Raw genomic sequence first — 57,671 nt, forward strand, 5'->3', positions numbered from 1 at the left:
CGGACGGGCGTTGCTGCGCAGCCGTGAACACTCCTCGCTGACCTTCCAGAGCTATCTGACCTACCGCAACACGTTCGCGCAGGCGCACAACGTCGAACTCCTGGGCGGCTATGAGTTCAACGAATACATGACGGAAGAATTTGGCGTAGAGGGGCGGGATTATGTCACCGACGCCACGTCGTACAATGCCGTGCAGGCAGGCGCCCAGTTGGTTAAAGAAGGCACCTTCTCCTTTAAGGAGAAAAGCCGGCTGGTTTCGTTTTTTACCCGGCTTAACTACAACTATCAGAACAAGTATTACCTGACGGCTGTGCTGCGTTACGATGGCTCCTCGCGCTTCGGTGAGGGCAATAAATGGGCGCTGTTTCCGGCTATTTCAGGTGCCTGGCGCCTGAGCGCTGAACCCTTCATGCAGGGGCTGGAGTGGCTTACGGACCTGCGCCTGAAGATCGGCTACGGCATCACGGGAAGCCAGGAAATCGGCAACTACCTGTCGCTGGCGCAGCTCGGCGCCCGGCAAGACCTGCAGGCCGTCTTTAATCAGACCGCCTATACGGGGTTTGCTCCCATCAACTACGCCAATCCAGACCTGAAGTGGGAGGAAACCTCCACCTTCAACATCGGACTGGATTATGAGCTGCTGAACGGCAAGTTCTCCGGTACGATTGAGTACTACGTCAAGAATACCAGCAACTTGCTGCTGGAAATTCCGGTGCCGCAGCCCGCGCCGGTGCCCACGCGCATTGAAAACATCGGCAAAACGCGCAACCGGGGCTTTGAACTGTCGCTCGACGCGCTGGCCGTTGATCGGCCTAACCTGAGCGTACTCTTCGGGCTGGTCTTCAGCACCAACCGCAACGAAGTTGTCAGCCTGGGGCCCCACGACTTTATCGTAACCGGCATCGTGAGCGGACGCGGCCAGTCGGGGACGTTCGCGCAGCGCTTGATCCCCGGTGAGCCGGTGGGGACCTTCTACGGCTGGATCTTCGAAGGCGTGGATGCTAACGGTCGGCAGCAATTCCGCGACCTGAATGGCGATGGCCAGATTACCGATGCCGACCGCACAATCATCGGCAATGCGCAGCCCGACTTTACCTACGGCTTCCGGACCAACATCTACTGGGGCAACTTTGACATCAACATCTTCATCCGAGGCGAACAAGGGCGCGACGTCTTTAACAATACGGCCCTGGTCTACCAGACAAAGAGTGCCGTATTGCAAAACCAGAACTTCCTGAAAGCGGCCCTGGATGACCCGGATGCGCTGGATGAGCCGGCGATCTATTCTTCGCGCTGGATTGAGGATGGCTCCTTTATCCGGCTGGACAACGTTACCATCGGATACACCTTCAACAACCTGGGAGGCGTCTGGGGACGCTACGTGCGGCGGGCCCGCATCTACGTCACCGGCCAGAACCTGCTGGTGATTACGCCCTACTCTGGCTACGATCCAGAAGTCAACATCAATGCCGGACTGGCCTCGCTGGGCATCGACTATGCCCAGTATCCGCGGGCTCGGAGCTTTACGCTGGGCATCAGCCTGGGCTTCTAAAGAAACCGGAGACGTAGACGACGACCAAACGTTTAGCATACCATGGCCATGATACGTTGGAATAGCAACACGCGGCGGGTTGCAGGAATGACGCTCCTGGCTTTCCTGCTGCTCAGTGGCTGCACGGATTTGAGTGAGGAGACCTTCTCGGTGATCACGCCGGACAAGTTCTACAAGACCGAAAAGGAAATTACCGCCGCGCTGGCGCCCATCTACGCGCAGCTCCGGGCGCTGGAATGGAGCTATTGGACCATGAGTCAGGTTACCACCGACGAAACGGTGGTGCCAACGCGTGGCCAGGACTGGTTCGACGACCGCCGCTGGCTTAACCTGCATGAGCACAACTTCCAGCCTACCCAGGTAGACTTCAACGGAGCCTGGGTAGACCTGTACACCGGAATCGCCCGGGCCAACGGCTTGCTTCAGACGCTGGCCGAAATTGAGGCGCCTAACGAGGCCCAGCTGGAGGCCGAGGTGCGCTTGCTACGGGCACTTTATTACTACTTCCTGCTGGATCTCTTCGGAAATGTGCCGATTGTCGGGGACGATGAGTTCGTGGTAGATCCCAATAACCCGCCAGCTACGGAGCCGCGGGAAAGGGTCTTCCGTTTCGTAGAAAGCGAACTGCTCTTTGCACGTGACAACCTGCCGGAGACTCCTCCGCTGCCCGGACGCGTAACCCGATGGGTCGCGGAAGCCCTTTTAGCTAACCTGTATCTGAACGCCGGCGTCTTTACCAAAAACAGCACGGAAATCGATCCAAACGGCTATAACTCCTGCATGGACGTGCAGACCAGCGGGGGACAGAATGCCTGCCAGGCGGCTGTCCAGCATGCGGACAACGTGATTAACTCGGGCTACTTCCGGCTGGCAGAGGGCGAAGAGTGGTTCCAGAACTTCCTGCCCAACAACGAGAACTCCCCGGAAATCATCTTTGCCACGCAACATCTGCCCGAACCAGGACTGGGCATGAACTTCCAGATGCGCACGCTCCACTACTTCCAACTGGAACCGTCGCCCTGGAACGGCCATGCCATTCTGGCCGAAACTTACAATCTGTTTGACGATGACGACCTGCGGAAAACCATCTTCCTGGTGGGGCAGCAGTATGCGGAACCGCGCGGCAACTGCATTGGCAGCCAATGCTACTCGCAGGGAGAACCGCTGACTGACCGGGCAGGCAATCCGCTGGCCTATACGCCAGAGATCCAGAATATCTTCAATGCGACCGAATATGAGGGCGTGCGCGTGCTCAAGTACGGACCCGACCCGAACCATGTGGGAGGCGATCACGGCAACGACTATGCCTGGTTCCGGCTGCCGGAGATGTACCTGATCAAGGCGGAAGCGCTGAACGAACTGAACGGGCCCACTCAGGAAGTAGTGGACCTGATCAATGCCGTGCGCAACCGCGTCTTTGAGCCGGACAAGCCGATCAGCCTGGCCGACTATCCCACGAAAGAGGCCATGCGGGAGGCTATCCTGAACGAGCGGCTCTTTGAGTTCACCTGGGAAGCCAAACGGCGCCAGGACCTGATCCGTCACGGCAAATTTACACGGGCCTACCAGTTCAAGCCGCAGAGCGATCCGAAAGTGTTGTTGCTCCCGATTCCGCAGCAGCAACTCGACGCCAACCCGAACCTGGTTCAGAATCCGGGCTATTGATGGTCCCGTAGCGAATGGTTGCGCCCCAACCGCCGGGGTGCTGCCTTGGGGCAGTGCTCCGGCGGTGTTTTCTTGAAACAGGGCTGTTCGGGATCAAGGCATCATGCAGCGCTGGTCGTTACGAATTAGCTGGTGTTACGGCTTCGGTCTGCTATTGCTGATCGGAACAGGAGGGTGCCGCAAGGCCGAAGCACCCCCCGACACCCTGTTTGAGACGGTATCGCCACGTCAAACGGGCATTCGCTTCACCAATCGCCTGCACGAAACGCAAGAGTTTAACGTTTTTATCTATCGCAATTTCTATAACGGCGGCGGCGTTGGACTGGGCGATTTCAACGGCGACGGCCGACTGGATGTATTTCTGACGGCCAACCAGGGCCCCAATCGGCTGTACCTGAACCGGGGCAACTGGCGCTTCGAAGACGTTACGGAAAAAGCCGGGGTGGCCGGCACAAAACCCTGGACAACCGGGGTGGCGGTGGCCGACGTGGACGGTAATGGCTGGCTGGATCTATACGTATGTTATGCCGGACCCTTTGCCGATAGCCTCCGCGCCAATGAACTGTACCTGAACCTGGGGCCCGATGAAGCGGGCATTCCGCGCTTTCGCGAAGCCGCCGCCGAACTGGGCCTGGCCGACACCGGCTTTTCGGTCCATGCCGCCTTTTTCGATTATGACCGGGACGGAGACCTGGACGTCTACGTGCTGAACAACTCCATGCGGCCCATCATCAGTCTGGACTTCCGCAACACGCGCCATGAACGCAACCACGAAGGCGGCGACCGCCTGTATCGCAACGATAACGGCCGCTTTGTAGATGTAAGTGCCGAAGCCGGCATCTATGGACCGGAAATCGCTTTTGGCCTGGGGGTAACCGTGGCCGATCTCAACCGGGATGGCTGGCCCGACCTGTACATTTCCAATGATTTCTTTGAGCGCGACTACCTCTATTTGAATCAGGGCGACGGCACCTTCCGGGAAGTTCTGGAAGAGGCCATGGCCTATCTCAGCCTGTCGTCTATGGGCGCAGACGCTGCCGACATCGACAATGATGGGCTACCGGAGCTTTTTGTAACCGACATGCTGCCCGAAGAGGATGCGCGGCTGAAAACTACGACCACCTTCGAAGGCTGGCAGCTCTATCAGACCAAAGTGGAGAACGGGTTTTACCACCAGTTTACCCGCAACACCCTGCAATACAACAACGGAGACGGCACCTTCAGCGAAATCGGTATGTGGGCCGGGGTGGCCGCGACCGACTGGAGCTGGGCCGCGCTGATCTTTGATGCTGATCTGGATGGGTATAAGGATATCTTTGTGGCCAACGGTATCTTCTGGGACGTGATCGATCAGGATTACCTCGAATACCTGTCGGCCGAAGAAACCATGCGGGCGGTCATTCGAGAGGAAGGGGTCGATTACCTGACGCTGATCCGAAGAATGCCCTCCCATCCCCTCCCAAACTACGCCTTTCGCAACAACGGAGACCGCACGTTTACAAATCAGGCGCAGGAGTGGGGGCTCGGACAACCCGGTTTTTCCAGTGGAGCCGCCTACGGGGATCTGGACGGCGATGGCGATCTGGACCTGATTGTCAACGACGTGAACGGGCCGGCGCGCGTCTACCGCAACCAGGCCCGGGAACGATTGGGAAGACGCTTTCTGCAGGTGCAACTGGTGGGCACGCCGCCTAATACTCAGGGAATCGGGGCCCAGGTGACAGTACTGGCAGGAGAGCAGCGCTTCTACCAGGAGCAGATGCCCAACCGGGGGTTCCAGTCGTCCGTGGATCCGGTGCTGACCTTTGGGCTGGGAAGCCTGGACACCGTGGATGCGGTGGTTGTGGTCTGGCCCGACGGCCGCTACGAGATGCGTCGTCACGTAGCCACCAACCAGCGGCTGGTCTTCCGGCAGGAAGAGGCCCTGGTCGGTCAGCCTGACGAGCCGCTGGTCCCGGCACGGGCGAGGCCCCGCTTTGTAGAGGTTACCGAACGGGTTGCCCTGCATTACCGCCACCAGGAAGATGCCTTCGTGGACTTTCTGCGCGAAGGACTCATGCCCTGGATGCGTTCCCGTGAGGGGCCGCGTGTGGCCGTAGGGGATGTAAATGGCGACGGGCGTGACGATTTCTATCTGGGAGGAGCCAAAGGCTTTCCGGGAGCGCTTTTTGTCCAGCAGCCTGATGGTCGGTTCGCACGCACCAATGAGGCCCTGTTTGCCGTGGATGCGCTCTCCGAGGATATAGGCGCCGTGTTTTTCGACGCGGATGGGGACGGGGATCTGGACCTGTACGTGGTCAGTGGTGGCAATGCTTACGCCCCCCGGGCCCCGGCCCTCCAGGATCGGCTGTACCTGAACGATGGGCAGGGACGCTTCCGAAAGGCTGTAAACCACCTGCCGCGCATTCGCAGCAGCGGCGGACCCGTAGCAGCGGCCGACTATGATGGAGACGGCGATGTCGATCTGTTTGTGGGAGGACGCGTTGAGCCCTGGTTCTATGGCCAGGCGCCGGAAAGCCTGCTGCTACTTAATAACGGGCAGGGACGCTTTACCAACGTCGCCGATGCGCAGGCACCGGGTCTGTCCCGCGTAGGCATGGTGACCGACGCGGCCTGGGCGGACTTTGACGGCGACGGACAGCTTGACCTGCTCGTCGTGGGCGAATGGATGCCACTCACGATCTTCCGCAATACCGGAAACGGTCGGCTGGAACGCTGGGAGCTACCCGACCTGGCCACCACTTCGGGCATCTGGCACCGCGTAGCGGTGGCGGACTTCGACGGCGATGGTGATCCAGACTTTATCGCGGCAAATCTGGGGCTGAATACGCCCCTGAAAGCGTCTCCGGAGACACCGCTTCGGCTTTTTGTGAAGGACTTTGATCAAAACGGCTTTGCGGATCACCTGTTGGCCCGTCCCGAAAGCACCGCTGTTGGATGGCGGCACCGTCCCCTGAACCTGCGCCGCGAACTGCTGGGCCAGTTGCCTTTTCTCCGCGCCCGCATTCCTTCGCATGCCGCCTATGCGCGCATGATGTTAGAAGATTTTCTACAACCAGAGGAGCTGGAAGGCGCAGTGGTGCTGGAGGTGCAGGAATTGCGCAGCCTGTACGTAGAAAACCGCGGAAACGGACGTTTCCGACTGCATCCACTGCCGGCTGAAGCCCAGTGGGCTCCGCTTTACGGGTTGCTGGTGGATGATTTTGACGGGGATGGTCATCTGGATGTGCTGGCCGGAGGCAACTTCCGGTGGGCGCAGACAGGACTTGGCCTGATGGAAGCGATCTACGGCCTCTGGCTCAAAGGGGATGGACAGGGACATTTTGCGGTGATACCGCCGCGCGACAGTGGCTTTTTTGTGCGCGGTGAAGTGCGGGATCTGCAGCAACTTGCGCGTCCCGGCCAGCGTCCGCTGATTCTGGTGGCCCGTAATGACGACACGCCTCGGTTTTTTGTAGTGCTTCCGTAGAAACGATGCGAAAAACCTTCCTGCTGCTATGGCTGGCAGGCCTGGTCGCCTGTCGACCTGATGAACCTCCGCTATTTGAACAAGTGGATCCCGATCAAACGGGCATCACCTTCGTCAACGAAGTGCCCATCGACACCGCCTTTAACATCATCAATTACATGTACTACTATGACGGAGCAGGGGTGGCAGCAGGTGACTTCAACGGCGATGGCTGGCCCGACCTGTACTTTGTGGCCAACCGGGGCCCTAATCGGCTGTACCTGAACCGGGGCAACTGGCGCTTCGAAGACGTTACGGAAAAAGCCGGGGTGGCCGGCTCCGGCAACTGGAACACCGGCGTGGCTGTGGCCGATGTCGACGGCAACGGATGGCTTGATCTCTATCTGGTTACGTTCAGCAACTACCTGGATCGCACCGGACGCAATCAGCTCTTTCTGAATCAGGGGCCGGACGCCGAAGGAATCCCGCGTTTTCGGGAGGCAGCCGCCGAGTTCGGGCTGGATATTGCCGCCTATGGGTCGCAGGCCGTGTTTTTCGACTATGACCGCGATGGGGATCTGGACCTGTACCTGCTGAACCGAGCGCTTCATACAGAAGAAAGCTTTGGCCCGGCCGAACGACTCCGCCATCGCTTTGATCCAAACGCCAGTGATCGTCTGCTGCGCAACGATAACGGACACTTTGTGGATGTAACGACCGAAGCCGGGATTGTGGATGGGCTGATCGGGTATGGCCTGGGCGTGGTCGTGAGCGATCTGGATCAGGACGGCTGGCCCGATCTGTATGTGGCCAACGACTTTCACGAGGACGACCGGATCTATCGCAACAACGGCGACGGCACCTTCACGGACGTGCTGCGCACCGCTACGGCCTACACCTCGCAGGCGTCTATGGGAGTGGATGCCGGCGACGTCGATAACGATGGGCTGCCGGACCTGGTCGTGCTCGACATGATGCCCTTTGATCCGGCCATTTTCAAAACAGCCGATGGGCCCGAATCGTTTGAGTTGTTCCAGCGCAAGCGACAGTTCGGGTATCACCCCCAGTATCCGCACAACGTGCTGCTTCGTAACCTGGGCGCCTGGCAGTTCGTGGACGTGGCCTTTCAGGCAGGGGTGGCGGCTACCGATTGGAGCTGGGCCGCGCTACTGGCCGACCTGGACAACGACGGCTATCAGGATCTCTTGGTCACCAACGGCATCTACCACCGACCGAACGACCTGGACTATATCCGCTATGTAGGACAGCCCGAGGTGCAACAAGCCCTGGCGCAGGGGCTCTCGCCGGAACTGCTCAAAGAGCTGCTTCGCCATATGCCCCGGGTGCCCCAGCCCAATTTTGCATTTCACAACAACAGAGATGGCACGTTTACCAACCGAGCTCAAGCATGGGGGCTGGGACGACCGGGTTTCTCAACCGGGGCCGTATATGTGGACCTGGATCGCGATGGGGATCTGGACCTGGTCACCAACGAAATCAACGCGCCCGCTGCTGTCTACCGCAACCATGTCCGCGAGCGGACGGGGGCGCACTACCTGCGGCTTGTGCTTGAGGGAGAGGGGATGAACCGACTGGGCATCGGGGCCCGGGTAACCCTGCACTACGGAGACAGCCTGCAACTGCGCGAGCAGCAGCCTGTGCGCGGCTGGCTCTCTTCAGTCGAGCCGGTGCTGCACTTCGGGCTGGGCACCCGTGCGCAGGTAGACTCGGTAGTGGTCGTCTGGCCCGATGGCCGCTGCGAGGTGCGTCGGAACGTGGCAGCCGATCAGACGCTGGTCTTTCGGCAGGCCGATGCGCAGCAGCGATGTCCGTCCCCACCGTCTGCGCCTCTCCTTTTCCAGGATCTGACGGAGAGGGCGGGACTCCCGTACCGCCATAAGGAAAATGCCTTCGTAGACTTCACGCGAGAGCCGCTGCAACCGCACCGGCTTTCGCGGGAAGGGCCTGCGCTGGCCGTAGGTGACGTGAATGGAGATGGGCTGGGGGATGTTTTTCTGGGAGGAGCTAAGTGGCAGCCTGCCCGGCTGCTGGTGCAGCAACCCGACGGAACATTTCAATCGACTAACGAAGCGCTCTGGGAGGAGGAAAGCCGCTACGAGGATGTAGATGCCCTCTTCTTTGATGCCGATGGCGACGGCGATCTGGACCTGTACGTGGTCAGTGCAGGCAACGAGTGGTGGGGCCAGGCCGAAGCGCTGCGGGACCGGCTCTATCGCAATGACGGCCACGGACGGTTTGTCCGGGATGAGCAGGCGCTTCCTGATCTGTTTGCAAACGGGTGCTGCGTGCGCGCGGCCGACTACGATCGCGATGGCGATCTGGATTTGTTCGTAGGCGGACGGGTCGAGGCGCGTCGCTACGGAGAAGATCCCCGCAGTTACCTGCTGGAAAACCAGGGAAATGGCACCTTCGTGGATGTTACCGAAACACGGGCGCCTGCGCTGGCCCGCGTGGGGATGGTGACCGATGCCGCCTGGGGCGACTTCAACGGTGATGGACGGCTCGATTTGCTGGTGGTGGGCGAGTGGCTGCCCCTGACGTTGTTCTTCCAGGAGCAGAATGGTCGGCTGACGCCCGTTTATCTGGAAAATACCGAGGGGTGGTGGTTCAGCGTGCAGGTAGCCGACCTGGATCGCGACGGGGATCTGGACTTTGTAGCTGGCAATCTAGGGCTGAACGCGACGCTGCAGGCAACCCCTGAGCGACCTGTTCAGCTTTATCTGCACGACTTCGATCAGAACGGCCATCCTGATCCCCTGTTGGTCGCATACTGGGGAGAGCAAGCCTATCCGGTAGCGACCATTGATCTGCTGGCGCGACGCTTTCCGGCGCTGGGCCGGCGGTTTGCCAGCTATCATGACTGGGGCGCCCGAACCCTGGCAGAGCTTTTTGGAGAGGAGGCTGTGCAACAGGCAACCATTCGGCGGGCCTATACTTTTGCATCGGTCTGGGCCGAAAATGACGGGCAGGGCCATTTCACGCTCCATGTGCTGCCCGAGGCAGCGCAATGGTTTCCGGTGCGCGCGCTGCTGGTAGCCGATCTGACCGGAGACGGTCGGCTGGATGTCATAGCAGCCGGTAACTTTGACGAGGCCAATCCAGCGTTAGGACACTATGGCCACGGACCGGGCGTTGTGCTGGTGCAGCAGGCGGCGGGAGCCTTTACAGCCTTACGGCCTGGCACTTCGGGGCTGGTGCTACGTGGCCAGGTGCGCCACCTTGCCTGGCTGCAACGTCCGGAGGGAGGGCAGTGGCTGCTGGTAGCACGTAACGATGCCCCGCTTCAGGTTCTGGCAGTGCATACAAAGCGAAAAGCACCGCTGGAGGGAGCTGCCCCCTCGGCCGGCCTGTCGGAAGGAGACCCATCCAGGTTGCAGACATATTGATCCAGGATTGTCTGGGAGAGCGGGCAAGGCTGCGTGCAGTTTTAGAGGAGCTTTGCAGCCGGACAGATGCCGGGGTAGAGGAGAGCGTTCTGGTAAGCCAGATTTTTTTGATCCAGGCTATTTTGAAGATTCTATCAAAGAAGTGGAGGAGGTTGGAGGCCAGAATGCACTTTTGTTAAAATTATTTGAAGCTTGAATAAATTAAAATGATTAATTAATTTCTTTCGCGAAATCTTGAAAACCAACATGAGGCATCCATGAAACGCGCGCTACGAACCCTGGGCACGCTGCTACTGGTCGGCTGTTGGACGGCTGGAGCATGGGCTCAGACCGGTAAGATCACCGGTCGCGTGGTTGATGCCCGTACAGGAGAGCCTCTGCCTGGAGTGAACGTGGTCATTGAAGGGACCACGATGGGTGCTACGACTGACATTGAGGGCTACTATACCATCATCAATGTGCGTCCGGGCACCTATACCCTTCGCGCCTCTTTTGTGGGCTATGTGCCGCAGGTGGTTGAAAATGTGCAAGTTGACGTGGGGTTGACCACAGAAGTGAACTTTACCCTGCAGGAGACGGCGATTGGGCTGGAAGAGGTTGTGGTGCAGGCTACGCGGCCGATTGTGCAGCCCGATGTTTCTGCCAGCATTGTCAACATTGATGCAACGGTGATTGAGGCCCTGCCGGTTGCCACCGATGTGGTGCAGGTAATCGGGTTGCAGCCCGGGTTTGAGCCAGGGCTCGTGGTGCGCGGCTATGGAGGCAACCAGATTGCCTTTTTGCTTGACGGGATGAACCTGGCCGATCCGCGCACAAACGCTCCCTTCACGGGCGTCAGCTTTACGGCGGTAGAAGAAGTGCAGGCGCAGACTGGAGGCTTTACGGCCGAGTATGGGAACGTGCGCTCCGGACTCATTAATGTCGTGATGAAGGAGCCGCGCACGAATCGCTATACCGTTGATCTGATTCTGCGGTACGCACCCCCTCAGGCGAAAACCTTCAATGGCACGCCGAACGATCCAGATGCTTTCTGGGTGCGGCCGTATTTCGATCCGGCGGTGGCCATGATCGGCACGGATGCAGCCTGGGATGACTGGACAGAAAATCAATTTCCGGACTTTGAGGGATGGCAGGCTGCAGCGGCAGCGTATCCGGCCAATAATGATAGTGACCCCAGCAATGATGTAACGCCGCAGCAGTTGCAGAAGGCCTATGAATGGATGATTCGCAAGAATAATCGCATCGACGATCCAGACTATCAGATTGACGGTACCATTACAGGGCCCGTCCCGGGTCTTGGGCCTTCTCTGGGAAATTTACGCTTCCTGATCTCCCATCGGCGCACGCAGACGGCTTTTGTCATTCCGCAGCGTCGGCGGGCCTATCAGGATTACACCACGCAGGCCAAGTTCGTCTCCGATGTTGCGGCAGGAGCTAAACTGGAACTGGTAGGGCTCTGGTCGAAGCGAAAAGGACTGGTGCGTCCGGTTTCCATTGCCGATGGGGCCACAGCCGACATGGTAGATGGAAGCACGCCCGTCTATCCATGGGATGGACGTAATTACCTGGAAAATATGATTTTTGCCGGAGGGGAAGGCATTGAGGACCATGTCGCTCGCGCCGCCCTTTTCGGTGACTGGGTCATCAACCCGATGGATATTAACTATACGCTTTATGGCGCCAAGTTTACGCATGCTCTGACGCCCAATACGTTCTACGAGGTGCAGCTGCAACGGGTGCAGACCGAGTACCTGACCGGTCATATTCCCTACCGAAAGCCCGATCCTGTTGTCTGCGTAACTCCCGAACCAGCCATTCGGCCCATCGACGATCCAGCCTGCCAGGCGCCCAATGTGATCCGGTTGAATGAGGCGCCGTTCGGCTATGAGCCTAAGGGAATGCAGGATGGCCTGAGCGCTAACGGCCTGCGCATCGGGGGGCATGGAGGTGTTGCCTATGATACGTCACAGGTATCCCGCTGGGTCTTTGGCGCTTCGGTGACCAGCCAGCTTAACCGCTACCTGCAAGTAAAAGGAGGTGTTGAGTTCCATGTAAGTGACTACAACATGAATTATGGCGAAGACGATCCGTTCTTTGTGCATCATGCCAATCCGAAATATCGCTGGCATCGAAAGCCCCAGCAGGGAGCTGCGTATCTGCAGAGCAAGCTGGAATTCAAAGGACTGATTGCGAACCTGGGCGTTCGCCTCGACTACTTCAACCCGAGCGGCAGGTGGTATGTCTACGAGCCGTATGATCGCGCCTTTACGCCGGTAATCGGAGCGGACAAAATCGATGAGGTGCTGCCCCGAGAGCCGGTCAAAAAACAATTCACGCTGAGCCCACGGCTGGGAATTTCCTTTCCGGTTTCAGAAAACAGCAAGCTGTACTTCAACTATGGGCACTTCCGACAGATGCCTGATCCCGTTCCTCTGTTTGAAGTCGAAAAAGTCTCCAGTGGAGCGGTAGGGCGCATTGGTAATCCCAATCTACCGTTGCAGAAAACCGTTGCCTACGAGCTGGGCTTCGAGCAGAACCTGTTCGACATGTTTCTGCTCCGCATCGCTGGCTACTACCGCGACGTGTCGCTGCAGGCGCGCAATATCAACTTCGAAAGTATTGACGGGGAGGTAGACTACTGGGTGGCGCGGCCCTGGAATTATGGCGATGTGCGCGGTTTTGAAATTTCCATCGCCAAAAACCGAGGGCGCTGGATTCAGGGCTTTATCAACTATACCTACATGTCCCGTAAAGCCGGGAATTTCGGCTTTACCTACAACTATGAAAATCCGGTTCAGCAACAGCAGTATCTGCTGACAACTGTGGACCATTATCAGAGCAAGCCGATTCCTGAGCCGTTTGCTCGTTTTAATCTGGATTTTGTCACGCCCGAAGATTACGGCCCGAACTATAACGGCTTTCGACCCCTGGCTGGATGGCGCCTGAGTCTGCTGGGGGAATGGCGGGCCGGGCAGGTGCTCACGTGGACCGGCCAGCAACTGGTGGAAGGAATCAGTCCGGTCCGGGGCATTGAGCACAACGTGCGCTGGAAGGACTATTACAACTTCGATCTACGCCTGAGCAAAACATTTACGACCGATCTGGGCGAGGTGCAGTTCTTCATGGATGTAACCAACGTCTTCAACATTCGGCACATGAACCGCTGGAGCGGTTTTACCGGGCCGGACGATCTGCGAGATTATCTGCAGTCGTTGCATCTGCCTGCAAGCACGTTTGAAGGACTGGACAGCCCGCCCTATCTATTCGTGCCAGGTAACGACCGTCCGGGAGATTATCGAAAGCCCGGGGTTGAGTTTGTGCCCATTGTGGTGTGCCCGCCTTCAGGCTGCACGCCGGTGGTTGGCTCCAGCGACGACCCCAACGATCCTACGCGACCGCTGTACTACCAGAACGGTACGTACTATCGCTATAACGGAAGCGAATTCGTCGAGGCCGACCCTGACTTTGTCAAGAAGGTGCTGGAAGACAAGGCATACATCGACATGCCAAACGCCGACTTCTTCACCTTCTTCAATCCGCGTCGCGTATTCTTCGGGCTTCGGATTTCCTTCTGAGCGCCACGTAAACAACCGAGCTGCGATATGAGCACGTTGATGCCCAAACGCACGGCAGCCCGCCAGGGATATTGGCTGAGTGTTTGTCTGGTGATGCTTCTGGTCGCCGCACCGGCTCAGGCTCAGTGGAGCACGCGCTGGCTGGCTATTGGACGCCTCCAATCTCCTTATCTGGGCGGCGGCGCTGAGCCAGAAAACATGGCAGGGATTGGCAACAACGGAACGTACACCTGGCCCGGCCACCTGATCGGTACCTACTGGGGACACTGGCGAGGCCTCTGGATCAGCGCGCAGAACTGGCGCTCGCCGGACGGACAAACGTTCCCGGTGCGCATTGAGCATATTGGCCCGCGTTTTAATGGACTGGGAGAATACTTCCAGGATGTTATCAAGCTGGTCTACAAGTTTGAAGCACCGGAAGTGCTGGTGGACGGACTGAAGTCTTTTGACAAACCGGCCGTCCCCGACGAAATCGATCCGAACATCCCGTCTGATGCCATGGTCGAAAACATTGCGCATACGGCCATGGGCATTGAAGTGCGCCGCCGGGCCTATCAGTTCAGCAACGAACAGCACCAGGATTACCACATCATTGAGTACGTCTTTACAAACACCGGCAATGTGGACGAAGATGAAGAGATCGAACTGCCCGATCAGACGCTCCAGGACGTTTACTTCACTTTCTTCTATCGTAACAAAACAAACGCACCAGCCGGCGCCTGGGACAACAGCCATGGAGGAGCTGCGTGGGGCAAGTACACGATGAACGATGCCCTGGTGCCGGACTGGGAAGACATGCCGGGCGAACAGTTCAGTGAGCGGTTTGCCCGAGACTATGAATTCTGGAAAGATCATGCGGCCCAGTTTTCCTGGCTGGGGCACGTGCCCGACCAGACCAACTTCAACACAATTGGCAACCCGATGTGGTTTGAGCTCCAGCCCTGGATTGCGCACATCGGCGGCGATACAACGGGGCGCCTGGGCGGAGCAGCCATGTTCGGTACGCTGACCGTTCACGCAGACCGCTCGGCCTCCGATGAGTCGCACGACGAAGGTCAGCCCCGCATGATGGACATCCTCGATTCGGACGATGCCGACCTGACCAGCCGTAACGATCACAATGATATCAGCCAGATGCAATTTGAGCGAGACTGGCTGGTAGATGGCACAAAAAGCGGAGCGGGCCCTCCTCGCTACAACGACCAGAAGCCACCGCATGCGTGGCGCATTCAGCCAGATGGCGATTTTGCCCGTCAAACCGCACCGCCACAGCCCAGTGAAGGGGGCTATGGATTTGTGCAAAGCTTCGGTCCCTATACGCTGGGCCCCGGCGAAAACGTACGGATCGTAATCGCCGAAGGAATTGCCGGTCTGAACGATAAGCTTGCGTATGCCCTGGGCCGCTGGTATAAACAGCAGGTCCGGCAGTTGGGCCGTGACGCGGCCGACCAGGCCATCTTCTACTGGAATCCCACCACCAATACCTACTGCAACGAAGGCGAACCGGGATGCGTCGGCATGACCAAGAACGACTGGGTCATGACCGCCCGCGATTCTCTCTTCCAGCTCTTTGATCGAATTCTGGAAGTCTGGAACAACGGCATGCAGGTGCCCCAGCCACCCAGGCCCCCACGGCGATTTGTGGTAACCTCAGGCACCGACAAAATCACGCTGGAATGGGAGACCTATGCCGGGGAGCCCGATCCGGTAAAATGGGAAATCTGGCGAGCACAGAACTATTACTATGGCATTCCGCTTCCGGATAGCTCGACCATCTATCAGAAAATTGCCGAATTGCCTGGAAATGCCCGGTCCTACACGGATACAGAGGTAACCCGTGGGGTCAATTATTTCTACTACATCCAGGCGGTCGGCAGCAACGGACTGAAAAGCAATCGGTATTGGACGCAGACCTACCTGCCTGCCGTGCTGCGCAGGCCGCCTGGCGCCTCGCTGGATGAAGTGCGGGTCGTTCCCAATCCCTACGTGCTGGAAGCTGAGTTGGGCGTGCGTTTTCCGGACATTCAGGACAAAATCGCCTTCTATGGCCTCCCGCCGCAGGCGACTATTCGCATCTACACAGAGCTTGGCGAGCTGGTGAAGGTGATCGAACACACCGATGGCAGTGGCGACGAATTCTGGGATCTGACGACTTCGTCGCGTCAGGTGGTGGCAAGCGGTATCTACTTCGCCGTTATCACCGACAACGAGACAGGGGCACAGACAACCCGAACCATTGTGATTATTCGCTAACTGATTTGTATAAAAATTGATCTGTTAACGTTATGAAACGACTGCTGCATATAAGCATGGGCTTATTGCTGGGCGCCTGCCTGGCTGCAGGCCGCCAGCTTCACGCCCAGGATACCGGTCCGGTTACAGAGATTGAAACCAAAAAACTTGCGCAGACCGGGTTCAAGTTTCTCAGCGTCTCACTCGATCCACGGGCGGCTGCGCTGGGAGACGCGCTTACAGCTCGGGATGACAATGGCTCGCTGTCGCTCTTTTATAATCCGGCCGGAATGGCGTACTTCGGGCAGACCTTCCACTTTGCAGTAGGCCAGACGCAATGGATCAACCATACCGACTACAATTACGCCAGCTTGGCGTACCGGCCGGCCGATGGGCAGTACGGGGTGATTGGGCTGAGCATTGTGGCGGTCAGCTACCCGGCGGTCCTTAAGACCATCTTTGCCACCAATGAGCAGGGATACGAAGAGCAGGGAACGTACAGTCCCAGTGCCCTGGCCATTGGCATTGGCTATGCCCGGGCGATTACCGATCGCTTTGCCGTTGGCGGCCATGTCCGTCTGGCCCGTCAAGACCTGGGTTCTGCGCAGGTCGGGCTGGACGGTCGAGCTCAACGGTACGCGAAGTCGACCGTTTCGGTAGATTTTGGCGTGCTCTATCGCACAGCGCTCCAGAGCCTGACCTTTGCAATGAGCGTGCGTAACTTTTCGCGCGAGCTCACCTACGTGGAAGAAAGCTTTGAACTGCCGCTGACTTTTCAGATTGGAGCTACCTATAACTTGATGGACCTGGTAGCGCCGGGCAATACCCTGCATGCCCTCTGGCTTAACGTCGAAGCCGTTCGCCCCCGCGACTACCCAGAACAGATCAAGGTGGGCGCAGAATATGCGTTCATGGATCTGCTTTTCTTGCGGGCTGGCTACGTGAACCCAACCGATGAGCAGGGCTTCAACCTGGGAGCCGGGGTGCGGCTGAGCACCCGGAGCTTCCGCATTGGCGTGGACTATGTCTACACTTCCTTTGGCATCTTCGATAACGTGCATCGGCTGGGATTGCAACTGGCCTTCTGAAACGCGGCCCAGAAGAGCGCTGAAGCATTCCAGGCCCCGGAAATCGAAAACAACGATTTTCGGGGTCTTTCCTGTTGTATATTCCAGGACAAAAATGCATAGTCGTGCTGCGGACGCTCGTATACGGAGGACTGGTGGGGGTCTTGGTGCTTCTGGAAATGGGCTGTGGGGAAAACAATCCCATGCCTGCTTCCTCCTCGTTGCTGCCGGCGCAACAGCGCGCGCCATTGCAGCAGGCATGGCAGGCCTATGAGGCAGGGGATTATCACCGAGCCATGCGGCTGGTGGATAGTCTGCTTGCCCAGGAAGCTGTTGCCGAAGCCTATTTCCTGAAGGGGCGCATCCTGCTGGATGCCAATGCCTTTGAGAAAGCAATTGCGGCGTTTCAGCAGGCTCGGGTGCGTGATCCTCTGCTGCGGGGCGTCTATTTTCAACTGGGACACGCGGCCTTTCTGCAGGGCGCCTACCGAAAAGCCCTGGACTATTATCTGAAAGAACTGGAACTGATCCAGGCGTCGGCAGAGCGCTCTTATGAGTCGCAGGCCGAACGAAACGTGCTGGCAGCCATTTACCGCCAGGCCGGCCGCGCCTGTTTTCTGCTCGACAGCCTGGAAGCAGCGCGCCGGTTCTACATGCAAGCACTGGCAGCGGATTCCACGGAGAGCGAAACGTATCGCTGGCTGGCTGAGCTAGAAGAGCAGGAAGGCCGGCTGGCGCAGGCGCTAACGTTTGCAGAGAGGGCGCTGCAGTTAAACCCCGGTCATCTGGACAACCTCTATGCTTTTGGGCGTCTTCTGCTGCAAAACGGCTACCTGCAAGACGCTGTGCATTTCTTGCGACTGGTGCTAGCGCGTTATCCCCTGCATCGCGGCGCCAACTACAATCTGGGACGGGCCCTGATGCGGCTGGGCGAGCGCGAGGCCGGGCAATTCTTTCTGGAGCGGGCGCATCGGATTCAACAGCTTAGCGGAAAAATAGGCCAGGCGCGCCTGAACGCCTACCAGAGCCAGAGCGCCCGCCCCTGGCAAGAGCTGGCGACGCTTCTGATGCAGGCCGGGCAATACGAGGAAGCGCGAAAGGCCCTGGACGTGGCTATTTTCTGGGATCCCGACAACCTGGCGCTGCAGAATGACCGCGCCAACCTGGCGTTGCTGCTGGGCGACACGCTGGACGCGGTGCGCCGCTACTATCAGGTGCTACAACGCGACTCGACGCTGGCCGACGTCTGGTTAAACCTGGGGGTCGTGCTGGCAGCGCAGAAACACTACGAAGCAGCCCGCCGCGCCTGGCTTCAGGCCTTGCACTATCGCCCGAATGATGATACCTTGCGACAGTATCTCGCCGAACTGGAACATCGGAAGTGACTTCTGAAGCGCTTACGGTATGCCCCGCCCTCATAACCGCCTGTTTCAGCTCCCGGCCCGTCAGCGCCGGCTGGTAAGCGTCCTGCTGGGCGGCTTCCTGGTGATGCTGCTCAACAGTCTGGTGCTGGTGTTGTTCGATCGCTCAACCGCCCTGCTCTACATGAGCAACGTGCTGGTGCACGTCGGGCTCGGGCTGCTGCTGATGGTGCCCTTACTACTGTTTCTGCTGGCCCATATCCGCACGATGCCGCTCCGCTGGAATCGGCGGGCCACAGCCGCCGGCGCGTTTACGGCGCTTTCTATGGGATTGCTGTTGCTGAGCGGCATCCTGCTTTTCTGGAGCCCGCCCACGCTAAACCGGCGCTGGCTGCTGACGCTGCACGTGGTAACCATGTTCACCTCGCTGCTGGGATTTCTGGTGCATGTGGCGCTCAAGCGGGGTAGGCGGTTTCGCTTTTTGCTGCCCGAAGGGCTGGAAGCGCTCCGGTGGGGCCAGTTACTACGCCATCCGTTGACGCTCACCTTCAGCGCCGGTGTGGTGGTCTCGCTGGCGTTCTTTCTGGTGCCCTGGCTCAAACAGCCGGATCCCGTCTACCTGGATACCGGTACGGAAAAACCGCTGGCTGCTGCTGAGGCGCTTCTGGCTCATGAAGGTTTCTTCAAGGAGGCCACGCTTTCCGGATCGAAGACCTGCGGACAGGCCGGCTGCCATCCCGACATCTATGCGCAGTGGGCCGCTTCAGCGCATCGTTTTTCTTCCTTCAACAACCCCTACTACCGGCGCTCTATCGAATACATGCTCCAGCGCCGACCGGTAGAAGCTGCCCGCTGGTGCGCTTCCTGCCACGATCCGGTTATGCTCTTTTCTGGACGCTTCGGGCACCGCATGCCGCTCGACACCACGCACTGGACCGCTCATGAAGGCATCACCTGCCTGGCCTGTCATGCCATTACCGGATTGCGCGACCTGCGCGGCAATGGTCGGTATGTCATTGCGGAACCAGACGAATACCCCTTTGCGCGCAGCACCAATCCTCTCGGACAGTGGCTGCACCGGCAGCTTATCCGGGCCAAACCGGAACCGCACCGGGAGGCCATGCTGCGGCCTGTGCACCGAACCGAGCAGTTCTGCAGCACCTGCCACAAGGTGGGGCTTCCGCCGGAAGTCAATTACTACCGATGGCTTCGCGGCCAGAACGAATATGACGCCTGGCAGATGAGCGGCGTCTCCGGAAGCACGGTGCGCTCCTTCTATCTCCCCAGCCAACCGCGCACCTGTATCGACTGCCATATGCCGCTGGTCCCCTCCGATGACCAGGGAAACGACGGAGGCTTTGTGCGGAGCCATCGCTTTCTGGCTGCCAACACGGCCCTGCCGTTTCTCAAAGGCCATGATGAACAGCTACGGGCTACTCAGGCCTTTCTGCAGGACTCCATTGCTACCGTCGATCTATTTCTGGTGCGCGTCAACGGCCGCACCTATGGCCCGGATGCACCGATGCCTGTCCTTCAGCCGGGTGATCACGTGGAGCTCACGGTGGTCGTGCGCAACCGAAAGGTAGGCCACGCCTTGCCCGGCGGCACCAACGACTCGAATGAGCTCTGGCTGGAAGTGGTCGGGCGCGACCGCAAAGGCCAGCCTGTCGTAGCCTCAGGCTTGCTGGACGCGGAAGGCCGCGTTGACTCAACCGCCCACTTCTTTGGCGCGGTGTTCGTTGACCGGGCCGGGCAGGAAGCCAACAAACGCAATCCCCACGACTTTCGCACACCGGTCTATGTGAACGTTATCAATCCAGGTACCGCGCGCACCGTGCACTACCGATTTACCGTGCCGCCCGGACGCCAGATTACGGAGCTAACGGTTGCTTTCAAACATCGAAAATTCAAGTGGTACTTCCACAACTGGACGTTCCGGGGCCAGGTAGCTCCCGGTCAACCAGACTCACTGGCCACCCCGGAGGTGGACTACCGCCGGTGGATCCTGGCCGAAGACCGCCATGCGCCGGACCTACCGGTAACTGTCATTGCATCGGCGCGGCGCGTCGCCGGAAAAATTCCCGAAAGCAACGTTCCCCTCTGGGAGCGATGGAACGACTATGGTATCGGGCTCTTCCTGGAAGGAAATACGCGGCGGGCACTGGCTGCTTTCGAACAGGTAAGCCGATTGGCCCCGGACAACCCCGAAGGGCCGATTAATCTGGCACGTGTGCTGATTGCGGAAGGGCAACTGGAGCGAGCTATGGCCGCCCTGGAAGAAGCCGAACGCCGACGCCCCGGCTATTTGAAGACCGCCTATTTCCGCGGCAAAATCTATCAGCGGCAGGGCAATTACGATCAGGCGCTGGCAGAGTGGATGAAGGTCGCCGCTCGCTACCCCCTTGATCGGGTGCTGCTGCAGGAAATCGGTCGCGTCCACTATCTTTCAGGACGCTACGAAGAAGCACTTCGATGGTTTGATCGCATCCTGACTATTGATCCGGAGGACCTGGGCGGCCTCTACAACCGCATGCTGGCGCTGGGGGCCCTGGGGCGCACCGAAGCTTTTCAGGAGGCAAAGGCGCGCTATGAATACCATAAAATTGACGAGGACGCGCCGGCCTGGAGCACGCCGTACAAACACCGCCATCCGATGGCCAACCGCGAAGCGCAACCTATCCATGAACACGAGCTGCATCCCGTAGGACCCAACACGCAGGAGCGTCTAATCCTGGCCTGGCAACATGCTACAGACGATGCGTAAACGAATTGGCTACGGCCTGCTGGCGCTGCTGGCAATCGGCTGTGAGCAGGCCAGGCCGGTGCAGCCGGCCGATGAAACAACCGCCTCCATGACGGCGGTGCAGATCGCCTTTACCGATGTAACGGAAACGGCCGGATTGCACATCTTTCGGCATGAAACCGGTGCCTTCGGGCAGAAATGGTTCCCTGAATCTATGGGCTCGGGGTGCGGCTTTGTGGATTACAATGGCGATGGCTGGCTCGACATTGTGCTGGTAGGGGGCGGCGTCTGGCCCGGCCATAGCGACAAAGACTGGGTGCGGCCCCTCTGGCTCTTTCGCAACAATGGCGATGGTACCTTCACGGACGTAACCGACGAGGCCGGACTCGGCCAGCTCACTGCCTATGGCATTGGCATTACTGCTGCCGACTACGACAACGACGGCGACGAAGACCTGTACCTTACCACGCTCTGGAAAAATATCCTGCTCCGCAACAATGGCGACGGCACCTTCACCGACGTAACCGACGAGGCCGGGGTAGCAGGCGACTCGGTCTGGAGCAGCTCGGCGCTCTTTTTCGATGCCGACCGCGATGGTGATCTAGACCTGTTCGTGGGAAACTATGTCTACTGGACTCCGGAAACCGACCTCTGGTGCTCGCTTGATGAGAAAACCAAAGGCTACTGCACCCCCGAAGCCTACACCGGAATTCCTCCCTATTTTTTCCGCAACAATGGCGACGGCACCTTCACCGACGAAAGCGAAAAAGCCGGATTTGTGCCGGCACCTGGCAAAACGCTCGGGGTTGCTGAAACCGACTACAACCGCGACGGATGCCCGGATCTCTATGTAGCCAACGATACGCAGCCGGATCAACTCTACCGCAACAATTGCGACGGGACCTTCACCGACATCGGGCTGACCAGTGGGGTAGCTTATGATGAAAACGGAAAAGCACGTGCCGGTATGGGGCTCGACGCAGGCGTGGTCGACACAACCGGACAGGTCAGTCTGTTTGTAGGGAACTTTTCTAAAGAAATGATTGGCGTTTATCGCTACATCGGTAACGATCTGTTTATTGACCGGGCTGCTGTCTCTAAGGTGGGCCGTCAGAGCCTGCAAACGCTCACGTTTGGACTCTTCCTGTTTGATGTCGACCTGGACGGCGATCTGGACCTGTTTGCGGCAAACGGACACGTGCAGGATGAAATTGAACGCGTGCAGGATGGCATTACCTACGCCCAGCCCCCGCACCTCTTTTTAAATGATGGCAATGGCTTTTTTACGGACATTGCACCCGTGATAGGCGGTGTGCTGGCGCAGCCTCTTGTTGCCCGCGGCGCTGCCTATGGCGACTTCAACCGGGATGGACTGGTAGACATTCTGGTGGTTGAGAACCATGGACCGGCGCATCTGTGGCGCAACGATACAAAAGGCGCCGGGCATTATCTGCGCGTGCAGCTTGTCGGCACAAAAAGCCATCCACAGGGCATCAGCAGTCAGGTCGTGGTGTGGGTAGCAGGGCGACCCCTGGAGCAACGGGTCCGTACCGGCGGTAGCTACCTGGCCGTTTCGGAAAAGACATTGACATTCGGTCTGGGAGCCGCTGCGCGCGTGGAGGCTGTGGAGGTAACATGGGCCAGTGGGTTGCGTGAGCGCTTTGGTCCCTTTGCAGCCGACCAGGAGGTCCGCCTGGTGGAAGGGACGGGACAGCCCGTGGAAACACTGGCGCAGGCTGCGTACGAAGCCAGGCAAAAATGAGAAAGCATAACCGAATCGGATGGGGGGGAGGGCTGATCGTTCTGCTGCTGACTGCAGGGGCATGTCGCCCGGTTCCTTCCGCTTATCTTCCGCTTCAGCCCCGGGCGCAGGCGCTGTTGAACCAGGCAGAACAAGCGTTGCAGCAGCAACAGTTCACGCAGGCTGTTCTCCTGGCCGACAGTGCCGCAACGCTTCAACCCGATCATCCAGCTATTCTGTTCTTCAAAGGGCGCGTCTACGCGCACATGCGGCTGCTCAACGAATCCGATAGCCTCTACCGGCTAGTAGCCCGACGGGCACCCACTTATCCAGGTCTCTGGCACAACCTGGCCAACAATGCGGCCCGCCGGGGGCAGTTTCGGAAAGCGATTACGCTTTTCAGGCAGGAACTGGCGCAGCGTCCCAATGCGCTTTCGTGGCGCGGTATCGGCCGGGCCTATCTGGAACTGGGAAAGCCCGACAGTGCGCGGCTTGCTTTTGAAACCGCCCTGGCGTACGACAGCACCTACGCCGAAGCCTGGCTTGACCTGGCCGAACTATACGAAGACGAAGGACGCTATGCCGAAGCGCTCCAGGCTGCCCGTCGCGCCTGGAAACTGGCACCGCAGAGTCTGGTGGCACGCTATCGGCTGGGCAACCTGCTCCGGCTAACCGGAAAGCCAGCGCAGGCGCGTCCGCTGCTTGAAGCCGTGGTGCAGGAGGCCCCCTGGCATCAGGCGGCCCATTACAGCCTGGGACGCGTGTTGCACCAACTGGGGGAGACGGAAGCTGCCCGCCGCATGCTGGAACGGGCGGAAGCGCTGCGTGCCCTTCAGGCCCGCGTGGAGCAGGCAGAGCTGCTGGTAGCGAACACGCCTCGCGATCCGTATGCCTATGCCACGCTGGGATCGCTGCTGCGACGGCTGGGCCAGTATCAGGAGGCGCTCTACGCCTATCAGGTAGCCCATTTTCTGGAGCCAGGCAATCTGGAGTTTCTGAATAACATGGCTATTCTGCATCTTCTGATGGGCCGCGAAGACCAGGCTATTGCCCTGCTGGAGCGCGCTGTGAGACGCGACACAACGTTTGTCGATGGATGGATCAATCTGGGCATTCTGCATGCCCGGCAGGGAAACCGGGAAGCTGCCCGGCACGCCTGGGAGCGGGCGCTTCGGTTGGCCCCCGATCGCCCCGAACCCCGGCGTTACTTAGCAGGGCTTGAAACAGACACCCCATAAGGCTCGCTGAGATGGAATCGCTTCCAATAAAAAGAAAAGGGTTCAAGACTTGAATTTTTCCATTTTTTTGTTCTAAACTTTTTGACATCTCGTATAAGCGCTTTCACCTATCAACCGTCTTCCTGCAGCCATGAAACGGTTTCTCGGTGCGCGGCTCAGCGCTATGATGTTTCTGGAATTTTTTATTTGGGGGGCCTGGTACACATCTGTGGCTGTCTATATGGCCGCTGAAGGGATGGGCACGCTTACGCACTGGCCCTACACCGTGAATCCCATTGCAGCGATTGCAGCGCCGTTTTTTCTGGGCCTGGTAGCGGACCGCTACTTTGCTACCGAGAAGGTGCTGGGCGTGCTGCACTTACTGGGCGGCCTTGTGATGCTACTGGTGCCGCAGTTTAGTGGAGCTCCGGTTATCTTTATTCTACTGCTCTTGCTTTACAACCTGTGCTATATGCCCACGCTGGGATTGGCCAACTCGTTGGCGTTTCACCACATTCAGAGTCAGGAGAAGCAGTTTCCGCTGATCCGTGTATTTGGCACAATTGGCTGGATTGTGGCCGGATTGTTCGTAAGCTTCGTGCTCAAAGGGTTTGTAGCAGAAGGACGGCTGCCCGAGCAGACACCGCTCCCCATTTACACGGCCGCTGTAGCCAGCATCCTGCTGGGCGTGTATAGCTTCACGCTGCCGCATACGCCTCCGCCGGCTGCCGGGCAGCGCGTGTCCATTCGGAGCATTGTAGGATTGGATGCTCTGCAGCAACTGGGGAGCAAGCCGTTTTACGTGTTTTTGGTCAGCTCCTTTTTGATCTGCATTCCGCTGGCCGCCTATTACAACTTTACGCAGCTTTTCCTGGAAGCAACGGGCTTTCAGAACATTGCCGGCACGCAGACGCTCGGGCAGATGTCTGAGGTTGTCTTTATGCTGCTGATGCCGCTGTTTTTTGCGCGGCTGGGCGTCAAGTGGATGCTGCTGGTGGGAATGGGCGCCTGGGTGCTGCGCTACGTCCTGTTTGCGCTGGCTGCACCGGAGGCTATCTTCTGGATGATCATTCTGGGCATTCTGCTGCATGGCATCTGCTACGACTTCTTCTTTGTGACGGGCCAGATTTACGTCGATAAAAAATCAACGCCGGAAATTCGCGGGCAGGCGCAGGGAATGCTCGTGCTGGTAACCTATGGGCTGGGTATGCTGATCGGGGCCCAGGTAGCCGGAAACCTGTACAACAGCTTCCTGAATGGCGCGCAGGCACTGACGCTGGAGGCCTGGCAACAGTTCTGGCTCATTCCAGCCGTGTTTGCAGCGGTGGTGATGGTGCTGTTCGGTCTGCTGTTCAACGACCGGGTGGAACAGGCGCCGGCTCCGGCAAGCGCTCCGGCCACGGTGGAAAAATGATGAAACGCATGACCCGACGGGACTTTCTGCAGCAGGCTTCGGCGTTGCTGGTCGCCGGCTTCGGTCAGAAGTTGGCCGGCAGGACAGCGGCAATGCCCTGGTTCCGGATTTCCCTGGCCCAGTGGTCGCTGCACCGCACCATTTTTAGCGGAAAGCTGGACGCGCTCGACTTTCCCGTGGTGGCCCGCCAGATGTTTGGCCTGGAAGCAGTCGAATATGTCAATCAGTTCTTTTTCGACCGGGCACGTGACCGGGCCTATCTCCGGGAACTGAAGCGACGGGCCGAGGGCGAAGGCGTGCGCAGCCTGCTGATCATGTGCGACCGGGAAGGGCGCCTGGGAGACCCGGATCCGAAGAAACGCCGCCAGGCTGTCGAAAACCATTACAAATGGGTAGAAGCTGCCCGCTTTCTGGGCTGCCATTCCATTCGGGTCAACGCCGCCAGCGAAGGCAGCTATGAGGAGCAGCAAAAGCTGGCGGCCGATGGATTGCGTCGATTGACCGAATTCGCCGCCGCGCATGGGCTGAACGTGCTCGTAGAAAATCACGGCGGGCTGTCAAGCAACGGTGCCTGGCTGGCAGGCCTCATCCGCCTGGTAGATCATCCTCGATGCGGGACGCTGCCGGACTTCGGCAACTGGCGCATCGACGCCACCACCCGGTACGATCCCTATCAGGGACTGGCCGAGCTGATGCCGTTTGCGAAAGGGGTAAGTGCCAAGTCGTACGACTTCGACGACGAAGGCAACGAGACGCGGTTGGATTACGTGCGGTTGCTGCGCATCGTGCAGGCAGCAGGCTATCGCGGCTACATTGGCATTGAGTACGAAGGGAATCGATTGGATGAACCCAGCGGCATTCGGGCAACCAAAAGGCTGCTGGAGCGCGTGCGCACCCTGCTGGCCGAAGAAACCCAAAAAGACCCCAAAAACCGATGAGTCGTATAGGCAACCTGGGAATTGTGCTGCTGGGCGTCTGGATGCTGGGCTGCGGACCTTCTCGCTCCGACGTAGCGACCAGGCAAACGGCCGCAGCCGACACATCTGATGGCTGGATCGTCCTGTTTGATGGAACCAGCCTGGACGCCTGGCGCGGCTACCGAAGCGAGACGATCCCGCCCTGCTGGCAGATAGCAGAAGACGGGACGTTGCACTGCACCGGCGAAGGCAGTGGAGATCTAATCACCAGGGCGCAGTTCGGGGATTTTGTGCTGGAGCTGGAATGGAAGGTTGCGCCCGGTGGCAACAGCGGCATTATGTATCGGGTGACTGAGGAATACGAGGCGCCGTGGATGAGTGGACCGGAGTATCAGGTGCTGGACAATGCGGGCCATCCAAACGGCAACGACCCAAAGACAAGTGCCGGGGCCTGCTATGCGCTCTATCCGACCGATCCGCAGGCCGTCCGACCAGCCGGAGCATGGAACCAGGCGCGCATTGTTGTGGACGGCACGCACGTAGAACACTGGCTCAATGGCCAGAAAGTGGTCGAATATGAGCTGGGCAGTGCCGACTGGAACGCCCGTGTGGCAGCCAGCAAGTTTCGGGCTTACCCGAATTTCGGCAAAGCATCCGAAGGACACATTGCGCTGCAAAATCATGGCGATCCGGTCTGGTATCGCAACATCCGGATTCGTCCGCTACGCTGACGGTGCGCGGAGCCGCGAAGGATCGGATCGCCGCAGATACATTTTCCTGCAAAACCAACCCGACGTGAAAGATGGCGGGCCAGCGCATATCACGACGCCGCTTTCTGGGCACCGTGGCTTCAGCAGGAGCTGCCTTCATGGTGGTGCCCCGGCACGTACTAGGCCGTGGATTCGTCCCGCCCAGCGACAGGTTGAACATCGCCTGCATTGGGGTAGGAGGACGCGGCGCCTGGAACGTACGGGGCGTGGCCAGCGAAACCCTGGTGGCGTTCTGCGATGTGGACGATGAACGCGCTGCGGACACCTATCGCGCTTTTCCAGACGTCCCGCGCTACAAAGACTTTCGGGTCATGCTGGAGCGGGAAGAAAAACGCATCGATGCCGTGGTCATTTCCACGCCTGACCACACGCACGCTCCGGCAGCCATGATGGCAATTCAGATGGGCAAGCACGTCTACTGTGAAAAACCGCTTACGCGCACCATTTATGAGGCGCGACGCCTGGCCGAGGCGGCCCGCGAGAAGGGCGTGGTCACGCAAATGGGCAACCAGGGACATGCTGGCGAAGGCACGCGCCAGATTCGCGAATGGATCGAAGCCGGAGCCATTGGCACGGTGCGAGAAATTCATTGCTGGACGAACCGGCCGATCTGGCCGCAGGCGATCAAGCGACCGCTAGAAGCCTACCATGTGCCGCTTACATTGGACTGGGATCTATGGCTGGGACCAGCTCCAGAGCGTCCCTACCATCCGGCTTACCTGCCGTTCAAATGGCGGGGCTGGTGGGACTTCGGTACCGGTGCGCTGGGCGACATGGGCTGTCACATCATGGACGCAGCGTTCTGGACCTTCGACCTGCGCGACCCCGTGCGCGTAACGGCCGAGACGACCCCTGTCTTCCCGGAGACGGCGCCCCTGGTTTCACGCGTGATTTATGAGTTTGAGGCCCGCGACAGCCGACCCGCGCTGCGCCTGATCTGGCGCGATGGAAGCCTGGCACCGCCGCGTCCGCCCCAGTGGGAGAAAGATCGACCCTGGCCACCCATGGCCAACGGGCAAATGTTTGTGGGCGACGAAGGCGTGCTCATTGCGGAGACCTATGGGGAAAATCCACGATTGATTCCAGAACGCCGTCACCAGGAGTGGCTGGCCGATGCCCCTGAGCCGCGCTATCCGCGCTCACCCGGGGTCTATCAAGAGTGGATTCAGGCATGCAAAGAAGGGGGACAGGCTGGATCGAACTTTCCCGACTACGCCGGACCGCTCACGGAAATGGTGCTGCTGGGGAATCTGGCCGTGCGGCTGGGCGGCACCATCGAATGGGATGCGGCGGCGATGCGCGTGACCAACATTGAGGTCCCAGAAGAATACATCCGCCCGACCTATCGCCCGGGCTGGCCATTGTAATTACGCGATCCCAGGTAAAGAAACTTAACGAACGAGCTGCCTCCTTTATCGCCGGATAGGTTGCCAGGTGCCCTGCGCGACGGCAGGCACGAAGGTTTCCAGACCCTCCGGTTTCCAGGGGAGCGTGCGTTCCTGCTCGGCGCTCATGTAGGCTGTCATAAGCAACTCAACGACTTCCAGACCAGCATAAAAGTCTTCTTCCGGCTGACGCCTTTCCAGGAAGCAGCGCACAAAGTAGCGATTTTCCCATTCATAACCGTACTCAGCGGCCTCGTTGCCTACCAGCGGCATCCAGCCCTGCTCGGCATTTTGCTTTTCGACCAGATCTTCTCCGGCTTCCCCCTGCACGCGCCGGCTGAAAAATAGCCGGGCACCTGTGTCCAGGGAGTTAACCTGCAATGAGTATTCCGGGCCCAGTAATTCGGCGGTCAAACGCAGGCCAGGACCCACGTAGCTCCAGGAGGTGGTTGTTTCGGCAATAAGCGAGCGGCCTGCTTCGTCTACAAACTCAATGGTGGCCCGCGCAAAGTCTTCGGTTGGATGGTGCTCGTAATCTAGGTTCGGATCCATGTGCTCTCTGAGCCAGGCGGCATATTCCGGACGCGACCACTTCAGGCTGGCGATCTGGGCCGTGACTTTGACCGGACGAATACTCTGGCGGGGTTTCCCCGGCTCGGTCAGCAAAAAACGAGCAACTTCGACGCTGTGGCACATCATGTCGTTAAGCACGCCTCCGCCCTGCAGGCGGCCGGACCAGAACCACGGGGCATGCGGGCCACTGTGCTCTTCGGCAGCCCGGGCCAGATAGGGACGCCCGGTCAATGCCGCTCCGCGTTTCCAGATAATCTCGCGACCCCGTCGAATCGCCGGAGTGAAAAGCTGGTCTTCCAGATAGCCATGCAGCAGGCCAGCTCGCTCTACCAGCGCAACCATGCGCTGCGCTTCGGCCACGTTGCGGGCCAGCGGTTTTTCGCAGGCTACACCGACCAGTTCACCGCGGCCTCGTTCCAGCACATCGACAATAGCTTCTAAATTTTCAAGACGGGTATGATTGGGACCACAGATCCAGATAGCATCAATGGACGGATCAGCTACCATCGCCTCAATGGAGTCAAACACGCGGGCATCCCCAACGCGCAGCTCACGGGCCAGCGCAGCCGCCGCTTCGGCATGCGAACGGTTGGGACTCCAGATGCCTCGAATATCCGCATCGCGAACTGCCTGCCACGACTGAATGTGAAAGCGTGTAATAAAACCGCTTCCGATAAAGCCAATGCCCAGACGTTCCATCGTTCCTGTTGGCTGATGCTTGACGTTACCCTCAAGATAGCACAGTAATCACTAAGAGGAACCAGCGCGCAGCCCGTATGGAACCGGTTTCTCTGTTTGCAAAAAAGCAACGCCCATGGTATTTTCAATTTATCTGATGAAATAAAGTTTGTACAACGGAGAAGGTCTCATGAAGAAGCGCGTGTTCGTGGCGCGTCCGCCGGAGGTGTATGATGCCATTGTGGTCGGTTCTGGCATTTCAGGAGGTTGGGCCGCCAAAGAACTCTGCGAACTGGGGCTGAAGACGCTGGTTCTGGAACGCGGCCGGCCGGTTACGCACGGTAAGGACTACATTACCGAGCACATGCCGCCCTGGCAGACGCCTTTTCGGGGATTGGAAGATCGCAGGCGAATGCTCGAAGACCACTTTATTCAAATGCAGGCAGGTCCCGTCAATGAGTACAACATTCACTTTTTCATTAACGACCGGGAAAATCCTTATACCTACGATCCCGACAAGCCCTTTCTATGGATTCGAGGCGATCAGGTGGGCGGTCGTTCTATCATGTGGGGACGCCAGAGCTACCGGTGGAGTGATCTGGATTTTGAAGCCAATGCGCGGGAAGGCATTGCCATCGACTGGCCAATCCGCTACAAAGACATCGCACCATGGTACGATTATGTCGAGCGTTTTGCAGGCATTAGTGGGCAGGCGGAAGGACTGCCGCAGCTCCCCGATGGGCAGTTTCTGCCCCCGATGCCCATGAACTGCGTAGAGCAATATGTCAAAGAGCGCATTGAAAGGGCTTTCCCGGGGCGCAAAATGACCATTGGGCGGAGTGCCGTCCTGACGGTACCCCATAATGGACGAGGCGCCTGTCACTACTGCGGGCCGTGCAGCCGGGGGTGCACGCCCGGCGCATATTTTTGCAGCCTGAGCAGCACGCTCCCGGCGGCTCAGGCGACCGGCAATCTCACCCTGCGTCCCAACAGCATCGTGCACAGCGTGATTTACGACGAAGAAAAAGACCGAGCAGTGGGGGTGCGGGTGATTGACCGAGAGACCCGAGAAATGCTGGAGTTCTATGGACGAATCATTTTTCTGTGCGCCTCCACGCTGGGGACCACGCAGATCTTGCTCAATTCAAAGACGCGCCGTTTCCCGAACGGTCTGGGCAATTCGAGCGGCGTGCTGGGCCACTATCTCATGGATCACCATTTCAAGGTAGGAGCAGTGGCTGAATTCCCGGGATTTGAAGACAAATACTACGTTGGAAATCGGCCCAATGGTATTTACATCCCGCGGTTCCGCAACCTGGGAGACCGGGCTTCGCGGCACCCAGACTTTTTGCGAGGATATGGTTATCAGGGAGGAGCCAGCCGGGGAAGCTGGTGGCGCGGGGCCGAAATGGATGGCTTTGGCGCGTCGCTTAAGCAAGCATTGCGCGATCCAGGACCCTGGCGTATGGGGCTGACGGGCTTTGGCGAGATGTTGCCGCGCTATGAAAACTATGTGGAGCTGGATCCAGAAGTAACCGATGCCTGGGGCATTCCGGTGCTGCGCATCCACTGCACGCTGAGTGAGAACGAGCTGAAAATGCGGGAGGATATGGCCAATGCAGCGGCCGAAATGCTGGAGGCTGCCGGTGGGAAAAACGTGCGGCCTTTCATCGACGACTATAAGCCCGGCGAAGGGATTCACGAGATGGGAACGGCTCGCATGGGACGGGACCCGAAGACGTCGGTGCTGAACGCATACAACCAGATGCACGACGTGCCAAATGTGTTCGTAACCGATGGGGCCTGCATGACCTCGTCGGCCTGCCAGAATCCATCGCTTACGTACATGGCACTGACAGCGCGAGCAGCGCACTACGCTGTTGAACAGCTTAAGAAAGGCAATCTGTAAACCTGGGCGCATAAACGTATGGATCGACGTGAAGCGTTAAGACAGTTGGCTCTCCTGACCGGTGGGGCGCTGTCGCTTTCGACCGTAGCAGGCGTGCTGGGAGGCTGCCGGGCCGGTTCGGCGCCAGGCACCTATCGCCTCCAGACGCTTTCGACTGCTCAGCACGAGCTGGTAGCTACCATTGCGGAGCGAATTCTTCCCGAAACTGATACGCCCGGCGCCCGGGCAGCAGGCGTGCCGGAATTCATCGACCGCATGCTCACCGACTGGATGTATGCGGCCGAGCGCGAGCACTTCCTGCGCGAACTGGCGCGGGTGGATGCACTGGCGCAAGAACGGTTCGGGCAGCCGTTTGTGCAGGCCTCAGAGGAACAGCAGGTGCAACTGCTACGCGAACTGGAAGAGGAGGCTAGGCATGCGGAACCGCAGCGCGTGGTCATCGACCGGTCAACCGGACAGATTGTGGACGGCCCCGACACGTCAGCAGAAGACATGGCGCGGGGGCGTCCACCGCGCACGCTGACCGTGGAGCTGCGGCCATTTTTCCGGATAATGAAGGAATTAACCATTGTAGGCTACTACACGTCCGAGGTAGGGGCTACGCAGGAGTTGCAATTGAACCTGGTGCCGGGACGCTACGACGCCTGCGTGCCTTACGAACAGATCGGCCGCGCCTGGGCGTGATGAGCGCATTCCTTCACCAGCATTTATGTTATTTAGCGTATGAACCGACGCCACTTTCTGCGAACGGCTGGAGGGCTCACGCTGGGAAGTCTGGCGACCATCGCGCTGGGTTGCCGTCCCTCCGATGAAACCTCGCAGGCTGCCTCGGGCGCTCCAGCAGGCACGCGGCGCCTGGAACGCATCGGCCTGCAACTCTACACGGTGCGGACGCTTATGGCGCAGAACGTACCGCGAACGCTTGAACGCGTGGCCGAGATCGGCTACCAGGAGGTAGAGTTCGCAGGCTATTTCAACTATACCCCTCAGGAATTACGCCAGATGCTTGACCATCTGGGCCTTTCAGCTCCTGCTACACATGTGCCCTATCAGGCGCTTGAAGCAAATCTGGAAGCTACGCTGGAGACCGCTCAGGTGCTGGGACATCGCTATGTAGTGGTGCCCTGGCTGCCTCCTGAGCAGCGTCAGACTCTCGACGACTATCGGCGCTGGGCCGAACGCTTTAACCGCTGGGGCGAAGCCTGTAAAGCAGCCGGGGTGCAGTTTGCCTATCACAACCACGACTTTGAGTTTGCTCCGGTTGAAGAGCAGATTCCCTACGATGTGCTCCTGGCCGAAACGGATGCCGATCTGGTCAAAATGGAGCTGGACCTGTACTGGATCACCTATGCCGGCCATGATCCTATACCGTACCTCCAACAATATCCTGGACGCTTTCTGCTCTGCCATGTAAAAGACATGACGGCAGATCGACAGATGGTAGATGTTGGACAGGGGACGATCGACTTTGCCCGCATTTTTGCGCAGGCAGTCGGCACCCAGCTCCAGCATTATTTCGTGGAGCACGATCAACCTGAAGATCCGCTGGCCAGCATCCGGCGGAGCTACGAATACCTTGCGCAATTGCGTTTCTAAAAGCCGATAGCAGCCATGCCGTTGTCTCGTAAACTTCGATACGGAATGGTCGGAGGAGGGCCCGGAGCGTTTATCGGGGCCGTCCATCGCAAGGCCGCCGCGCTGGATGGGGAGATTGAGCTGGTGGCCGGGGCGTTCTCGTCAGATCCAGACAAGTCGCGTCACATGGGGGCCCTGCTCCATCTGGATCCCCGACGCGTGTACCGTTCCTATGAGGAGATGGCCGAAAAGGAGGCGGCTCTGCCCCCTGAAGAACGCATTGACTTTGTTTCCATTGTTACACCTAACCATCTGCATTACCCCATTGCTAAGACGTTCATTGAGGCCGGCTTCCATGTAGTGTGTGACAAACCCATGACCACTACGCTGGAAGATGCCGAAGATCTGTGCCGACTGGTAGCCCGCCACAACGTGCTCTTTGCACTGACTCACAACTACTCGGGCTATCCCATGGTCAAACAGGCGCGGGCTCTGGTGCAGGAGGGTCTGCTGGGCGATATCCGCAAGATTGTGGTCGAATATCCGCAGGGTTGGCTGGCCACGCCCCTGGAGCAGACCGGCCAGAAGCAGGCAGCCTGGCGTACGGATCCCAGACGGGCCGGCGCCGGTGCCCTGGGGGATATCGGATCGCACGCCGAGCATCTGGCGCGCTACATCACCGGCCTGGAGCTGGATCGGCTCTGCGCCGATATTACAACGTTCGTTTCCGGACGCCAGGTCGAAGATGACGCGAACCTGCTTGTGCACTACCAGAACGGCGCGCGGGGTATTCTATACGCTTCTCAGGTATCGGTCGGCGAGGAAAATAACCTGCGCATTCGGATCTATGGCACCCGAGCCTCCCTGGAGTGGCACCAGGAAGAACCGAATTACCTGTACGTGCGCTATCCGGATCGGCCCGAGGAAGTCTACAAGCGAGGAAACGAATACCTGGCACCGGCTGCCCGGCGCGCTTCACGGCTGCCCGCCGGTCATCCTGAAGCTTTTATCGAAGCGTTTGCCAACATTTACCTGAATTTTGCGCGGACGCTCAAAGCGCGGCTGGCAGGTGAAAAACCCGATCCGCTGGATCTGGACTTTCCAACGGTGCAGGATGGGGCGCGAGGCGTGCATTTCATCCTGACGGCCCTGGAAAGTGGCCGCCGCCGCGCCTGGGTGGATGCACGCTACACGCCTCCAGAAGCATAACTTCGTTGACAGTAAAACCTGGAGAAATAGCATGGCACGACCGGTTACTCTGTTTACCGGACAATGGGCTGACCTGCCGTTGGAGACGCTCGCCAAAAAGGCCAGCGAATGGGGCTACGACGGCCTGGAACTGGCCTGCTGGGGCGACCACTTCGACGTGCAACGCGCCCTCCAAGAAGAAGGTTATTGCGAGCAGCGACTGGAATTGCTGGCACGCTACGGGTTGAAGGTCTGGGCCATCAGCAATCACCTGGTGGGACAGGCCGTCTGCGACCTTATCGATGAACGACACAGAGCAATTCTGCCGCCGCACGTCTGGGGCGACGGCGACCCGGAAGGCGTGCGGCAGCGCGCGGCGCAGGAAATGATGGACACCGCTCGAGCGGCCGCTAAGCTGGGAGTCAAGGTCGTCAATGGTTTTACTGGCAGTAGTATCTGGCATCTCCTGTACGCTTTTCCGCCCCTGCTACCCGGCATGATTGAAAGAGGCTACGAAGATTTTGCCCGCCGCTGGAATCCCATCCTGGATGTGTTTGAGGAAGTGGGCGTGCGCTTCGCGCTTGAAGTGCACCCAACCGAGATTGCCTTCGACATTGCGTCGGCCGAGCGCACCCTGGAAGCCATTGGATATCGCGAATCCTTCGGCTTTAACTACGACCCGAGCCACCTGGGATACCAGGGCGTTGACTACGTGGCGTTTATCGAACGCTTTGCGGACCGCATCTATCACGTGCACATGAAGGACGTCTGGTGGTCGCCCGTCCCCAGACGCTCCGGAGTCTTCGGAGGACACCTGCCTTTCGGGCACCGCGACCGCTACTGGGATTTCCGCTCGATTGGCCGCGGTAATATCCGGTTCGAGGAGATTATTCGGGCGCTGAACCGGATTGGCTATGACGGACCGCTTTCTATCGAGTGGGAGGATATCGGAATGGAACGGGAGCACGGCGCCCGCGAAGCCTGCGCGCGCGTAAAGGCCCTGGACTTCCCCCCGTCGGCCGCTGCCTTTGACGCCGCCTTCGCTCGTGAACGCCAGCCGTAGGCCATGGACTCTGTATGATGCCTGCGGGAAGCAATACCATGCACTTGCTTCGTCTGTTGCTGGGAGGATTGCTGGCGTGGAGCGCCTGCTCGCTGGCCGGAAAGGATCCCGCTGAAAAACCTGCCGCCTTTCAGGTGTTGGTCTTCAGCCGGACGGAAGGCTACCGGCACGCGTCCATTCCAGATGGGATTGCGGCGCTTCGGGCACTTGGGGCCGAACACGGATTCTCGGTAATCGCTACAGAGGATCCGGACTATTTTCATCCCGACTCGCTGGCTCGGTTTGCGGTGGTGGTCTTTTTAAATACCACAGGCGACGTGCTCGACTCGCTTCAGCAGGTGGCATTTCAGGCGTACATCCAGCAGGGAGGTGGATTTGTAGGAATCCATGCGGCCAGCGACACCGAGTACGACTGGCCCTGGTATGGTAAGCTGGTCGGTGCGTACTTCAAAAACCATCCGCGTATTCAGGAAGCTGTCGTACGTGTTGTGGACCCGGGACATCCATCCACGCAGGCGCTTCCCGCAAGCTGGAGGCGCACCGACGAATGGTACAACTTCCGTGAAAATCCGCGCCTCAGTGGCGTGCAGGTGCTGGCCGTGGTGGATGAAAGCACCTATGAAGGAGGGCAAATGGGCGAAGATCACCCGATTTCGTGGTATCACACCTATGCGGGCGGACGGGCCTGGTACACGGCGATGGGACATACAAAGGAAAGCTATGCAGAACCGCTTTTTCGACAGCACCTGCTGGGCGGTATTCTGTGGGCAGCCGGACGGGCACGCTGACCGAACCTCTTCTTTTATGACGGGTTGGAGCAGCACGCACCTTCCCTCTTGCAGGGGGCGAAGTCTGAAGGGGTGCTTCGGTGTGACGCTGCGCTGAAGGGGGAGAGGGGGAGGCCTGGTTGGAGTCCTTCTCCGAGCTCTTTCCGGTGAGGAAGGGGGAAAGAAGGCTTCACCGGTGAAAAAAGGCTGTCCGCGTTGCAAAGGCTGTGCGTTGCTGCGTGCTGTTGTGGGCGTAGTAGCCTGCTGCGCAGAAATACAAAAAAGACTTGCTAACGTTTTATGGCCGAGCGTAACTACCATCCACAACGTCAACGAGCGGCAGGAAAGCCTGCAGATCCAGAGCAGAATGGGGAGGTGGACTGGGAAGCATGGCTTGACGAACTGTTGCAGGAAGTCGAGCTTGCACCGCCTGGTAGCACGCCCCTGGAGCAGGCCCAGGCTTTGATCTATCAGGCGTGGCACGAGCCTGATCGGCGGCGCCGCATTGAGCTGGCCAGGCAGGCACTGGACTGCTCTCCTGACTGCGCCGATGCCTGGGTAGTGCTGGCTGAAGAGGCAGACGATGTAGCAGAAGCGTTGCGTTGCTATCGGGAAGGGGTTGCCGCCGGCGAGCGTGCGCTACCGCCCGCTTTATTTGAGCAGGAGTGTGGATGCTTCTGGCAGATCCCGGAGGCCCGTCCGTACTTGCGAGCCCGCGTAGGACTGGCGCAATGTCTGTGGTTGCTGGGAGAGCAGGACGCCGCGCTGCAGCACTTCTGGGAGCTCCTTCGCTTAGACGCGGGCGATCACCTGCACGTGCGGTATTTGCTGCTGGAGGCCTTGCTGATTCGCAACGACCTGCAGGCGCTTCGCCGACTTATTGACATGTATCCCGATGACGAATCAGCCGCCTGGCGCTACAGCCGGGCGCTTGTGCTGTACCGGAGCGAAGGCGATACGCTGGTAGCACGGCAGGCGTTGCGCGAGGCGCGTCAGACCAATCCTTATGTCCTGGATTACTTGCTGGGACGCAAAAAGCTGCCTCGTGCTCTGCCTGACACAATTGAGCCGGGAAGTGTGGAGGAAGCCGTTGACTACGTATCGGTAGCCCGACCTTACTGGAAAAATACCCCGGGTGCGCTGCGCTGGTTGCGGCAGCAGGTTGCTCGTGCGCGGAGCCGTTAAATGCGGAAGCCGGGAGGAATTCCTCCCGGCTTCCGCGTGCTCTGTCCGCAGAAGAATCGCGCTTCAGTTACTTTTGTCCCCTGAAGAGGTCGTTTCGCTTTTGGCTTTGTTGCCGTTTGAGCTGTTGCTGTTGCCTTTGCGAGCGTAGTCGGTCAGATAAAAGCCACTCCCTTTGAAGATCAACCCGGCCGATCCCGTGATAATCCGCTCAACGCGTTGACCGGTGGTCGGGCAGTGCGTCAGCGGTGGATCGGTAATGCGTTGTTCGATTTCAAAAGTGGTTCCATCCTCACGACGGTACACGTAGGTCGGCATAGCGACACCCCTTCTGGTTTAACAGCTTGCAGAAAATTCGGCGTCTGGCTGCCACAAATCGTATTCCACACCGACAACCTGTCGGACGGCGCTTTTACGGCAGGAGGGTGTCGAGGTTCAGCGTAGGAGGGCCGATGATGGCCTGGTAGGCAAGGTCGGCCAGTTTGGCACGTACAGCCAGGTGTTTTCGATTCTCCCGGGTGGGATAGACCCGATTGGTCAGCAGGATAACGAACAATTGCTGGTCCGGGTCGATCCAGATCGACGTCCCTGTAAACCCGGTATGTCCGAAGCTGCGCGGCCCGAAAAACTGACCTGCCGACGAATAGCCTTCGGGGCTCCGGGTATCCCATCCCAGCGCGCGCGTTCCCGCACGCTCCGGATCGACCGGCGTGGTAAACAGGCGAATGGTTTCCGGTTTCAGGAACGCCCTTCCGTTGATGCGGCCTTCATTAACCAGCATGTAGGCAAAGCGGGCCAGGTCGGCCGCCGTAGAAAACAGTCCGGCATGCCCGGCCACGCCACCTAAGATCCAGGCGGTCTCATCGTGCACCTCGCCCTGGATGAGCCGATGGCGAAAGAGGGTGTCGAGCTCCGTAGGCACTATGGTGGTGTCGGGCCGGCCAACGGGTCGAAAGCCCGTATGACGCATGCCCAGCGGACGAAAGATATGCGTTTCCGCATACTGGTCCAGCGACTGGCCCGTAATGCGCTCAATAACCCAGCCCAGCACAATCATGCCCAGATCACTGTAGCGCGCCTGCGTGCCGGGTTCGTAGATCAGCGAGTCGGACAGAATCGCCTGCTGCACTGCTTCGGGTGAGGTGATTCCCATGCGGTGGAAGGGATAAAACGGAGCTAGTCCCGCCGTGTGCGACAGCAACTGGCGAATCGTAACGCGTTCCTTACCGTTCTGGCCGAAAGCGGGCAGGTAGCGGGCGACGGGAGCGTCTAGGTCTAACTGTCCGGCCTCGTAGAGCTGCATGGCAGCCGTAGTGGTAACCACGACTTTGGTCAGAGAAGCCAGGTCAAAAACCGATTCCGGCGTAACGCGCTGGTCGGACGTGTAGGTAAAGTGCCCGTACCCTTTCAGCCACACGATAGCCGGACCTCGGCCAATCGCTACAGCGGCGCCCGGAAAGGCCCGCTCGGCAATGGCAGCCTGCAGGAGCGAGTCGATCCGGTAGAGTCGTCGGGTGCTCATGCCTACTTCTTCAGGGTAGGCCAGGCGAGGGACCACCTGTTCGAGCTGGAGGCCATCGCCGCGTTGAAAGTAGCCGGGAATGGTGATGGGGAGACGACCAGTGAAAGGTGCCTGGCCGAAAAGAGCCTGCACGACGGCCCGCTGGGTGGTTGTGTTGCCGCCATAGGCGGCCAGGTAAACGGCAGGGGGGCGCTTCAGGTCCATGATCATATAGGGGTTGCCAAAAGCAATGAGCACGACCGGGGGGCCCTGCGCAATCAGCGCGTCTAGAAATTCGCGCTGACGGTCGGGCAGGCGAATGCGGCCGGTGCCCGAGCGGACAAACAGGTAGGCCGGTACCAGCACCACGTCGGCGTGGGCCGCAGCCCGCAGGGCGGTCTGGTACTCCTCAGGATGAGAGCGCACGTCCAGTAGGCGGGCTGTTACGTGATCTTCCGGGGCGATCTCGCGAAGGGTTTGGACAAAAAAGCGTCCGGTGGCGGGGTCGTCGCTGTCGCTGAGAATGACTACCTGAAGCCGCCGCGGTGCGTTTGGAATATCAGGTAGGGGGAGCAGGTTGTTCGCATTTCGAAGCAGGGTCAGGGAAGCACGGGCGATGGTCTGGCTCAGGGCCTGATGGGGCGCGATGCCTACCAGGTACGGGAGTGCGTTCAGATCGACGGTTCGCTCCCGGTGCAGCCCCAGCCATTCCTTGGTAAGCAGGATGCGGCGCACCGAGGCCTCAATGCGTTCTCTGGAGAGGCGGCCCTGGGCAATGGCTTGCAGGATGGCGGCGCGGGCTGCTTCAACATCCTCTGACAGAAGCAGGAGGTCGGCACCCGCCTCCAGCGCCCGAACGGCGGCTTCCCCGACGCCGAAGTGTTTGGTGACGCCCTGCATTTCAAGGGCATCGGTAACCACCAGGCCGTTGAAGCCCAGCTCGTTACGCAAAAGATCGTGTGTAATGCGACGTGAAAGGGAAGCCGGCAGGTCAGGGGTTGGGTCCAGATAAGGCAGTGCCAGGTGGCCGGTCATGATGCTTCGCACGCCTGCTTTGATCGCAGCCCGAAACGGCACCAGCTCCAGCGTGTCGAGCCGCCGGCGGTCAAACCGGAGGATGGGCAGATCGCTGTGCGAGTCGATGGACGTGTCGCCGTGACCGGGAAAATGTTTGGCCGTGGCAACGGCGCCCGCATCTTGCACGCCGCGCACAAAGGCCCGTACCATCGTGGCCACAAAGAGCGGGTCTTCGCCAAAGGCACGTACATTGATGATCGGATTGAACGGATTGTTGTTTACGTCCGCGACCGGTGCGTAGAGCTGGTGCACGCCCAGGGCCCGTGCTTCCCGAGCCGTTACGTAGCCGACTGCATAGGCATAGTCCGGGTTGCCGGTAGCGCCGATGGCCATGGCGCGCGGAAAACTGGTGGTGCGGCGAACGCGCATGGCCACGCCCCACTCGGTGTCCTGGGCAATAAGCAACGGCAGCCGGCTTCGGCGCTGCAGGTCGTTGGCAAGCACAGCCTGGCTGTAGGGATCGCCTCGGAAGAAAATGATCCCCCCCACCTGAAACTCCTCCACCAGGCGCACCAGTTCGCGGTATTCCGGATCGTCCACGCTCTGGAATACGCCACGGGCTCGGACGGCAAAGAGTTGGCCGATCTGCTGCTCCAGCGTTAGCGCTCGGAGCTGCGTCTCGGTCCAGGCACCTAATCGGGAGGGATCATGCGCAGCACCAGAGCGGTGCGAGAAGGCCAGGAGCGTAACACTGCCCGCAAAGAGCAGGACAGACAGCAGACGCATCGTCATGGGGAAGCATGCCGTTTGGGAACGTCTGCCGGAGTTTACAAAATTTCATTCTTTAATGTGAATTAAGGAAACAGGCTTTTCATTTCATCATCCAGCTCCTCGAAGCTGCGCTCCGGTCCGCGCATAGCCTGGTAGAACGTCTCGTCGTACGGACGCGTCTGCACAACGACCGGCATGGGAACGGCATGCCCCAGAATGAGCGCCTGTTGCTTGGAGTCAAGGGATGCCAGAATCTGACGCAGTGCGCCGGCATCGCGCGTGCCTACCAGTGCTGCCGTGAGGTCTTTGTCGTCGTTGAGCTGGGCGATAATGCGCGTGCCAATCTGACTGAGCACTTCTTCGTCAATAGCACTGGGCCGCTGGTCGACCACCAGGAGCGAGACAAAGTACTTTCGCATTTCCCGGGCAATTTTGCCAAAGGGCGTCTCGCGAGCAATGCCGGGCAGCAGGAATTTGTGGGCTTCCTCAATGGTGATGATAAGCTGAGGGGGACGGTCGGCCGGATCCTGCGTTTGCAGGTAGTGCGCCGTTTTTTCTTCATAGGCGGCGCGAACGCGCCGCGTAATCACGTTGGCTACCAGCAGATAGACCCGCAGGTCGTCATAGCGCCCGAATTCGAGCACGACCGATTTGCCGTCGTTCAGGGCTTCCAGCAGATCTTCCAGCACGTCACGTTTACCCGCCGACGGTTCGGTCTTGAAAAAGTCGTAGCGTTCAAATGTGGCGAGCTTGCGCCGCAGGGCTCCCAGCGAAGCCGGATGCGCGCCCACGTGCTCGGCCAGTTCGTTCAATGCAGCTTCGGAAGTTTGCAGGAGGCGGAGCAACCAGTTGCGCCCAAACTTGCGCTGGAGCAGGTAACTGCTCTCAGCGGCCGTTTCGTTGAGATTCAAGGTGTCCTGAAGCGGCAGAATATCTTCCGGTTCGATCTGGTCGGCGTACAGGTAAACGGCGCAGTCTGGATCGCGGCCGGTGCGCTCGCGCGTTCCCTGAGGATCTAGGGAAAAAACCTGCACGCGCGTTGGAAACAGCTCGCGCAGACCCTTGACAAAGGTGCCGTCTTCTTTACGGGCATTGTAACCGTATTCGGAGTGCATATCAAACACCAGATTGACGGCCTTTCCCGTTTTGATCGTGCCGCACAGAAGCAGCCGCGTCAGGAAGGTTTTCCCGGTGCCCGTTTTGCCGAAGACGGCATTGGAGCGCTCCACAAACCGATCCAGGTCGATGCAGACCGGAATGCCCGGCATGCCCAGCGGCTCGCCAATCTGAAAGTAGCGATGGCCTCCTTCATTGGCCTCGTGGCCGAAGATGCGGGCTACGTCTTCAGCGGTAGCGCGGGCAACAGGAGCGAAATGACTGGGCACTGTTTTGACAGGGAGAATCTCGGCCAGCTCCTGCAGCCCATCGTTACGCATCATGAGCATGGGCTTGAGCGTGACGGTTGCGTAAGTGCCCGAGCCCTTCAAGATCTGACGCAACAGATGGTCGTCCGTGGAGGGAGGATGGAGCAGGATATTTTCGTTGGCCGCGTCGATGCGCACGTCTGTGATCAGGGAGAAAAAGTCATATTTTTCTCCCTGGATGACCACAAACGTGCCCGCCACCACGTCTTCGATGGATTCGTGGGCGTCAAGCTTCATTTCGACGCCCTTGGTCAACGATCCATGCGTGATGACGCCCAGTCGGTCTGGACGCTCATTCAGTCGGCGAAGCGGTTCCATGAGGTTCCGGTGTGGTTGGTGAAGGCGCTGGCTGACGCTGCAACCAGTCCAGTGCTTTTTCTGCAATCAGGCCTACGGTTACTGCCAGGATCACGTCGAGCAACAGACCTGGCAGGATGCGACGAATGAACAGACGCGCGGCGCGAGGAAGCAACAGCACGGCCAGTGCGCCGCTGATAAAACCACCGATCCAGCGCAAGAGGCTCCACTGCAGGTCAGCCCCGGTATCGGTTGTGCGTTCAGCGTGCCAGCTATTCATGGCCCTGTGTGGTCTGGTTAAAGTTGCTGGAGGAAGCGTGACAACATTATGACACCACTTCGGAACGGGTGGGTTCACGGATGGCCAGTTGGCCGCAGGCAGCGTTGATGTCCTGGCCCCGGCTTCGGCGCACGGTAACCGTCACACCGCGGGCGACCAGAACCCGGATAAAGGCCTGAAGGCGTGCTTCGGAAGGTCGGCAGAAAGGCAGGCCTTCAACTGGATTGTACAGGATCAGGTTAACCTTACCGGGTGCCCGTCTGGTAAGGTCGGCCAGGCGATGCGCATCTTCGGGACGGTCGTTGAAGCCCTCAAACAGGCAATATTCATAGGTGATAATCTGCCCTGTACGCTGTTCAAAATAGCGAATGGCTTCGATCAGATCGTCCAAATCGGTCTGCTCGCTTCGGTTGACCGGCATGATGGCCGATCGCTGCGCATTGGTGGGAGCGTGCAGCGAGACCGCCAGGCGAAAACGCACTCGGTCGTCTGCCAGCTTCCGGATGCGGCGTGCCAGTCCTACAGTCGAAACTGTGATGCGGCGCGGCGATAGCCCGAGGCCATCCCGATCGGTCAGCAGCGCTACGCTTCGGAGCACGGCGTCGTAATTCAGCAGCGGCTCACCCATGCCCATGTACACAACGTTTGTGATGCGCCGGCCAAAGCGGGTCTCGGCCAGCTGGTTGAGCTGCCAAACCTGGTCGTAAATCTCACCGGCTGTCAGGTTTTGCTGAAACCCCATCAGACCGGTCGCGCAAAAAGCGCAGCCCATCGCGCAGCCCACCTGACTGGAGACGCACACCGTCAGGCGACGCACGCGGCCCGTCTCATCAAAGTCCGGAATCAACACCGATTCGATGTGCCGCCCCGAGGGAAGCCGAAAGAGCACCTTGATCGTCTGGTCGCTGGCCGTGAGCTGGCGCACAGGCTCCAGCCGCGTGATGCAGGTGCGGCGGGCCAGTTCTGCCCGAAAAGATTTAGGCAGGTCCGTCATCTGCGCGACGGACACAGCCCCTTTCCCATAGATCCATTTAAAAAGCTGGCGACCCCGATAGCGCGGTTCTCCCAGATCTTCAGCCAGCCGCTCCAGCTCCTCGCGACTGAGCGTCCGCAGATCAATTGGTGTGGGCGTGCGCACGATCCCGAAAAGACTTAATCATCTGTGGGCTTCATTCCAACGCAGGGCCTGTGGAACGGTTCAGGGGGGCCTTCGGGCAGTAGCTGCTGCCGCTAGATCACAGGGCGATGAAGGCAGGTTGCTAAAGGAGTGAGCTTGCAGAGGATAGTAAGTACGAGAAATGGCGGCAGAAAAAAGGCTCCTTCTTCGGGAACAGCTCTTTCCTCCAACCTGCCGCTTTCGTATGCTTTAGACGGTCCCTGTATACGCTCAGATGGAAAAGGTCGCCATGAAAATGCTTCAGATACTCGGATTCTTTGTTATGGGCGCGCTGGCCTGCCAGGCGCAGCCGACGGCGGAGCCGGTTACAGCCTTTGTGCACGTGAACGTGCTTCCGATGGATCGGGATACTGTGTTGTCTGATCAGACCGTCCTGGTGCGTGGCACGCGAATCATAGCCGTAGGACCGGCGGCTGCCGTGGAGATCCCGGAGAACGCGCGGCGCATTGAGGGGAGGGGACGCTACTTACTGCCCGGGCTGGCCGAGATGCATGGGCACGTGCCTGGCGGCAATGCACCGGCGCAGTACGTCGAAGACGTGATGTGGCTGTACGTGGCCAATGGCGTCACAACCGTGCGCGGAATGCTGGGAAATCCGGCCCAGTTGGAGTTACGCGAGCGCATTCAGCGCGGAGAACTGGTGGGGCCAACGCTCTACCTGGCCGGGCCTGCCTTTAGCGGACGAACCGTTCGCACGCCTGAGGAAGCGGAGGAAAGGGTGCGGCAGCAAAAAGCTGAAGGCTGGGATCTGCTCAAAGTGCAAGAAGGGCTTCGACCGGAAGTCTACGATGCGATGGCGCGCGCTGCGCACGAAGTGGGAATTCGTTTTGCCGGACACGTGCCGGACGAGGTAGGCCTGCGCCATGCTCTTGAAATGGGCCAGGAGACGTTCGACCATCTGGATGGCTTCATTGCCTACCTGGATGCGTTTGACCGGCCCATCGACGAGACGCGGCTGCGCGAGATCGTGCGTCTAACCCGGGAGGCGCAGGCCTGGGTCGTACCGACGATGGCGCTCTGGGAGGTGCTGATGGGCGCAGCCGACCTGGAAACGCTCAGGCGCTACGAAGAATTGCGGTATATGCCACCGGAGATCGTCGCGCGATGGGTGCGAGCGCATGAGCGACGGTTGAACAATCCCCGTCTGGACCGTGCGGCAGCCCGCCAGCACATTGCCAACCGCATGCGCCTGCTTAAAGCGCTGGCAGATGGCGGGGTAGGCATCCTGTTCGGTACCGATTCTCCCCAGCAGTTCAGCGTACCAGGGTTTTCTGTATATCGGGAAATGGCGCGCATGGAGGCAGCCGGTCTGACGCCCTATCAGATTTTGCGTTCGGCTACGTACAACGTGGGGCAGTATTTCCAACGGCACGATCGCTTCGGCGCCGTGGCCATCGGGCACCGGGCCGATCTAATTTTGCTGGAAGGGAATCCCCTTGAAAACCTGGAGCACCTGAAACGTCGGGTAGGTGTCATGGTACGGGGCCGCTGGTTCCCAGAAAGCGAACTGCAAGCTCGCCTGGAAGCCATTGCAGCGCGTTATGCCCGGTAGACCCTGCGACAGTGGGGCAAAACCCGAAGAGCTTGTACCCGGGGGATGGTCCGGGAAGCGCCGCTGCTTGTTTTAAACGGAAGCATGACGCTCCAGGCAGATGTCGCAGGCGTTGCAGCGTTCAGGGACTGATTCGCCAAAGTAGGTGAGCAGAAAATGGCGGCGGCAGGTGGGGGTTCGGGCGTAGCGTATAAGAGCATCCAGACGGGCTCTGGCCTGCACGCGCGCCTGATGCAGCAGCCGATCATCAAGGATAAGCCGCTGAGGGCGGGCCATTTTGAAGCGAACGAATCGAGCGCGGCCGATCTCCAGCCAATCCAGTAGCGTGCGCTCGCGCAGAAAATCCAGGCCGCGTAGCAGGCGGTCGCGTTCCAGGCCGGTGCGGTGGGCCAGGCGGCGCAGGCTAACCGGCCACCAGGTTGCAAACGCCTCTGCTGGAAGGGTGCGCAGCAACGCCTCGACAAAACGGGACAGCCGCCGATTGCTTGATGCAGCCGCAAAGCGCCGGAGCGTGTCTGGCGTGCCCTGCAGGCGCAGCAGCACGTAGTGGGGGGGTAGCCAGACAGGTTCCCAGATATGGTGGCGTGTGAGGAGCTCCAGGGTGTGCTGGACAGCTCCGACCGGTACGCCCACGATGCGGGCCACGCGTTCGGTGTCAAGCAGAACAGGGGTGGTCGGACAGAAACCTATGGGGACCTGAGCCAGACTGCATGCTACCTCAAAGATGCGTGCTACCACGTCGCGGCCAGGATAGCGCTGCGCTATAAGGTGCTGCTGCAAAGCGATGTCGCGTTCCTGAAACAGGAGCACGGCATAAGCCCGGCGTCCATCGCGTCCTGCCCGGCCTGCTTCCTGGTAATATGCCTCCAGCGAAGAGGGAAGCTCAACATGAATGACAAAGCGCACGTCTGGACGGTCGATGCCCATGCCAAACGCACTGGTGGCAGCTGTGATGCGAGCACGCCCTTCTCGCCAGGCACGATAGGCGGCGGTGCGGTCGGCCATCGAAAGGCCTCCATGGTAACAGACGGCCGCCACGTTCATGCGGCGCAGTATCTCCGCCCAGCGCTCAGCGCTTCGGCGGGTGGCGCAGTACACGATACCCGGCCCCGGCACTCCCTGCAGCACAGCTCGGACGCGTTCGGCCTTGTGAGCAGTCTGGAACACTGACCAGATCAGGTTCGGTCGGTCAAAACCGCGCACGACGATACGGGGAGTGCGCAACCCTAATTTGGCAACAATGTCCTGCCGTACGCGTGGGGTAGCCGTTGCGGTTAGAGCGAGCAGGGGAGGGTTGCCCAGACGCTGGCGGGCTTCGGGCACCTGTAAATAGGCAGGACGAAATTGCACGCCCCACTCACTGACGCAATGCGCTTCGTCGATGGCCAGCAAGGCTACCCGCAACCGTGTGGCACGCTCAGCAAAACGCGGCGTGATGAGCTGTTCTGGGGTTACGTAAAGCAGTCGATACGCCCCGTGCTCGGCATTGGTCCAGCACTGTTCGGCCACCTGCGGGGTCAGATGACCGTGCAGGAACGCTGCAGCAATGCCGCGCGCTCGCAGACGAGCTACCTGGTCCTCCATGAGCGCAATAAGCGGTGAAACGACAAGCGTCAGGCCTTCCAGCATTAAGGCCGGTAGTTGATAGCAGACCGACTTGCCGCTGCCTGTTGGCAGGATGGCCAGCGCGTCCCGCTGCTGAAGAACGGCTTCAATGATTTCCCATTGCCCGGGTCGAAAGGTTTCGTGCCGCCAGTAGCGACGCAGCAGGGTGCGTGCCGTGTCATATAAGTCGGCCGCTACCTCGCGCATAGTTCAGTACCGTTCGGATGCGATAGCTTCGCCGGTAACCAGCGCTACGCCCGCGCTGGTGCCCAGCCGGTTAGCGCCGGCAGCAACCAGGGCTTCAGCCTGGGCGCGCGTTCGAATACCACCGGCAGCCTTCACGCCCATCCGGCTTCCTACGACCCGACGCATGAGCTTCACGTCGGAGACGGTAGCGCCCCCTCCCGCAAATCCGGTAGAGGTCTTGACGAAGTCGGCTTCTGCTTCTAATGCCAGGCGGCAGGCGGTTTCCTTTTCGGCATCGGTGAGCAGTGCTGTTTCGAGAATCACTTTCACCAGCACACGTTCGCGTCCGGCCGGTGGTGGTGCCTGATGGGCGATGCTCACCACCGCGCGTATGTCTTCCAGCACCTCCTGAAGCCGCCCGCTTTTCAGCAGGCCAATATTCAGCACCATATCCAGCTCGGCTGCTCCGTCCTGAATAGCCTGTGCTGCTTCGGCAGCTTTGGTCGCCGTACGGTTGGCGCCCAGTGGAAAGCCGATAACAGTGCAGACAGCTACCGAGCTGTCGCGCAGCAGGTCGGCTGCCAGCGGTACGTAACAGGGGTTAACGCATACGGCAGCGAAGCCATAGCGGCGCGCTTCGTCGCAGAGCGCGCGAATGCGCGCGTCGGTCGTGTCGGGCTTAAGGGCTGTGTGGTCGATCAGGCGGGCGAGTTCCCGGGGCGTCATGGTCGGTGCGGTTCGGTGGTGGTAGGGAACCAAATTGGGGCGTATCGGGCAGGGCTACCTGCATGGCAGGGTAGGCCAGCTCAATGCCGCCATGCTGGCGGAACGCTTCCAGGATGCTGACCGTCAGGGCGTGTTCGGTGCCGCGACGCTTGCGCACTTCGCACAGGTAGCGGAGCGTCAGGCGAATCCCATTCTCTACGATACGCACGTAAACAAACGGCGTCAGGATGCTGTAATGTACGAGAAATTCCCGCGACATCTGGCGGATTTCTTCGGCCACCTGGCGTTCGATAATGGCGGTTGATTCACGGGCCAGCGATTCCATGATGTCGCGGGCGGCCTGCCAGTCGCTGCGAAACGTAACCGTTACCGATAGCTCGTTCCAGATAAAGCGAAATCCCTGGGTGTAGTTATACACAGGGTAAAGAAAGACCCAGGCATTAGGGATGTGCACCAGGCGCCCGGTGCTCTGGTCGGCTTCGACCCATCCACCAATCTCCATGAGCGTGGTGCGCATGACGCGAATGTCAATGACGTCCCCGCGCACCCCGTTGATTTCAATGCGGTCGCCTCGCTGGTAAGGGTGCATCAGCACAATGCGGAGCCATCCGGCAACGCTCAGCAGCGTTTCGCGTAGGGCAATGGCCAGACCAGCACCGACGACGGTCAGGATGGCCACCAGTTCGGCCGGCCGAGGCGAAAAGATGACCAGCAAGAGACCTATCATGACCACAACGCCGGTGCGTCGGATCTGGCGACTGATGCGATAGACGCGATCCGGGTCGTCGATGCGGCGCGTGAGGAGCCGGATGGTTACGCGCACCAGCACAAAGACGACCAGCAGACCGGCGATCGCCAGGGCGAGCCGGTAAAACAGGTCCTGTTCTTGGATAGAAAACAGCTCGCTCATGAGCGGGTCTCCACTTCCGGCGTGTGCCGCAGGTGACGAAGCAGAGCGCGATGGTATTCGCTAATGAGCTGATGCGGGCGCAAAAAGCCTACAATTTCTCCGCGTTCGTCCAGCACAGGCAGCTCAGGGTAGCGCGTCTCCAGGAACCGATTGAGTGCGTCTTCAAGCGTATCGGACAGCCGCACCGCCTCAAACGGCACCTGTACGTCCTGGGCAACAATGAGCGGGCTCAGCGCATCCGCCTCCCGCAGGAACGATTGCAGGTCTTCAAGTAACACCAACCCCAGATAGTGCGGCGGGTGACCCTTGCCGGGAGCTACCACGGGGAGCACCACTTCCCGCGTGCGCGTGAATACGTCCAGCATTTCCCGCAGCGTGTGGCCCGGTTCCACCGTGTGAAAGTAGGGCACCCGCTCAACGACAGCAGCCACCGGAATCTGCCGTAGCAGGTCGGGCAGAAGCTCGGCGCGATGCGCTGGCGAGTCATTGTGCGTGCGCACCTGTTCTTCAAAGAGGCTCCAGCGCCGGGCGACCAGATGCGTGATAACGCCGGCAAAAATCAAAGGCACCAGCAGGGAGTAGCTGCCGGTCATTTCGGAAATCATGATTGTCGTGGCAATCGGTACGTTGGCCGCTCCGCCCACAAACGTGCCCATGCCGATGAGCACGTAGGCTTCGGGCTGGGTTACCAGGTTGGGCAGTAGCCGATGCAGGCCTTCGCCATACAGGCCGCCCAGCATACCCCCAATGACCAGGGAAGGAGCGAAGGTCCCCCCGGAACCGCCAGACCCTATCGTTAGCGACGTTGCGATGATCTTCAGAAATGCCAGAAGCGCCATGAAGCCCAGTGGCAGGTTGCCGTCGATGGCCTGCTGCAGCCAACCATAGCTTGAGCCCATAATGGCCGGAAAGAAAAAGGCCAGAATGCCTACCAGCAGGCCGCCCAGAGCAGGCTTGAGCGCCGGAGCCAGCGGAAGCGGATCAAACAGCCGGCGCTTCGTCCCATAAAAGATGCGTACGTAAAAAATACCGATGATGGCGCACAGGAGCGCAAAGCCAACAAGCGGCAGCAGCTCCAACGGATTAACAAACTCAAACCGAGGAGTAACAAAAACCGTCCCTGAGCGCTCAATGCTCGTGTAGAGGGAATAGCCGGTAATGCTGGCTACAATGGCCGGCATGAGCGCCTCACTTTCAATATCTTCGCGATACAGCACCTCAACGGCGAAAAAGGCACCGCCCAGCGGGGAGCGAAAGATGCTGCTCAGGCCAGCTGCCATGCCGGCTACCAGAAACAGCCGGCGCTCACGCTCGCTGAGCCGCAACCGCTGCGCCAGCCAGGAACCCAGGCTGGCACCGATCTGCGTAATGGGACCCTCACGGCCCGCGCTTCCGCCCGACCCGATGGTCAACGCCGAAGCAATGGTTTTGACCAGAGCTACTCGGATGCGCATAAAGCCCCGCTCCCGATGAAAGGCCCGAATGACGCTGTCGGTGCCATGACCTTCCGCCTCAGGCGCGTAGGTAAACACAATCCACCCGGAAATCAGTCCTCCCAGCGTTGGGGCAACCAGGAGTAACCAGCGCCGGGTCGGTTGCAACACCTGCTCCAGATCAAAAATATCCGTGCCGCCTTCCCCTTTAGGAAAAGGCATCGGGTAGCCGGCTCCATCGATCAGCATCAGACGCGTGAGCAGCGTAACCAGCTCGCCCAGCACCAGGGCCGCCAGCGCCCCCAGCACTCCAATAATGGTCGAGTAAAACATCCAGCGCCCTGTAATGCGCCAGTCGAAGTTCTGCGTCCAGGCTAGAAGCGTGCGTGGATAGAAAAGCCGAAAAATCTGAGCAGGATCAACATGGTTGCGGCGTGCCATAACCGACTAAATCATTCAACACTCAATGCTCGGTGCTACAGGACCCTGCCTCCTAAGATACGTTCCTGAAGTTATCGACGCTGATGTGCCGGATCGAAACCCTGACATATTTTTCTTCATTAACTGGAGAGCGTGAAATTCCTGAGGCCAGAGCAATGGCATCACTGAATCTGTCGGATTTGCGCGGACGTTTGCGCAGCCGGCGCGCCGGACTTAACCGCTGGATCTTTGGGCTTGCGCTGCTGGGCCTTCTCGATACCACGCACCTCTGGGTGCAACAGCAGCGGCAATTTGAAGAAGGATGCTTTGGCGTGGCAAGTCTGGCTCCGCTGGAGCAGGCCTTCGATTGCGCTTCCGTGGTGCAGAGTGCAGCCGGAACGCTGCTGGGGATCTCCAACACGGCCTGGGGCGCCCTGTTCTACGCGGCAGTTGCGTGGCTTAGCGCCCTGGCACTGGTCCGTCCGGCACTTCGCCGGCCCCAGTACAAACTGCTCCGAACCGGACTGCTCGGAGGCGGCTTGCTTTATACCCTCTATCTGCTCTATTATCAAGCATTCGAACTGGCTACCTTCTGCTCGCTGTGCCTCGTCTCAGCGGCTCTGGTGCTGACGATGGCTGGCCTGCAGGCTTACGAACTATTCACCTTCCGTCCTGCCACCATGGAACGACCGGAACGGCTACGCACCGAACGATTCGCTCTGAGCGGCCTGGCCCTGGTAACCGTGCTGCTCATGGGCGCTGACGTATATCTGAACGATGCACTTGCGCCAGAGACGCCAGCAACAGCAGCGGCTGAAACGCCTGCTGCGCAACCAGCAGCTCAGACCTGCACTTTTGATGCAGAACGGCCTCCGGTACGCTATTACCGGGAGCTGATCACAATGAATGATCCTACAGCAGGCAATCCCGAGGCAAAGGTGGTGGTCATCGAATACCTTGATCCGAACTGCCCCCATTGCAAGAGCTTTCATCCGGTCATGAAACAGGTGATCGAACGCTATGGGGTGCAGGCCTACTTTGTGTTCAAACCAATCCCCCTCTGGCAATTCTCCATTCCGCAGGTAGCTGCATTGTATGCGGCAGCCCGGGAGGGGAAATTTGAGGCTATGCTGGAGGCGCAGTTTGCACGCCAGCGTTCCGGAGGATTGCGCCTGGAAGAAATCCTGGATATAGCAGAACAGATCGGCATGGATCCCGACCAGTTGGCCCAGCAGATCAATGAAGGGGTTTTTAATGAGTACATGGCGCGGCAGCGCCGGCAAGCCAGCATGATCGGTGTGCGAGGGGTACCTACCGTTTTGATCAACGGCCGTTTCGTGCCCGGTGTCGCTCGGACAGTGGAATGCCTTGGCCAGTTGATTGAGCAGCAGGCTAAAGAATCGTAAGCTGGTAAAAATGGCGGGGTGAAGGCAAAGCGGCGGCGGAAAGGTCCGCTCATGCAGCTCAGCCTTATGCTGTGGCTGCTGACAGGCTTCCGGGCTGTAGCTCAGGAAGAACCCTGGTGGACGGCCGTCTGGAAGCCCCTGTTGACCTATCGGGGGGTGGAGATCACTTATCTGTTCTATTCGGAACAGAACACTTCTTACAACGGGGTAGTGCTTCGGCTGCACAATCGCAACGCGTTTCCCGTTACTCTTCGTTTTCAGGTGGTTTTTCGGGCTGACGACGGCAGCGAACAGACCGCCTGGGTAGCCGATACGCTTCAAGCAGGTGAAATGCGCACTGGCGGACTGGCGGGATTGTTCTGGACCCCATTCCGCGATGGGCGCTCGCTGACCGCACTGGGACTGCGCAAAATCCGCATTCAGGCGCTCCGGTAGGGCAGGCCGATGGGGCGGTAACGTCAAGGGAATTGATCAGGGCGTCTCTTCAGGAGACGAAATTCCCCAGCCGCCTCCTCCAGGGGTTTCGATACGGATGCGGTCGCCGGCTTCCGCCTGAAAACTGACTTTGCCCGGCATGCAGCGCGTTTCTCCTTGATGGATCCACAGGTTGCGGCCAGGCTTACCCGGAGCGCCGCCGGCCAATCCATAGGGCGCGCGCCGTCGCCGTTCGGTGAGCCAGGTTACCCGGGCAGATGCCAGGAGCTCCATCTCCCGGATCAGCCCATCGCCGCCCCGGTAGCGGCCAGTCCCGCCCGATCCATCCCGAATGGCGTAACGCGTTACGCGCAACGGATAGGCATACTCCAGCGCTTCGATAGGGGTGTTCCAGGTGTTGGTCATGTGCGTGTGCACGGCCGACGTCCCATCGGCGTTGGGCATTGCGCCTGCCCCGCCAGCCAGCGTTTCGTAGTACGTGTAGTAATGGCCCGTGCGCGGGTCGAGCCCGCCAATGGTGACGTTGTTCATGGTACCCTGAGAAGCCGCCGGGATGCGGTCGGGACAAACCTGCGCCAGGGCGCCCAGCAGCACATCGACTATGCGCTGCGAGGTTTCTACATTCCCCCCGGCCACGGCCGCAGGAGGCCGGGCATCGACAAGCGTACCAGGACGGGTGATGATTTGCAAGGGACGAAGGCAGCCTGCGTTGGCAGGCACGTCGTAGCCCAGGAGCGCCCGGAATACGTAGTACACGGCCGAGACCGTGATGGCTCGGACGGCGTTCAGGCTGCCGGCGCACTGGGGATCGGTCTCCGAAAAATCGATGGTAGCGGCGTCTCCCGAAATAGTCAGGGCTACCCGAATCCATAGCGGCGCGTCGCTCAGACCATCGTCGTCGAGCGCATCCTCAAAACGGCAGACTCCGTCAGGAAGTGTGCGCAGAAAGGCACGCATTAACCGTTCGGCATAGTCCAGCAGGGCTGAAAAAGCCGTGCGCAGCGTATCGAAGCCGTAAGCAGCCGCCAACTCCTGCAGACGCCGAACGCCTCGTTCGTTAGCGGCCAACTGGGCACGGAGGTCTCCCTGACGCTCCTCAGGTGTGCGCACGTTGGCCAGCAGCAGGGCCCACACAGAGGGGTTAGGGCGGCCTCGTTCCATCAGTTTGACCGGGGGAATAATGAATCCTTCCTGGAAGATTTCGTGGGCCAGCGGCATGGAGCCCGGAGCCATGCCGCCGATGTCGGCATGGTGTGCTCGACTGGCCACAAAGCCTAAAAGCTGTCCCTCCACAAAGACCGGCGAGACAAGCGTCAGGTCAGGCAGGTGGGTGCCACCCCGAAACGGATCGTTGAGCAGGACCGCGTCCCCGGGCTTTAGCTCGGGAAACGCCTCCCGGCAGGCTTGCACGGAAAGCGGCAGGGCGCCCAGATGAACGGGAATGTGGGCTGCCTGAGCTACCAGTTCGCCTTCGGCCGTGAACAGAGCGCATGAATAGTCGCGTCGCTCTTTGATGTTGGGCGAAAACCCTGTGCGGCGCAGCACGGCGCCCATTTCTTCGGCTACGGCAGCCAACAGATGGCGGAAAATTTCCAGACGAACCGGATCCATTTCAGCTTTCGATCCACACATTGCCAAAACGGTCAATATGAGCAATGGCTTCCGGGGGAAGGTAGACGGTGGTGTCGGGACGCACTAGCACGGCCGGACCTGTTAGCCGATTGCCGGCTCGAAGACGGGTGGCGTCAAAAAAAGGTACAATGGCACGGGTCGTTTCAAGCACCACCGGACCGGTGTCCAATAATGCTTCAGCCGGCGGTTCGAGATCTCCGGAGGCTACGGTGGGAAGAACAGGCGGCGCAACCGGTCCGGTAGCCCGCACGCGCAGGTTAACAATTTCAGGAACCTGCTCCGGCGCGGCATAGCCGTATCGCTGCTGGTGCAGGCGATGGAAGGCGCGCGCCCAATCACGCCTGAATGGCACGGTCAGTTCGTAACTCTGGCCGGGATAGCGGACGTCGAGCAACTGTTCAATTTGAATCTGATCTGGTGCGAATCCCTCGGCTCGCAATTGATCGCTTCCCTGCTGGACCAGCAGGCGAAAGCGCCGGCGCAGCTCGCGCAGCGGAGTCGTACCCGGCAACATAACCGTCTGAACGTAGTCACGCACGACGTCGGCAGCCAGCATGCCCAGCGCCGAAAGCACCGAAGCCTGTGCTGGGACCAGCACGCGGCGGATGCCCAGAGCACGCGCCAGAGTAGCGGCATGCAGCCCGCCGGCTCCCCCGAACGAAACAAGCACAAAGTCACGAGGATCGTACCCGCGCTCGACCGAAATGACGCGCAGGGCACGGGCCATGTGGGCCTCCGCGATGGCGATGATGCCTTGCGCCGCTACCTGAGCAGGGGTCAGGGGGCCTGAGGCTTCCAGGCGCAGCCGGTAGGCCAGGCGCGTCAAAGCCTCCTGAGCCGCTTCGGCATCCAACCGGTGTTGCCCCCCAAGAAAGGTCTCCGGCCGGAGGCGGCCCAGCACCAGGTGCGCATCGGTGACCGTAGGTTCTGTGCCGCCACGCCCGTAGCAGACTGGACCGGGATCGGCACCGGCGCTTTCCGGGCCTACGCGCAACGCTCCTCCAGGATCGACACGGGCCAGAGAGCCTCCACCGGCCCCGACCGTATGAATGTCGAGTAGCGGAATACTGATGGGCAGCCCTCCGATGGTGCCTTCTGTGGTTAGCGGCAGGGCGTCAGGAACCAGCGCTACGTCGGTAGAGGTGCCGCCCATGTCGAAGGTAATCAGATGACGCACGCCGGCCAGTCCCGCCACAAAACGAGCGCCGATCAGCCCGCCGGCCGGCCCCGAGAGCACGCAACGCACGGCCTGCGCGCGCGCCTCACGCGCATGGATCAACCCCCCGCTGGATTGCATGACGCGCAGTGAGGCTCCCAGCGCTGCCTCAAGACGGCCCAGGTAGCGATCCAGCACAGGGGCCACGTAGGCGCTGGCGACCGTTGTGCTGGCGCGCTCGTACTCTCGAAAAGCAGGCAGGATGTCGCTTGAGGCGGCAACTGTAAAGCCAGCCGCACGCAACGCTCGGGCAAGCTGCTGCTCGTGCGCTGGATTGGCAAAAGCAAAAAGAAAGCAAATGGCCACCGATTCTACCCGGGCGCGTCGCAGCGCTTCGATCAGCGATGGAATAGCCGCATCGTGAAGTGGAACAAGCACGGAACCATCGGGCCCCACGCGCTCCGGTACCTCGAAGCACAGCGGGCGCGGTACGAGCGGCTCCGGTTTACGTGCGGCCAGATCGTACAGCGCAGCCCGATGCTGGCGACCAATGTGCAGCAGGTCGCGAAAGCCCGCAGTGGTTACAAAGGCCGTGCGAGCACCTTTCCGTTCCAGTAAGGCATTGGTGGCGACCGTCGAACCATGGACAATCTGTCGGGCAACCTCCGGTACCTGAGCCAGACCTTCAAGCACGGCCCGCGCCGGATCATCCGGCGTAGAAAACACCTTGAACGTGGTCAGCCGTCCTTGATCTTCGTCGAAGACGACAAAATCGGTGAACGTTCCGCCGATATCGATGCCCACACGGATGCTCATGACCTCAAACGACGCAGTCGGTACAGATAGCGGCTTACGCACAACAGGAGCACAAGGGTCAGACCACCGGCCACCTTCAGCAGCAACGACTCCGAAAGCGGCGGACCTATGCCGGCTGCCTGCAGGGCCGCCAGCAGATTGCGCAGGCCCAGCAGCACAGCCACGCCAACTGAAATGCCGGTGAGCAGATTGAGCCCGCGTGACGTGAGGCCATTGCGGCCCATCAACCGGGGATCGTTGGTGGCTATCCACAGAAATACGGCCACGACCGGTAGCAGCACACCGTTCAGCGCCTGCGCAGTAATGATGGCGGGAATAGGACGCAGGTCCAGTAAGCTCAACGTTATGCCGCTTCCCCAGACTACCAGCCAGGTGATCCGATACGTTCGATTGGGCTCCGAAGCGTTGCCAGACGAGGGGTCGGCCAGCAGGCCCCGGGCCGTAATGGCGGCAGCGATAGGAGCAGTTAACGCCGAGGTAAAGCCCGCTGCAAAAAGCCCCAGAGCAAATAGCACGCGCGCCCCGTCTCCCAGCGTCCGCCCGAGCGTATCGGCAAGGGCCTCGTAGGTAAACGCGCCCTGCACGGCTGTGCCCACCACCAGAATCGCCATGGAAATCAGACCGCCCCCGACAATCGCAACGGTGAGCCCAAAGCGCGTAACATTTAACTGCTCTCCCTGAGCAAGTCCTGAGCCTAAAAAGAGGTTGTAGGGCACGACGGTGGTGCCGATCAAACCGATTACCAGCAGGCCTGCTCCTTCCGGTAGGGAGGGCCAGACCAGCCGGTGTAGCAGGGCTCCGTCGAGCGGATGCACCTTCAGCGCCGTCACCAGAAAAGCCAGACCCATGAATGCTACGAACGCACCCAGCACGCGCGGTAGCATCCGAAGCGTGCCAAACCAGAGCAAGGCACCTGAAAGGAGGCCGATACCGATGACGAGGAAAGGCCGAGAAACCGGCCACACCAGCTCCAGGCCGGCAACAGCGCCCAGTACGTTCCCCACTTCGAAAGCTGCATTACCCAGTACGATGGCTCCCAGCGCCAACAGGCGAACCGCTACGCCTTTCCACCCATCGAATTGATGGCGCAGCGCTTCGGCCAGCGGCAGCCCTGAGCAGATGGCCAGCCGGGCAGCCGCCTCTTGCAGGGTCCAGCAGGCCAGCGTTGAAAAGGTCAGCGCCCACAGCAAGGCCAGTCCATAGTGCGCACCGGCAGCCGCTGCTGTCGTGACCGTGCCGGGGCCAATAAAGGCTGCTGTCAGGACAGCGCCGAGCAGGATAGAGGTCCAGCGTTTCATGCAATGAGCCGGCAGGCTTAGACGCAATGCGACCGGAAACTATGAGAACGAAAGGCAAAAATGCCACCCCTGCCCGAAAGCGCCAGGAGACTACGCCGCTCGATCCCCCGATCAGGCATTGCCCGAGGGGTTTGTTCTGGAAGGCGCTCCATTTTAAAAATTTGCTTTGTAGTTTAGGCGCAACAATTACACACCTGCAT

The 57,671-nt window shown here is 59.7% G+C and carries 38 protein-coding genes (1 of these 38 only partly in view); 25 read left to right on the forward strand and 13 right to left on the reverse strand.

Features of this window, described 5'->3' with window-relative positions; translation table 11 throughout:
- The 15 genes from BUA15_RS11270 to BUA15_RS11345 form a co-directional block, all read left to right on the forward strand.
- Positions 1 to 1,552 carry the 3' portion of a SusC/RagA family TonB-linked outer membrane protein gene (locus BUA15_RS11270; protein ID WP_072716095.1) on the forward strand. It extends 1,508 nt beyond the left edge of the window, so only the last 1,552 of its 3,060 coding nucleotides appear in the window; its start codon lies off the left edge, out of view; the stop codon is at positions 1,550 to 1,552.
- 48 nt (positions 1,553 to 1,600) lie between these two features.
- Complete coding sequence (locus tag BUA15_RS11275; protein ID WP_178139417.1) at positions 1,601 to 3,217, forward strand: RagB/SusD family nutrient uptake outer membrane protein; 1,617 nt, start codon at positions 1,601 to 1,603, stop codon at positions 3,215 to 3,217.
- 103 nt (positions 3,218 to 3,320) lie between these two features.
- Positions 3,321 to 6,686: a VCBS repeat-containing protein gene (locus tag BUA15_RS11280; protein ID WP_072716097.1), complete on the forward strand. Its 3,366-nt coding sequence runs from the start codon at positions 3,321 to 3,323 to the stop codon at positions 6,684 to 6,686.
- 5 nt (positions 6,687 to 6,691) lie between these two features.
- Entirely contained in the window at positions 6,692 to 10,072 is a 3,381-nt protein-coding gene (locus tag BUA15_RS11285; RefSeq protein WP_072716098.1) for a VCBS repeat-containing protein, read from the forward strand.
- A 257-nt stretch (positions 10,073 to 10,329) separates the two neighbouring features.
- A complete protein-coding gene (locus tag BUA15_RS11295; protein ID WP_072716100.1) occupies positions 10,330 to 13,647 on the forward strand; it encodes a TonB-dependent receptor in 3,318 nt (1,105 codons plus the stop codon).
- 27 nt (positions 13,648 to 13,674) lie between these two features.
- The gene (locus BUA15_RS11300) at positions 13,675 to 15,900 is read left to right on the forward strand and encodes a fibronectin type III domain-containing protein (protein WP_245772026.1); all 2,226 of its coding nucleotides are present in this window, start codon (positions 13,675 to 13,677) and stop codon (positions 15,898 to 15,900) included.
- 32 nt (positions 15,901 to 15,932) lie between these two features.
- Positions 15,933 to 16,967 carry a PorV/PorQ family protein gene (locus BUA15_RS11305; protein WP_072716101.1) on the forward strand — a complete coding sequence of 345 codons (1,035 nt, stop codon included), beginning with the start codon at positions 15,933 to 15,935 and terminating at the stop codon, positions 16,965 to 16,967.
- Positions 16,968 to 17,071: 104 nt separating this feature from the next.
- Positions 17,072 to 18,331 (forward strand): tetratricopeptide repeat protein, encoded by a 1,260-nt coding sequence (locus BUA15_RS11310; protein WP_072716102.1) that lies wholly within the window; start codon positions 17,072 to 17,074, stop codon positions 18,329 to 18,331.
- A gap of 19 nt (positions 18,332 to 18,350) precedes the next feature.
- Complete coding sequence (locus BUA15_RS11315) at positions 18,351 to 21,071, forward strand: tetratricopeptide repeat protein (protein WP_072716103.1); 2,721 nt, start codon at positions 18,351 to 18,353, stop codon at positions 21,069 to 21,071.
- Positions 21,064 to 22,812 carry a CRTAC1 family protein gene (locus tag BUA15_RS11320; protein ID WP_072716104.1) on the forward strand — a complete coding sequence of 583 codons (1,749 nt, stop codon included), beginning with the start codon at positions 21,064 to 21,066 and terminating at the stop codon, positions 22,810 to 22,812. Before BUA15_RS11315 ends, BUA15_RS11320 begins: the two co-directional genes overlap by 8 nt.
- Positions 22,809 to 24,029 carry a tetratricopeptide repeat protein gene (locus tag BUA15_RS11325; RefSeq protein WP_072716105.1) on the forward strand — a complete coding sequence of 407 codons (1,221 nt, stop codon included), beginning with the start codon at positions 22,809 to 22,811 and terminating at the stop codon, positions 24,027 to 24,029. Before BUA15_RS11320 ends, BUA15_RS11325 begins: the two co-directional genes overlap by 4 nt.
- 130 nt (positions 24,030 to 24,159) lie before the next feature.
- The gene (locus BUA15_RS11330) at positions 24,160 to 25,422 is read left to right on the forward strand and encodes an MFS transporter (RefSeq protein ID WP_072716106.1); all 1,263 of its coding nucleotides are present in this window, start codon (positions 24,160 to 24,162) and stop codon (positions 25,420 to 25,422) included.
- A gap of 8 nt (positions 25,423 to 25,430) precedes the next feature.
- The gene (locus tag BUA15_RS11335; protein WP_072716150.1) at positions 25,431 to 26,360 is read left to right on the forward strand and encodes a sugar phosphate isomerase/epimerase family protein; all 930 of its coding nucleotides are present in this window, start codon (positions 25,431 to 25,433) and stop codon (positions 26,358 to 26,360) included.
- The gene (locus BUA15_RS11340) at positions 26,357 to 27,070 is read left to right on the forward strand and encodes a 3-keto-disaccharide hydrolase (RefSeq protein ID WP_072716107.1); all 714 of its coding nucleotides are present in this window, start codon (positions 26,357 to 26,359) and stop codon (positions 27,068 to 27,070) included. The genes BUA15_RS11335 and BUA15_RS11340 overlap by 4 nt, the downstream gene beginning before the upstream one ends.
- A gap of 113 nt (positions 27,071 to 27,183) precedes the next feature.
- Positions 27,184 to 28,476, forward strand: coding sequence for a Gfo/Idh/MocA family protein (locus BUA15_RS11345; RefSeq protein WP_245772027.1), 1,293 nt, complete (start codon positions 27,184 to 27,186; stop codon positions 28,474 to 28,476).
- A gap of 45 nt (positions 28,477 to 28,521) precedes the next feature.
- Here the strand turns inward: BUA15_RS11345 and BUA15_RS11350 are convergent, their stop codons facing one another.
- Entirely contained in the window at positions 28,522 to 29,766 is a 1,245-nt protein-coding gene (locus BUA15_RS11350) for a Gfo/Idh/MocA family protein (protein WP_072716109.1), read from the reverse strand.
- A 169-nt stretch (positions 29,767 to 29,935) separates the two neighbouring features.
- On the opposite strand from BUA15_RS11350, the gene BUA15_RS11355 reads away from it, so the two are divergent.
- The 7 genes from BUA15_RS11355 to BUA15_RS11385 all read left to right on the forward strand — a co-directional run bounded on the left by BUA15_RS11355 (position 29,936) and on the right by BUA15_RS11385 (position 37,432).
- Entirely contained in the window at positions 29,936 to 31,654 is a 1,719-nt protein-coding gene (locus tag BUA15_RS11355; protein ID WP_072716110.1) for a GMC oxidoreductase, read from the forward strand.
- A gap of 18 nt (positions 31,655 to 31,672) precedes the next feature.
- Complete coding sequence (locus tag BUA15_RS11360; protein ID WP_072716111.1) at positions 31,673 to 32,338, forward strand: gluconate 2-dehydrogenase subunit 3 family protein; 666 nt, start codon at positions 31,673 to 31,675, stop codon at positions 32,336 to 32,338.
- Between the two features lie 39 nt (positions 32,339 to 32,377).
- The gene (locus BUA15_RS11365) at positions 32,378 to 33,250 is read left to right on the forward strand and encodes a sugar phosphate isomerase/epimerase family protein (RefSeq protein ID WP_072716112.1); all 873 of its coding nucleotides are present in this window, start codon (positions 32,378 to 32,380) and stop codon (positions 33,248 to 33,250) included.
- A 15-nt stretch (positions 33,251 to 33,265) separates the two neighbouring features.
- Positions 33,266 to 34,438 carry a Gfo/Idh/MocA family protein gene (locus BUA15_RS11370; RefSeq protein ID WP_072716113.1) on the forward strand — a complete coding sequence of 391 codons (1,173 nt, stop codon included), beginning with the start codon at positions 33,266 to 33,268 and terminating at the stop codon, positions 34,436 to 34,438.
- A 31-nt stretch (positions 34,439 to 34,469) separates the two neighbouring features.
- Positions 34,470 to 35,480 (forward strand): sugar phosphate isomerase/epimerase family protein, encoded by a 1,011-nt coding sequence (locus tag BUA15_RS11375; RefSeq protein WP_072716114.1) that lies wholly within the window; start codon positions 34,470 to 34,472, stop codon positions 35,478 to 35,480.
- 38 nt (positions 35,481 to 35,518) lie between these two features.
- Entirely contained in the window at positions 35,519 to 36,268 is a 750-nt protein-coding gene (locus BUA15_RS11380; protein ID WP_072716151.1) for a ThuA domain-containing protein, read from the forward strand.
- Positions 36,269 to 36,547: 279 nt separating this feature from the next.
- Entirely contained in the window at positions 36,548 to 37,432 is an 885-nt protein-coding gene (locus BUA15_RS11385; RefSeq protein ID WP_072716115.1) for a hypothetical protein, read from the forward strand.
- Between the two features lie 63 nt (positions 37,433 to 37,495).
- On the opposite strand, the gene BUA15_RS11390 is transcribed toward BUA15_RS11385, so the two are convergent.
- The 5 genes from BUA15_RS11390 to rlmN all read right to left on the reverse strand — a co-directional run bounded on the left by BUA15_RS11390 (position 37,496) and on the right by rlmN (position 43,857).
- Entirely contained in the window at positions 37,496 to 37,747 is a 252-nt protein-coding gene (locus BUA15_RS11390; RefSeq protein ID WP_072716116.1) for an FmdB family zinc ribbon protein, read from the reverse strand.
- Between the two features lie 94 nt (positions 37,748 to 37,841).
- The gene (locus tag BUA15_RS11395; protein WP_072716117.1) at positions 37,842 to 40,739 is read right to left on the reverse strand and encodes a serine hydrolase domain-containing protein; all 2,898 of its coding nucleotides are present in this window, start codon (positions 40,737 to 40,739) and stop codon (positions 37,842 to 37,844) included.
- Between the two features lie 62 nt (positions 40,740 to 40,801).
- Positions 40,802 to 42,460, reverse strand: a complete 1,659-nt coding sequence (locus tag BUA15_RS11400) for an ATP-binding protein (RefSeq protein WP_072716118.1) — start codon at positions 42,458 to 42,460, stop codon at positions 40,802 to 40,804.
- Positions 42,435 to 42,719: a hypothetical protein gene (locus BUA15_RS11405; protein ID WP_072716119.1), complete on the reverse strand. Its 285-nt coding sequence runs from the start codon at positions 42,717 to 42,719 to the stop codon at positions 42,435 to 42,437. The genes BUA15_RS11400 and BUA15_RS11405 overlap by 26 nt, the downstream gene beginning before the upstream one ends.
- 46 nt (positions 42,720 to 42,765) lie before the next feature.
- Positions 42,766 to 43,857 (reverse strand): dual-specificity RNA methyltransferase RlmN, encoded by a 1,092-nt coding sequence (gene rlmN / locus BUA15_RS11410; protein ID WP_143149610.1) that lies wholly within the window; start codon positions 43,855 to 43,857, stop codon positions 42,766 to 42,768.
- A 268-nt stretch (positions 43,858 to 44,125) separates the two neighbouring features.
- Between rlmN and BUA15_RS11415 the strand changes: the two genes are divergently transcribed.
- Positions 44,126 to 45,448 carry an amidohydrolase family protein gene (locus BUA15_RS11415; RefSeq protein WP_072716152.1) on the forward strand — a complete coding sequence of 441 codons (1,323 nt, stop codon included), beginning with the start codon at positions 44,126 to 44,128 and terminating at the stop codon, positions 45,446 to 45,448.
- A gap of 72 nt (positions 45,449 to 45,520) precedes the next feature.
- On the opposite strand, the gene BUA15_RS11420 is transcribed toward BUA15_RS11415, so the two are convergent.
- The 4 genes from BUA15_RS11420 to BUA15_RS11435 are packed head-to-tail and all read right to left on the reverse strand — an operon-like array spanning position 45,521 to position 50,749.
- Entirely contained in the window at positions 45,521 to 47,260 is a 1,740-nt protein-coding gene (locus BUA15_RS11420; protein WP_072716121.1) for a RecQ family ATP-dependent DNA helicase, read from the reverse strand.
- A gap of 3 nt (positions 47,261 to 47,263) precedes the next feature.
- A complete protein-coding gene (gene deoC / locus BUA15_RS11425) occupies positions 47,264 to 47,965 on the reverse strand; it encodes a deoxyribose-phosphate aldolase (RefSeq protein WP_072716122.1) in 702 nt (233 codons plus the stop codon).
- Complete coding sequence (locus BUA15_RS11430; RefSeq protein ID WP_072716123.1) at positions 47,919 to 48,875, reverse strand: mechanosensitive ion channel family protein; 957 nt, start codon at positions 48,873 to 48,875, stop codon at positions 47,919 to 47,921. The genes deoC and BUA15_RS11430 overlap by 47 nt, the downstream gene beginning before the upstream one ends.
- Positions 48,872 to 50,749: a chloride channel protein gene (locus BUA15_RS11435; protein ID WP_072716124.1), complete on the reverse strand. Its 1,878-nt coding sequence runs from the start codon at positions 50,747 to 50,749 to the stop codon at positions 48,872 to 48,874. Before BUA15_RS11435 ends, BUA15_RS11430 begins: the two co-directional genes overlap by 4 nt.
- 155 nt (positions 50,750 to 50,904) lie before the next feature.
- Between BUA15_RS11435 and BUA15_RS11440 the strand changes: the two genes are divergently transcribed.
- Entirely contained in the window at positions 50,905 to 52,134 is a 1,230-nt protein-coding gene (locus BUA15_RS11440; protein ID WP_072716125.1) for a vitamin K epoxide reductase family protein, read from the forward strand.
- Between the two features lie 66 nt (positions 52,135 to 52,200).
- The gene (locus tag BUA15_RS11445) at positions 52,201 to 52,569 is read left to right on the forward strand and encodes a hypothetical protein (protein ID WP_143149611.1); all 369 of its coding nucleotides are present in this window, start codon (positions 52,201 to 52,203) and stop codon (positions 52,567 to 52,569) included.
- A 36-nt stretch (positions 52,570 to 52,605) separates the two neighbouring features.
- On the opposite strand, the gene BUA15_RS11450 is transcribed toward BUA15_RS11445, so the two are convergent.
- Genes BUA15_RS11450 through BUA15_RS11460 form a run of 3 tightly spaced genes read right to left on the reverse strand, consistent with a single transcriptional unit; the run spans position 52,606 to position 57,471 of the window.
- Entirely contained in the window at positions 52,606 to 54,180 is a 1,575-nt protein-coding gene (locus BUA15_RS11450) for a hydantoinase B/oxoprolinase family protein (protein ID WP_072716127.1), read from the reverse strand.
- Between the two features lies 1 nt (position 54,181).
- Positions 54,182 to 56,173, reverse strand: coding sequence for a hydantoinase/oxoprolinase family protein (locus BUA15_RS11455; protein ID WP_072716128.1), 1,992 nt, complete (start codon positions 56,171 to 56,173; stop codon positions 54,182 to 54,184).
- On the reverse strand, positions 56,170 to 57,471 hold the full coding sequence (locus BUA15_RS11460; protein WP_072716129.1) for an NRAMP family divalent metal transporter: 1,302 nt from the start codon (positions 57,469 to 57,471) through the stop codon (positions 56,170 to 56,172). The genes BUA15_RS11455 and BUA15_RS11460 overlap by 4 nt, the downstream gene beginning before the upstream one ends.
- Positions 57,472 to 57,671: the final 200 nt, after the last annotated feature.

This window comes from Rhodothermus profundi, from assembly GCF_900142415.1.
In the GTDB taxonomy this organism is placed as follows: Bacteria; Bacteroidota; Rhodothermia; order Rhodothermales; family Rhodothermaceae; genus Rhodothermus; species Rhodothermus profundi.

Bases quoted from the DNA above. Each gene is read 5' to 3' on its own strand.
- BUA15_RS11380 (WP_072716151.1), top strand. From the start codon at position 35,519: ATGCACTTGCTTCGTCTGTTGCTGGGAGGATTGCTGGCGTGGAGCGCC.
- BUA15_RS11450 (WP_072716127.1), bottom strand. From the start codon at position 54,180: ATGGATCCGGTTCGTCTGGAAATTTTCCGCCATCTGTTGGCTGCCGTA.
- BUA15_RS11285 (WP_072716098.1), top strand. From the start codon at position 6,692: ATGCGAAAAACCTTCCTGCTGCTATGGCTGGCAGGCCTGGTCGCCTGT.
- deoC (WP_072716122.1), bottom strand. From the start codon at position 47,965: ATGACGCCCCGGGAACTCGCCCGCCTGATCGACCACACAGCCCTTAAG.
- BUA15_RS11305 (WP_072716101.1), top strand. From the start codon at position 15,933: ATGAAACGACTGCTGCATATAAGCATGGGCTTATTGCTGGGCGCCTGC.
- BUA15_RS11420 (WP_072716121.1), bottom strand. From the start codon at position 47,260: ATGCGCGAGGTAGCGGCCGACTTATATGACACGGCACGCACCCTGCTG.
- BUA15_RS11440 (WP_072716125.1), top strand. From the start codon at position 50,905: ATGGCATCACTGAATCTGTCGGATTTGCGCGGACGTTTGCGCAGCCGG.
- BUA15_RS11435 (WP_072716124.1), bottom strand. From the start codon at position 50,749: ATGGCACGCCGCAACCATGTTGATCCTGCTCAGATTTTTCGGCTTTTC.
- BUA15_RS11415 (WP_072716152.1), top strand. From the start codon at position 44,126: ATGAAAATGCTTCAGATACTCGGATTCTTTGTTATGGGCGCGCTGGCC.
- BUA15_RS11275 (WP_178139417.1), top strand. From the start codon at position 1,601: ATGATACGTTGGAATAGCAACACGCGGCGGGTTGCAGGAATGACGCTC.
- BUA15_RS11350 (WP_072716109.1), bottom strand. From the start codon at position 29,766: ATGGAACGTCTGGGCATTGGCTTTATCGGAAGCGGTTTTATTACACGC.
- BUA15_RS11375 (WP_072716114.1), top strand. From the start codon at position 34,470: ATGGCACGACCGGTTACTCTGTTTACCGGACAATGGGCTGACCTGCCG.
- BUA15_RS11395 (WP_072716117.1), bottom strand. From the start codon at position 40,739: ATGACGATGCGTCTGCTGTCTGTCCTGCTCTTTGCGGGCAGTGTTACG.
- BUA15_RS11340 (WP_072716107.1), top strand. From the start codon at position 26,357: ATGAGTCGTATAGGCAACCTGGGAATTGTGCTGCTGGGCGTCTGGATG.
- BUA15_RS11360 (WP_072716111.1), top strand. From the start codon at position 31,673: ATGGATCGACGTGAAGCGTTAAGACAGTTGGCTCTCCTGACCGGTGGG.
- BUA15_RS11445 (WP_143149611.1), top strand. From the start codon at position 52,201: ATGCTGTGGCTGCTGACAGGCTTCCGGGCTGTAGCTCAGGAAGAACCC.
- BUA15_RS11455 (WP_072716128.1), bottom strand. From the start codon at position 56,173: ATGAGCATCCGTGTGGGCATCGATATCGGCGGAACGTTCACCGATTTT.
- BUA15_RS11370 (WP_072716113.1), top strand. From the start codon at position 33,266: ATGCCGTTGTCTCGTAAACTTCGATACGGAATGGTCGGAGGAGGGCCC.
- BUA15_RS11300 (WP_245772026.1), top strand. From the start codon at position 13,675: ATGAGCACGTTGATGCCCAAACGCACGGCAGCCCGCCAGGGATATTGG.
- BUA15_RS11365 (WP_072716112.1), top strand. From the start codon at position 32,378: ATGAACCGACGCCACTTTCTGCGAACGGCTGGAGGGCTCACGCTGGGA.
- BUA15_RS11325 (WP_072716105.1), top strand. From the start codon at position 22,809: ATGAGAAAGCATAACCGAATCGGATGGGGGGGAGGGCTGATCGTTCTG.
- BUA15_RS11335 (WP_072716150.1), top strand. From the start codon at position 25,431: ATGACCCGACGGGACTTTCTGCAGCAGGCTTCGGCGTTGCTGGTCGCC.
- BUA15_RS11460 (WP_072716129.1), bottom strand. From the start codon at position 57,471: ATGAAACGCTGGACCTCTATCCTGCTCGGCGCTGTCCTGACAGCAGCC.
- BUA15_RS11295 (WP_072716100.1), top strand. From the start codon at position 10,330: ATGAAACGCGCGCTACGAACCCTGGGCACGCTGCTACTGGTCGGCTGT.
- BUA15_RS11405 (WP_072716119.1), bottom strand. From the start codon at position 42,719: ATGAATAGCTGGCACGCTGAACGCACAACCGATACCGGGGCTGACCTG.
- BUA15_RS11385 (WP_072716115.1), top strand. From the start codon at position 36,548: ATGGCCGAGCGTAACTACCATCCACAACGTCAACGAGCGGCAGGAAAG.
- BUA15_RS11320 (WP_072716104.1), top strand. From the start codon at position 21,064: ATGCGTAAACGAATTGGCTACGGCCTGCTGGCGCTGCTGGCAATCGGC.
- BUA15_RS11330 (WP_072716106.1), top strand. From the start codon at position 24,160: ATGAAACGGTTTCTCGGTGCGCGGCTCAGCGCTATGATGTTTCTGGAA.
- BUA15_RS11430 (WP_072716123.1), bottom strand. From the start codon at position 48,875: ATGAGCGAGCTGTTTTCTATCCAAGAACAGGACCTGTTTTACCGGCTC.
- BUA15_RS11280 (WP_072716097.1), top strand. From the start codon at position 3,321: ATGCAGCGCTGGTCGTTACGAATTAGCTGGTGTTACGGCTTCGGTCTG.
- BUA15_RS11390 (WP_072716116.1), bottom strand. From the start codon at position 37,747: ATGCCGACCTACGTGTACCGTCGTGAGGATGGAACCACTTTTGAAATC.
- BUA15_RS11355 (WP_072716110.1), top strand. From the start codon at position 29,936: ATGAAGAAGCGCGTGTTCGTGGCGCGTCCGCCGGAGGTGTATGATGCC.
- BUA15_RS11400 (WP_072716118.1), bottom strand. From the start codon at position 42,460: ATGGAACCGCTTCGCCGACTGAATGAGCGTCCAGACCGACTGGGCGTC.
- BUA15_RS11315 (WP_072716103.1), top strand. From the start codon at position 18,351: ATGCCCCGCCCTCATAACCGCCTGTTTCAGCTCCCGGCCCGTCAGCGC.